Source organism: Arthrobacter sp. R4, from assembly GCF_051365025.1.
In the GTDB taxonomy this organism is placed as follows: domain Bacteria; phylum Actinomycetota; class Actinomycetes; order Actinomycetales; family Micrococcaceae; genus Arthrobacter.
In genome coordinates, this window is sequence record NZ_JBLWIJ010000018.1 from 1 (window position 1) to 42,457 (window position 42,457).

The following is a 42,457-nucleotide window of genomic DNA, read 5'->3' on the forward strand; positions in this document are numbered from 1 at the left end:
TCCGGGGACACCGCTGCAGACGCGGGCGGAGCCGAAGGGGCGGAGGCACCAGCCGCCGGCCAGCCGGCCGTTGGGCCCGATGGAACACCGTCTGGAACACCGTCTGGAACACCGTCGCCGTCTCCCGGCGCACCGGGACGCGCTGCCGCATCCCGCATCGGGGTTCCCCAAGCTCTTGGCGGAGCCGACCGGAGCCGGCAGGAGATGACTGCCCCCGCGGAACCGGCGGCCGAGGCTGCCAAGGTCTGGCTCGGCGTCGGCCTCGTTGCGACCGCCGGAGCAGCCGGACTCATCTTAACCCGCATCCGGCGGCTTTGAAGGTGCCGCCCTGTGGTTTGACTCCGGGGCCTTTGCCCAAAAATGTGATTATGAACACTTCTACGGCTTGTAGAACTCTCCGGTTTCGACTTGGCGAAGAGGAAGGGGCAAACTGGTAACCATGAGCCACACTTCTGCCGAATCTGTCACTAAAACCGAAGAATCAGCCGAGCAGTTTTTTACCCTCTGGACTGTCTTCAAGCGGTCAGCTGACGTCCTGCGCAGCGCCGATGCTGCCGATGATTTCGATGCCCTGCTGTCCCGCCTGGCCGAGGCCGGGGTGACCCACCGCGGAAGCTACGACGTCTCCGCCATGCGCGCCGATGCCGACGTGATGGTCTGGCTCCACGGCCCCAAGCCCGAAGCCCTGCAGCAGGCGATGCGCGATGTCCGCCGCAGCAAACTCTTCGCCGGAACGGAAATCGTCTGGTCCGCCATGGGCGTGCACCGCGAGGCGGAATTCGCCAAGAACCACACCCCCGCCTACTCGCGCGGCGTGGAACCGGCAGAGTGGCTCTGCGTCTACCCGTTTGTGCGCTCTTACGAGTGGTACATCCTGCCCGAGGCCGAGCGCGGCAAGATGCTGCGCGACCACGGCATGCTGGGCCGCGACTTCCCCCAGGTCATCTCCAACACCGTTTCGTCGTTCGCCCTGGGCGACTGGGAATGGATCCTGGGCCTGGAAGCACCGGAACTCGTGGATCTCGTGGACCTGATGCGGCACCTGCGCGCCACGGAGGCCCGGAACCACGTCCGGGAGGAGATCCCGTTCTACACAGGCCGCCGCATCTCTGCAGCGGAGATCGCCGAGGTCCTCGCATGACCCCGTCACATCGCCAGGAAGGCTCAACCCTGACGGCGGTCAACCCCGTCACCGAAGCCGGCCGGATGGCTCCGAAGGACTACGACGCCGTCCTGCTCGCCTCCTTCGGCGGTCCCGAGGGCCAGGACGACGTCATTCCATTCCTCCGCAACGTCACCCGCGGCCGTGGCATCCCTGACGAGCGGCTCGAAGAAGTCTCCACGCACTACCGGGCCAACGGCGGCATCAGCCCCATCAACCAGCAGAACCGCGAACTCAAGGCAGCCCTGGAAGCCGAACTGGCAGCCCGCGGAATCGGCCTGCCAGTACTGTGGGGCAACCGTAACTGGGACCCCTACATCCCCCAGACGCTGCAGCAGGCGTACGACGCCGGCCACCGCAAACTGCTGATGATCACCACGAGTGCCTACTCCTGTTACTCCAGCTGCCGCCAGTACCGCGAGGACATCGGCATGGCACTGACCGAGACCGGCCTGGACGGCCGCCTTGAGGTGGACAAGGTGCGCCAGTACTTCGACCACCCGGGCTTTGTGGAGCCCTTTGTTGAAGGCACCGCCGCCGGCTTGGCCGACGTCCGCGCGCAGCTGGCCGCCGCGGGCACGCCCGATGCCCCCGTGCACATCCTGTTCGCCACGCACTCCATTCCCACGCGGGACGCCGAGGCGGCAGGACGGTCCGACGCCGAGCCGCGCGAGTTCGAAGAAGGTTCGGCGTACGTGGCACAGCACCTCGCCACCGGCGCCGCCGTCATCAGCCGGGTAGAGGCCGAGTCAGGCCTTACCGCACCATGGTCACTTGTCTACCAGTCGCGCTCCGGCGCCCCGCACGTGCCGTGGCTGGAGCCCGACATCAACGATGCCATCGAGGAACTGGCCGGCCAGGGAATCAAGGGAATCGTTATTGTTCCGCTGGGCTTTGTCAGCGACCACATGGAGGTTGTCTGGGACCTTGACACCGAAGCCCTGGAAACCTGCCGCAACCTGGGCCTGGCCGCTACGAGGGTGCCCACCCCCGGCACCCACCGCAAGTTCGTGAACGGGCTGGTGGACCTCATTTCGGAGCGGACGCAGTCCCACAACATCGCCGACCGCCCGGCGGTGACCGGCCTCGGCCCGTGGTATGACGTCTGCCGGCCCGGCTGCTGCGCCAACTTCCGTGGCGAGAAGCCCACCATCGCTGGCGCGGACACCACGGTTGGCACCGGACACGATCCGTACCCGGACGCCTCTGGCGTACCGGCCGGGGGAGCAGGCGCCCAGTGACCGTCCGGATCGGGACCAGGGCCAGCAAGCTCGCCCTGACGCAAACACAGCAGACCGCGGACCAGTTGGCCGCCGTCGGCGGATTCCCTGTGGAACTGGTGCACGTCAGGACCGACGGCGATGTCCTCACGGGTTCGTTGTCGCAAATGGGCGGCACGGGCGTTTTTGTTGTTGCCCTCCGCGAAGCCCTCCTGCGTAACGAGTGCGACGTCGCCGTGCATTCGCTCAAGGATTTGCCTACCGGCGCGGCCGTGGGCCTGACGCTGGCGGCGACGCCCCGCCGCGTTGATGTCCGCGATGTGCTCTGCGCCCGCGACGGACTGAAGCTTGCCGACCTGCCGCAGGGCGCCACCGTTGGCACCGGCTCACCGCGACGCGCTGCCCAGCTCCGTGCTGCGCGGCCGGACCTGCAGATCCTGGACATCCGCGGCAACGTGGATACCCGCCTTGGCCGTGTGCCCGGTCTTCCCGGCAACGTAACGGACCAGGTTGTGCCAGGCAAGTCCTGCGACCTCGACGCCGTGGTCCTGGCTGCGGCAGGACTGGAACGCATCAGCAGGCTCGACGCCGTCACCGAATTCCTCGAAACCGACGTTATGCTGCCGGCCGCCGGACAGGGGTCGCTGGCGATTGAATGCCGCACGGCCGATGCTCCCCGTAAGGCGGGATCAACGGAAGGCTCCCAAGGTGTCCTCGCCCAGGCCCTCGCGGCACTTGATGATCCCGACACGAGGCTTGCCGTCACCGCCGAGCGGGCGCTGCTGGCCAGGCTTGAGGCCGGCTGCGCTGCCCCAGTGGGCGCCTACGCTTACCGCAAGGGAAGCATGCTGCACCTCGAAGCCGTGGTGTGCGCCGTGGACGGCACGGCGTCCGTCCGCGACAAACGGGCTACTGACGGGCTGACCGAAGTAGGGGCCACGCTTCTTGGCATCGAACTGGCCGAGGTCCTCCTTGCCGGCGGCGCCGCCGACATCGCAGACCTTCACGCCTCCTGACCTGCCCGTGGATACACTCCCCGGGACGGCCTGACATGGCGGGCCAGGACAAAAGTTCCCAGCAGGACCTGCAGCCGCTCGCGCACGCCCGGGTCCTGATCACCCGCAGCCCGGAACGGTCGCCGACGCTGGTCGCGGCACTTGAGAACGCGGGTGCCGAGGCGCTGCTGCTGCCGCTGATTGATTTTGAGCGAGCCGCGGACCAGCACTCCCTGGACGTCGCCTGCGACGCGCTGGCTGCCGGGGCCTTCGACTGGCTGGTGGTCAGCAGCGCCACCACGGTCCACGTCCTGCGCGATAAAGCCGCCGAGCGTGGCCTGACGCTCAGCGATTGGTTGCCAGCCACTACCAAGGTGGCTGCCATTGGCCAGGCCTCGAAAGGGATGCTCGAATCCGCAGGCGTTCCCGTGGCACTCACCCCGGCGGCTGCCCAGTCAGCAGCCGGACTGCTTGACGTGTGGCCCGCCGGGGCCGGCCGGGTGCTGCTGCCACAGGCCGATATCGCGGCCCCGCGCCTCGCTGACGGGCTGAGGGCCTCAGGAGCGTCCGTCACTGTCGTCATTGCCTACCAGACCGTCGATTTCCCGGCGGATGCAGAACGGAGGCTGGCCGTCGATCCGTTGGCTGCCGACCCCGGGAAAAACAGCACCGCAGCACGCGTGGCCGTGCCGCCGTCGTACTCGATGCTGACTACGGAAGCCGCCCGGGCCCAGATTGCGGCGGGCCGGCTCCACGCCGTTGTGGCGGCCTCGCCCAGCGCCGTACGTCGCATTCGTGCCGCACTTTCCCCGCTGCGGGACTGCCGGCTGGTCGCGATCGGACGTTCGACGGCGGACGAAGCCTCAGCCCTCGGACTCGATGTTGCAGCCGTCGCGGCTGAGCCCACCCCCGCCGGACTCGTTGCCGCGGTTTGCGAAGCCCTGGATTCCCCGACCCAACCCGGACCACCTGTGGAGGACACACGATGAGCTTTCCCAATCAACGGCCCCGACGCCTCCGCACTACACCGGCGATGCGCAGGCTCACCGCGGAAACGCGGCTGGCCCCGGCCGAGCTCATCCTGCCGGCCTTCATCCGGGAAGGGCTCACCGAACCCAACCCCATCACGTCCATGCCGGGCGTGGTCCAGCACACCACGGACACCCTCAAGCGCGCTGCCGCCGAAGCCGTTGAGCTGGGACTCGGAGGCATCATGCTCTTTGGCATTCCGGCGGTCCGGGACGCCGAGGGCACCGCCTCACTGGAACCGGACGGTGTGCTGAACAAGGCCATCCGGGACGTCCGCGCCGAAGTGGGTGACGGCCTGGTCATCATGAGTGACGTCTGCCTGGACGAGTTCACCGACCATGGGCACTGCGGCGTGCTCGACGCCGACGGATACGTAGACAACGACCGCACCGTGGAGATCTACGCTCGGATGGCGGTGGCACAGGCCGATGCCGGCGCCCATATGCTGGGCCCGTCCGGAATGATGGACGGCCAGATCGCAGCCATCCGCCAGGCTCTGGACGAAGCCGGGCACAGCACCACCGCGGTGATTGCCTACGCAGCCAAGTACGCCTCCGCCTTCTACGGTCCCTTCCGCGAAGCCGTTGACTCCCAGCTGAAAGGCGACCGGCGGACGTACCAGATGGACGCCGGAAACCGGCGCGAGGCCATCCGGGAAGTGGAACTGGACCTCGCCGAGGGGGCTGACATCGTGATGGTGAAACCGGCCATGAGTTACCTGGACATCGTGGCCGACGTCGCCGCCATGAGCCCGGTTCCCGTGGCCGCCTACCAGATCTCCGGGGAGTACGCGATGATCGAAGCCGCCGCGGCCAACGGCTGGATCGACCGCCGTGCCGCCATCACCGAGTCCGTGCTGGGCATCCGGCGGGCCGGTGCGAACATGGTGCTGACCTACTGGGCTGCAGAGCTCGCCGGCTGGCTGAAGGAAACCCGGTGACTTCGCAGCCGGCTTCTTCCCCGACCGCGGGTCCCACCGCGCCGGTAGCCGCTGACCGGATCCTGCTGGGACTGAACACTTTTGGCGACGTCGGCGAGAATCCGGACGGCAGCCCGCAGCCGCACGCCCAAGTGCTGCGCCAGCTGCTCGAGCAGGCGGAACTGGCTGACGCCGTCGGACTCCACGCATTTGGCGTGGGGGAGCACCACCGCAAGGACTTCGCCGTCTCCGCCCCGGAGGTTTTCCTCGCAGCCGCAGCGGCCCGGACCCACCAAATCCGGCTCGGATCTGCCGTCACGGTCCTGAGCTCGGATGACCCCATCAGGGTATTCCAACGGTTCTCGACCGTTGACGCCCTCTCCAACGGCCGGGCTGAGGTGATGCTGGGGCGCGGGTCCTTCGTCGAATCATTCCCGCTGTTCGGCCTGGACCTGGCTGACTACGAGGTCCTGTTCGAGGAGAAGCTTGAGCTGTTCGACAAGGTACGGTCCCAGCAGCCCGTCCACTGGGAGGGCCGGACCCGCCCGGCGCTGCACGGCCTGAGCGTCTACCCGCCGCTGGAACACCACCTGCTGCCTACATGGATAGGCGTCGGGGGGACCACCGAATCAGTCCTTCGCTGCGCGCAGTACGGGTACCCCATCATCTTTGCCATCATCGGCGGCCAGCCGCGCGCCTTCCGCCCGCTGGCGGAGCTTTACCGGGAGGCGATGTCCCAGTACGGACACCCCCTTCAGCAGGTGGCAACCCACTCGCCCGGCCATGTGGGGCAGACCGATGAACAGGCCCGGGAGGAGTTCTTCCCCCACTGGCTCAAACTGCGGAACAGAATCGGCGCCGAGCGCGGCTGGGGACCAGCCGGGAAGCCGGAGTTCGACGCCCTCTGCGCCCCGGAGGGTGCCCTGTACGTGGGGTCGCCGGATACCGTGGCGCGCAAGATCGTCCGGCTGAAGGCGGACCTGGGTGTGGACCGATTTGACCTCAAGTACAGCAGCGGCCCGTTGCCGCACTCGGCCATGATGCGTTCCATCGAGCTTATGGGCACGGCGGTGGCGCCCCGCGTGTCGGAACTGCTCGGTAACTCACGTGCCGGCGAACTGAAAGAATAGGAACCATGACTTCCAGCAATCCTCGCAACGAGGAACTCTTCGACCGCGCCCGGCGGCTGATGCCCGGCGGCGTGAACTCTCCTGTCCGGGCCTTCGGCTCCGTCGGCGGAACCCCGCGGTTCATGGTATCCGCCAGCGGCCCTTACCTCACCGATGCCGACGGTAAAGAATACGTTGACCTGGTCTGCTCCTGGGGCCCAGCGCTCCTCGGCCATGCGCACCCCGCCGTGTTGGAGGCCGTCCATGCCGCAGTGGACCGCGGCCTGTCCTTCGGCGCCTCCACGCCGGATGAGGCCAACCTTGCAGCCATCGTGCAGGAACGCGTCCCGGCCGCGGAACGCGTCCGGATGGTGTCCACCGGCACCGAGGCCACTATGACGGCCGTCCGCCTGGCGCGTGGATTCACCGGACGCAACCTGATCATCAAGTTCGCAGGCTGCTACCACGGCCATCTCGATGGGCTCCTCGCCGCGGCCGGTTCAGGCGTCGCCACCCTGGCGCTGCCCGGTTCGGCTGGCGTCACCGAAGCCACCGCCGCTGAAACGCTCGTCCTGCCATACAACGACCTCGCCGCCGTCGAGGCCGCCTTTGCGACCCACGGCGCCAACATTGCCGCGGTCATCACCGAAGCCGCCCCGGCCAACATGGGGGTGGTGACGCCCGCCGAGGGGTTCAACCTGGGCCTGTCCCGCATCACCCGCGAACACGGCGCGTTGCTGATCGTCGACGAGGTGCTGACCGGATTCCGGACGGGCTACTCCGGCTACTGGGGCCTCACCGGCGGCGCCTCCGATGCTGCCGAGCCGTGGACCCCTGACCTGCTCACCTTTGGAAAGGTGATCGGCGGCGGGATGCCGACGGCGGCACTGGGCGGGCGTGCCGACGTCATGGATTACCTCGCTCCCGTCGGCCCGGTCTACCAGGCCGGAACGCTGTCCGGGAATCCGGTAGCCATGGCCGCCGGCGTCGCCACGCTGACCCACGCCACCCAGGAGGTCTACTCGTTTATCGATGCGAGGTCGCTCGAACTTTCCTCGGCGCTGTCCGAGGCCCTGGACTCCGCCGGAGTGGACCACTCGATCCAGTTCGCCGGAAACCTGTTCTCGGTCGCGTTCGGAACGTCGGCCACCGGCGTCCACAACTACGCCGATGCCCAAGGCCAGGAAACCTTCCGCTACGCGCCCTTCTTCCACTCCATGCTGGAATCCGGGCTCTACCTGCCGCCCTCCGTGTTTGAGGCCTGGTTCCTCTCGGCCGCCCACGACGACGCCGCCATGAACCGGATTTTCGACGCCCTCCCTGCCGCCGCAAAGGCAGCCGCCGCCGCGCAAGGCTAGTTCCGGCGTCGTTCTTTAAAACCAAAAATCCCCGCCTCCCGGACAAATCCCCGCTGCAAGCAAGGGGGATAAGTCCGGAAGGCGGGGATTTTCTGTGGGTGCCGCTAGAGGACGTCCGAGAGGAAGCCTTTGAGCCGGTCCGTGCCGGGGGAGCTGAAGATCTGTTCGGGCGGACCCGACTCGACCACCACGCCGGCATCCATAAACGTCACGGTGTCTGAAACGTTGCGGGAGAAGCCCATCTCATGGGTCACTACCACCATGGTCATGCCACCCTTGGCGAGATCCGCCATCAATGCCAGGACACCCTTGACGAGTTCGGGATCCAATGCGGACGTGGCCTCGTCGAAGAACATCACCTCGGGCTTCATGGCGAGGGCACGGGCGATCGCCACGCGCTGCTGCTGGCCACCCGAAAGGTTGGCCGGGCGCGCATCAGCCTTATGCTTTAGCCCCACGAGGTCCAGTTGCTCCAAGGCCTCGGCATGCGCCTGGTCCTTGGGCAGCTTCCGGAGCTTGCGCAGAGCCAGCGACACATTTTCCACAACGGTCTTGTGCGGGAACAGGTTGAACTGCTGGAACACCATGCCGATCCGCTGGCGCAGCTCGTCCGGGTTGTCCTTCAGGACAGAGCGGCCGTCCAGGAGGATATCGCCCTGGTCCGGCTCGATCAGCCGGTTCATGACCCGCAGCAGCGTGGACTTGCCGGAGCCGGACGGGCCGATCACCGAAGCCGTGGTGCCTTTCTCCACATGGAGATCGATGCCGCGGAGCACGTGGTTGTGGCCGAACGAGAGGTGCAGGTTCTTGCCGGTCAGGGTGCCGGAGGTAAATTCGGTCATGCCTGTGCCCCCTTGCCGATAGGTGCTGCCAACTCGTCCGGTTCCTTCTTTTCCGGCCTGCCCGTACGGAGCCGGTTATCGATGAAGTTCACGAAGTGGGTCAGCGGAACAGTAAGGATCAGGTACAAGAGGCCAGCGGCCACCAGCGGGGAGAGGTTCCCCGAGTTGGCCATGGCGTCGTTTCCGATCCGGAAGATCTCGCGCTCGGAGGCGGCCAGGCCCAGCATGAACACCAGCGAAGAGTCCTTGAGCAGGGAGATGAACTGGTTCACCAAAGCAGGCAGCACCCGACGGATGCCCTGCGGTACCACCACCAGGCGCATCGAACTGCCGTAGCTGAACCCCAGCGCCCGGGACGCCTCCAACTGCCCCTTCTCCACGCTCTGGATGCCCGAGCGGAAGATCTCACCGATATACGCGGCGGCGATGAGCGTCAGCGCCAGGACACCCAAGGGATACGGGTTCCTCGAGCCGGTCAGCTCACGGGCGAGCGGGCTGAGGCCTATCCCGATCACCAGGATCACCAGGATGGCCGGAAGGCCACGGAAGATGTCCGTGTAGATGCGCGCCACCCAGCGTGCCCCGGCGTTGCGGGAAATGCCCATCAGGGCAAGCGCCAGGCCCAGCAAGGAGCCCAGGACAGCAGAGGTCACTGCCAGGATAATCGTGTTGGGCAGGCCAACCATGATCAGGGACGGCAGGACCTCCGCCATGGCACCCCAGTTGAAGAAGGTGTCGGCAAGTTGTTCCAGTGTGTCCATAGGGGCAGCGGCCCGGATCAGCTCTGGGGAACCGTGGCAGCCTTGCTGCCCGGCTTCCAGTCGCTCGGCATTTCGCGGTCCGGGTACCATTCCTTGGTCAGCTTGGACCAGGTTCCGTCTGCGATGACTGCATCAAGGCCCGAGTTCAGGGCATCGATCAGCGGCTTGTTGTCCTTGTTCACGGCGTACGCAGTGAAGTTCTGGGTGTTGACAACCGATTCGGCGATGACGGTGCCGTCGCCTTCCTTGACCTGGCCGGTGGCCTGCTGCGACGGAGCAACCCAGGCGTCGACCTGGCCGTTGCGGACGTTGGCGTACACGGTGTTGTAGTCCGGGAAGCGGATGGGTTCAAGCTTCAGCGTGTTGGTGACATAGTCATCCTGGACGGTGCCCTGGACTACTCCGATGCGGAGGCTGTCGTCGAGGTCTGCGAAGCCCTTGACGTCGCCGTCGGTCTTGGCCACCACAGCCATGAAACCGAAGTCGTAACCGTTGGTGAAGCCGACGTTTTCACGGCGCTTGTCCGTGGTGGAGATGGAGGACGATCCGACGTCGAACTGCTTGTTCTGGACCTGGGAGAGCAGGGCGGAGAAGTCCGTGGCAACGAACTCCACCTCGAGGCCAAGCTTGCCGGCTATTGCGCGCAGCAGCTCGTTGTCGTAGCCCGTGAACTTGCCGGAGGGGTCAAGGAAGATGTTCGGCGGGGCATCGGAGAGCGTGCCCACTTCAAGTTTGCCTTCGGTGTTCAGCCCAAGTTTGGCCTTGTCGATCTGGTCGATCGGGGTGACATCAGCGGTGGTGTACTTGTCCAGCGTCTGCTGATCGCTGCCGGCCAGGGCGTCCGTAGGGGTGCCGGCAGGCTGTGAGGAAGCCCCGCCGCAAGCCGCGAGGGAGGCGGCCAGGGCGATAGCCACAGGAACGCTGGTCAGCCATTTCATGGCTTTCGATTTCATCAGGTAGTCACTTTCATCTGAGTCATAAGTTCATCCCGGCCGCACAGCTGCACACGTCTCGCCGGGGGTCTGCCGCGTCAAGGGGACTGACGCTCAGGGCAGGGGACCGCAAAACTTAATCATCTCACTAAGGACTAAATCGGCGGATAGGTGAAGATGGGACGGTCAGGCGCACGTCTAGCCGAATATTGATCGGCCAGGCCGAGCGGGGGCCCTTGGCTGGGCTCGTCGCCGCCGCCATCGCCGAATCACCGGCTGGTCCCAGCCTTCCATGCCGTAGGCGGCAATAAGTGTGAGTTAGCTCGCAGCTAGAAGTCGCCGCGGCTGGCATCTTCCGGCGGTAGCACCGGCCAGTCGCCTTCGATGACGGCTGCAGGCTTGGTCTTCCGCAGGTATCCCTGGAAATCAGCTGCCTGGCTAACGGCCCAGTCCACCTGGAGCTGATGAAGCTGGCTGGCCGGCATCCGCAGCTTGGGGAACTTGCCCGCCATCGCATCCAGCACCCTGAGCGTGGCCAGGGCATCCGCTGCGGAGGTGTGGGCGTTGTCCAGGTTGACCCCATACTCCTCGCACAGGGCGGTCAGCGTTCGTTTGCCCTTCCGGTACCGGTCCACCTGCTTGTTCATGATGTAGGGATCCAGGACCGGGAACCGGCTCAGCTGCTTCACGCCATACCTCGCCGATTCGGCCGCCAGCACGGTGAAGTCGTAACTGGCGTTGAATGCAATCACAGGAACGCCGGCATCAAAAAGCTCCTGCAGGACGGTGGCGAGCTCCCTGGTCACCTCATGCGCTGGCCTGCCTTCACGCCTTGCCTGCTCGGTGGTGACGCCGTGGACGTCGCTTGCTTCGGTGGGGATCTCGACCCCTGGGTCTGCCAGCCATTCGTGTTCCTTGATGACATCCCCCTGGTGGTCAACGACGGTCACCGACGCCGTGACGATGCGTGCAGCGCGGGAGTTCCGGCCTGTGGTCTCGAGGTCGAAGGCTGCGCGGGGGAGGGTGTTCCAAGTGCTCATGCTCCCACGCTAGCGGCCGGCACTGACAGTCTGCGGCAGCGCCCTCGGCGGGTCCGGGATTTCGTATCGTGCGGGGCTAGGGTGGGCACGGCATCGGCTAAGCGGACCCCTGGCACCGGTACGCTGGATCCATGCGGACGGAGTATGTTGAGGCGGTGCTGGCCGTGGTGGAGCTGGTGCCTCGGGGCGCCGTCGTTGCCTATGGCGACATCGCCGAACTGCTGGGAGCAGGCGGACCGCGGCAGGTGGGTGCTGTCATGAGCCACTACGGCAGCGGCGTGCCGTGGTGGCGGATCCTCAAAGCCAGCGGGCAGGCTCCCGAAGGCCACGAAGCCGCAGCTCTTCGCCACTACCTGGACGAAGGAACGCCCCTGCTGGGCAGCCACGACGAATTCCTTCGCACGGGTGAAGGCCGCTGGCGCGTCAACCTTGCCGCGGCCCGATGGACTCCCACAGACGCCGAATTCGACCAGCTGGACGCCATTGCGGACCGGCTCGAGCGTGGGCTTCATAAATTGTCCGTGGCTGATGATGAAATGTCCGTGTGACGCTAACAAGCCTGCAGACGGACCTCCTGCCCGACTCCCCTGTCGACTACGTCGATGCCGCATATCCTGCAGCGGACCTGGCCGCACCGGGCCAGCGTGAGAACGGGACCGGCCTCCGGCTGCTTCCGCCCCGCCGGCTGCAGGGCTCCATCCCTCTGCTTACAGCCGACCAGCAGGCCGCCGTGGAGGTCCCGCACGGCTCCGGGCCGGTCCTGGTTCCAGGAGCGCCAGGGACCGGCAAGTCCACTGTCCTGATCGAGGCGGCCGTCCGCCGGGCCCTCCACGAAGGCGTGGACCCTGAACGGATCCTGATCCTAGCGCCGGGCCGGCTGGCGGCAGACTCACTTCGTGACCGCTTCACCGCCAGGCTGGATCGGAGCCTGAGCACAACGCCGGCCAGGACCTGGGCCTCCTATGCCTTCGATCTGATCCGCCGGGCCAAAGCGGAGGGCATCCTGCCGCTCCCGCGGCCGCCGCGCCTCCTGTCCGGACCGGAGCAGGACCTCATCATCAAGGAGCTCCTGGAAGGGCACGCCCTTCCAGGGCTGCAACTGCCGTGGCCTGCGGACCTGGGCGCTGCGCTGGAGACCAGGGGATTCCGTCACGAAGTCCGCCAGCTCTTTGACCGGATCATCGAATCGGGCAGGACAGCCGAAGACCTGGAAGACCTTGGCCGCCGCTGCGGAAGGGAGGACTGGATCGCCGCCGCGGCGCTTTATGCCGAATACCGGGACGTCCTGGACCTCCGTATGCCTGAGGCCTTCGACCCCGCTGGAATCATCACCGCTGCCCGGCAAATCTTCCAGGATGCGCCTGACTTCCTCGCCGCTGAACGCGAACGTCTGCAGTTGCTGCTGGTGGACGATATCCAGGAAGCGAATCCGGCCGTTTTTGAGCTGCTCGCCGACATCGCGGCTGGCAAAGACTGCTTTGTGACCTCTTCCCCGGACACCGTTGTGCAGGGTTTCCGTGGAGCCAGGCCCGATCTTGTGGCCGAACTTCCCCGGCTGCTCTCCGGCGGCAAAAACACCTTGGAACGGCCGCTGTGGCACACGCACCGGCACGCGCCCGCCGTCGCGGAGGCATGGCTCGGGGTTGCCGGCCGGATCTCACAGCGGGCAGGCGGCCGGCTGGCCCGGCGGCTGGAGCAGCAGGATCCCGGAAGCCGACCCCCCAGGCAGGGTGCCGTCGAAGCCCATCTCGTGCCCTCACCGGTCCATGAACTGCGCTATGTCGCCCAGCGGATCCTGGACCAGCACATTAACCACGGTCGTGACCTGGCCGAAATCGCTGTCATTGTTCGGAACGGAGGCCAGCTCAGCGAGCTTCAGCGCTACCTTTCAGGGCAGGGGATCCCCGTCCGGGTTCCCGTAGCAGAGTCCGCCGTGCGTGACGAAGTTGCCGTACGCCCGCTTCTGGACGCCTATGCGATCGCCCTGGATCCTGACCTGCTGACCCCTGAATCGGCTGTTTCACTGCTCACCTCGCGGATCGGCGGAGCAACATCGATTGAATTGCGCAGGTTGAGGCAGTCGTTGCGGCGTGAAGAACTCGAAGGCGGCGGCGGCCGCACCAGCGACGCCCTGCTGGTCGAAGCGCTGCTGGAACCCGGCGCCCTCGCCACGTTGGGGATGGAAGGCAGGGCGGCGCGCCGAACGGCGCGAATGATCCAGGCCGGACGTACTGCCATCAGCCAGCCGGGAGCCAATGCGGAGTCCGTGCTCTGGGCTCTGTGGCACTCCACCGGACTGGCGAACGCGTGGACAGAAACTGCGCTCACCGGCGGTCCCCACGGCGCCCGCGCCGACCGGGACCTTGACGCCATGATGGCGCTCTTCCATACTGCGGAACGCTACGTGGACCAGATGCCCGGTGCGGGTCCGGAACAGTTCCTGGAGTACCTCCTGAACCAGGAGCTTCCCATGGACACCCTGGCAGCAAGGGCCCAGGTGGATGACGCCGTCGAACTGATGACCCCCGCCAGCGCCGCAGGCAGGGAATGGCCCGTGGTAATCATTGCAGGGCTCCAGGAAGGCGTGTGGCCCAATACCAGGCTCCGTGGAGAGCTCCTGGGCAGCACCCTTTATGCCGACGCTGTGGAGCATGGCGTGGAATACGCGCTGCAACTTGACCCGCTGAGCCGGCTGCGGGACATCCGGTATGACGAACTCAGAAGCTTCTCAACGGCCATCTCCAGGGCGCAGGACCTCCTGATCTGCACGGCCGTCTCGTCCGAGGACGACCAGCCCTCCTCGTTCCTCGACTACGTTGCGCCGCTGAGCCCCGGCCAGGAGGGCCGCGGCTTCACCCCTGTGGAACGGCCCATGACGCTCCGAGCCCTCGTCGCGGAGCTCCGGCAGTACGCCCAGCTCGACGGCGCGTACGCTCCGGAAGCCGCGGAGGCGGTCAGGGTCCTTGCCCGCCTGGCGGCGGCCAACCCCGCCGTTCCCGGCGCCCATCCGGACACCTGGTGGGGCCTGGCTCCCCTGACCACGACGGAATCAGTCGTGCCGCCCGGTGGAACGGTCTATGTTTCGCCGTCGAAGGTGGAAGCTGTCCAGAAGTCCCCACTGGATTGGTTTGTGCAGGCGGCCGGTGGCGAGGCCGCGACTGATTTTGCCCGAAGCCTGGGCACCCTGGTCCATGCCATTGCGCAAGACCTGCCGGACGCCTCCGGCAGCGAATACGTCACCGAGCTTGTCCGGCGATGGCCCGCGCTTGGTATGAAGGACAACTGGGAAGGCCGGCTCGATTTCCAGCGTGCCGAGGCCATGGTCCGCAAACTCGCCCAGTACGTGCTGGTGATGCGAAGCGAAGGGCGCAGCCTGTTGGGAGTGGAACAGGACTTTGCGGTTCAGCTCCCGGATGTGATCCCGGCAGGGAGCATGGCCAGCGACTATCCCCTGGAACCGGGGCCAGCCGGTGACGACGGCCAAGCCGCGTCGTCGGAGGACCAAGCCCGGTCAGCGGTCCTTCGCGGCCAGGTTGACCGGCTCGAGATCGACTCCGAAGGAAGACTCGTGGTCGTGGACCTGAAGACCGGAAAAAGGCAGCCCGGCAAGACCGAACTTTCCCGGCATCCCCAGCTTGGGGCCTACCAGGCCGCCGTCCTTGCGGGCGGATTCGACGATGCTTCCGGCGTACCCGGACAAGCCATGCCCGGCGGTGCCGTGCTGGCCCAACTGGGGACGGGAACAAAGGGTCCCGGCGTCCAGCAGCAGGAATCGCTCGACCCCCGGGACAACTGGGCCCTTGACATGGTGAACGGCGCGGCGGCAGTGATGGCGGGCAGCGTCTTCGAAGCCCGGCACGACCCCGCAAAGGGCGGGCACGGCGGTCACGGCTGCAGGCTTCCCGAAGTCTGCCCCCTCTGCGTCCGCGGAAAGCAGGTAACAGAATGACCCAGGCAACTGGCCTTCCCGAACCCCGGTTCAGTCCCGAACAGCTGTCCCGCCTCATGGGTGAAAAGAACTCACCTACAGCTGAACAAGCCGCGATCATTTCCTCGCCCCTGACGCCGCGATTGGTTATTGCCGGCGCAGGATCGGGCAAAACAGCCACCATGGCTGACCGCGTGGTCTGGCTGGTAGCCAATGGATGGGTCAGGCCCGAGGAAGTCCTCGGGGTCACGTTCACCCGGAAGGCTGCCGGTGAACTCGCCACCCGGATCAGGGCCAAGCTGGCGGTTTTGCAGCGCATCGCTGCAGAGGACACGGGAAACGCACTGTTCCCCGAAGGCCTGCTCAGCAGCGACGCACTTGAGCCAAAAGTATCCACGTATCACTCCTTTGCCAGCGGCATCGTGTCCGACTACGGGCTCAGGCTGGGAGTGGAACGCGACGTCGTGCTGCTGGGTGGCGCCCAGGCCTGGCAGCTCGCCAGCGAGGTGGTCGAAGCCTTCGATGGCGAGTACCGACACTTCAGCGCGGCAAAATCCACGTTGGTGAAGGCGGTCATCCAGCTTGCCGGCGAATGCGCGGAACACCTCCAGCAACCCGCGGATGTCGAGGCTTGGCTGATGGCACGGCTCGCAGAGTTCGAGAGCCTCCCGTACGTCGCTGACGGAAAAAAGAACCCGACACAGGCTGCAACGGACCTGGCCGCCATGCTGAGGACCAGGGCCAGCGTTGCGGACATGGTGGGCCGTTATTCAGCGGCCAAGCGTGCCCGCGGTGCCCTCGATTTCGGTGACTTGGTAGCCCTCGCTGCACGCGTGGCCCAGGAGGTCCCACTGGCTGCCGAGATGGAGCGCCAGCGCTACAAGGTAGTGCTCCTGGATGAATTCCAGGACACCTCGTACGCGCAGCTGGTCCTCTTCTCGCGGCTCTTCGGCGGCGGGCACGCCGTCACGGCCGTGGGGGACCCCAACCAGTCCATCTACGGTTTTCGAGGCGCCTCCGCAGGGCAGTTATTCCACTTCGTCCGGGAATTCCCCGTCCGCCTGCCCGGCCCGCAACAAGACGAAAACTTCAAACCAGCCCCTACTTCCTTCCTGACCACGGCCTGGCGCAACGGCCGGTCCATCCTCAAGGCAGCCAACGTGATGTCGGAGTCCTTGGGCAGGGCGGCCGCGCACAGGGAACCGGCCGGCACCCCAGGGCCCCGCGCCCACGGGGTACCCACCACGAACGTCCCGCCGCTCCAGCCGAGCCCGTACGCCATGGACGGACGCGTGGTGCTTGGACGGTTCGGGACCGACGTCGAGGAAGCCTCAGCCCTTGCCGAAGACGTACTGAAGTACCGGCTCACGGACTTTGAACTCAAGCCTGATGGCACCCCCGTGCCTCCTGCGCTCGCAGTGCTGTGCCGTCGCCGCGCCCAGATGGAAACCATCAGCCGGCAGTTGGAGGCCCGCGGAATCGCCTATGAGATCGTTGGACTGGGCGGCTTGCTGGACACCCCGGAAATTGTGGACCTCGTCTCAACCCTGAGGGTGCTGGCCGATCCAGGACGATCCGATTCCCTGATGCGGCTCCTCGCCGGCGCCCGGTGGCGGATCGGCCCCGCAGACCTGATGGCATTCCGCGACTGGTCGAGCCAGCTGGCACGCAGGCGCGGGCAGCCCGCCGCAGCGCGTGAAGCGGAAGCTGGAACCGCGGACGCCGGAACAGCGGACGACGACGGGCCGGTGGTGGAGAGCGATCTGACGGATGGTTCCAGCCTCGTAGAGGCCCTGGACTGGCTTCCGCGCGACGGCTGGACATCCTCACACGGAAGATCCCTGAGCGCGGAAGCGAGGGAGAGGCTCGGCCGGCTGTCGGTGGAATTGAGGCAACTGCGCGGTTACCTTGGCGATGATTTGACCACCCTTCTTGGAGAAGTGGAACGGGCCATGCTGCTGGACATTGAGGTGGCCGCGCGCCCGGGTATCACCATCCATCAGGCCCGTCGCAACCTTGACGCCTTCCAGGACGCTGCGGCCGGGTTCCTGAGAACGTCGCAGCGGGTGGACATTCTGGCTTTCCTGGCATGGCTGGAGGCTGCCGCCGCCGAGGAGAACGGACTTGACGCGCCAGCCGCGGACGTCAACCGCGAAGCCGTGCAGCTCCTGACGGTCCACGCGTCCAAGGGGCTGGAATGGGACGTGGTTTTTGTGCCCGGCCTCAACGCTGGCGCCTTCCCCAGCAGCCGCGATTCGCGGTGGAGCAGCGGGGCCGCGGCCCTGCCCTGGCCATTGCGGGGTGATCGTGCGGATCTGCCCCAGTGGGACCTCGACCAGCCTGACCAGAAGGGATGGCTGGACGCGGAGAAGGAATTCAAGTCCGCCGTACAGGCCCACGGCGAGTCGGAGGAACGGCGCCTTGCCTACGTGGCGTATACACGAGCCAAGCATGTCCTGTGGGTGTCCAGTGCCGCCTGGGTTGGTTCGCGGGCGGGCCGGTCCGAGATGTCCCCGTTCCTGGCTGAACTTGAGCCGCTGGCAGTTCGGTCCGGGGCGGGCAGAGATACGGGCGCTGCGGCGGTCCACCCTGCCTCGGTGGACGAGGCCTCCCTTCCCGAGAAGAGTCCGCTGACACTGGAAACAGAGATGGCGCAGTGGCCCTACGACCCACTGGAAGGGCCAGTGGACCCCAGGACGGGACAACGCCTTCGCCTCGTTCCCGGCCGGCGTGCATCGATGGAACTGGCCGCCTCGCGGTTGCTCGCCGCCCTGGACGGCCCAACCACGGACACGGGCCCAGCCACGGACACGGGTCCAGCCCGGGACGGCCGCGGGCTGCGCGTCCCCGCCTCAGGGTGGGATGCTGAAGCATCGCTGCTCCTGGAACGGCGCTCCAGCCGGGCACGCGGGCAGGATGTGCACCTGCCCAGCCACATTTCGGCATCCACGCTCGTTGACCTTGGCGAAGATCCGGCGGCTGTGCTGAAACGCCTTCGGAGGCCCGTTCCCCGGGAACCGGGCATGTCCGCGCGGAAAGGTACCGCCTTCCATTCCTGGGTGGAGGAATACTTCGGTAGCGCCGGAATGCTCGACCTCGGCGACGCACCGGGACCGGACGACCACATTGATGCGGCCTACGACCTCGACGACATGGTGGCCACCTTTCGGGCGTCCGAATGGGCCAACCGTTCCCCGGCATTTGTTGAAGTGCCTGTGGAGACCCGCGTGGGAGACGTGGTGGTCCGCGGCCGGATCGACGCAGTTTTCCGTGACGCGGACGGCCGGTGGGACCTAGTGGACTGGAAGACAGGCCGCCGTCCAGCCGCCGCGCACCTTAAAGCCAGGTCGGTCCAGCTTGCGGCCTACCGTCTTGCCTGGGCAAGGCTGAAGGGCATCGCGGTGGACGAGGTACGGGCAGCGTTCTTCTACGTGGCCGACAACCAGGTGGTCCGCCCGCACGACCTCGCGTCGGCCGCAGAGTTGGAGGCGATGGTGTCGGAGTCCTACTCCGTCACGGCTTCTTGACGTCGATGACGGTGATGGCCGCCGTGGAGGTGTCGTCTGCCGACGGCACCTTTGCCGGCGGTTCAGCCGGGGTAGGCTCCTCGTCCTGCTCGGGTACGTACTGCTCGGGTTCGTCGTCCGGGATCGGTGACACCTGGACGGCAGGCAAGACCGGGGCGGGAATCGGGAGTACCGTCACGGGCTGAACGATCCCAGGCGATACATCGGCGACCACAGGGTGTCCGGCTGCCGGGCCCTGTTCGTTGCCGGGAGCCGCGGCACTGTCTCCGGAGCCGCCGTCGGCCGTGTCCGTCCAGGCTGCAGCTGTCCCGGCGGCAGCGGTGCCTGCCGGAGCCGCGGGGGAGGGGAGCGGCTCAACGCTGATGGCCTGCCCACCGTGCTCGGCGATGTCGCTGGCGAGGGTTTCCAGCATGCCCTCCGCCTCGGAAATCATCGCCTCATCGCCAGCCGCGATGCCTTTGACGAGGTACTGCGCCAGGGCGAACTCGGCGGACAGTGCGGCCCTTCGCAGCAGGTGCTTGTCCGGGGCGTCCCGGCGGCTTTCGGTATAGCTGCTCAGGACAGTGTCCACGAAGTCCTGTTCGTTGGAGGCCACCAGCCAGGCGAAGTCATCGGCGGGATCACCGATCCGCAGGTCTGTCCACCCGGTGACGGCTGTTACCCGGTGGCCCTCCACCAGGAGGTTATCTTCGTGCAGGTCGCCGTGGACCACGCAGGGGTTGAAGCGCCACAGGGATACATCTTCGAGCGCGTGCTCCCAACGGCGCAGGAGGGACGGCGGGATCTTGCCTGTGGTTGCGGCCTGGTCCAATTCGTTCAGCCTGCGCTGGCGGAATTCGTTGGGTGTGTAGCTGGGCAGGTCCGCATTGCTGACCAGCGCATGGGGCAGGTCGTGGATCGCGGCCAGTGCCACGCCGATTTCACGGGCGAGTTGCTCGGGGCCGGCTGTAAGTTCCTCCACGCTCCGGGTGGAACCGGCCAAGTGGGAGTATACGAAAGTGCTGAGGGCGCCCAAGCGCACGCTACCGGCAACAGTGGGCATGAGAAAGGGCAACTCGGCCCGGATGCCCGGGGCGAACGCGCGCAGGACCAGGAACTCCGTCTCCAGCCGGGCGCTGGCTTCAGCGTGCCGCGGCGACCTGACCCTCCAGCGCTTTCCTTCCGAATCGAGGAGCAGCGCGGTGTCGAAGTCGGCGGCATCATCCGGAGCGGAACTGACCGCAGTTGGAGTCAGCCCGGGGACTGCCGCTGTTGCCACGGCTGCCAGTTCGATCGGTTTTCTTCTCACCGTTCCACGGTAGATTGACACGCGTCCAAGACAACGGTGCGCCAGCGGCGAGTCTCCAGATATGCGTCAAATCTCTGCCTGTAGCCACGGCACCTGTCCCTGGCCTCCCTAAATATCAATTGTCGGCCCGAGTCAGTACGGTGGACTCATGAGTCATGCGGAGTCCGCTACACCGGCCTACCGGACACCGGCAGTCCGGTTGCCCGCCAACCACCTGTTCGATACCGTGCTTCCCGTCCGTCCAGCGATGATGGATCGGGGCTCTGCAGCCCGGACACGCCCGGGCATGGTGGATGAGCTGCTTGGCCGAGACGGCACCATGGCGGTGGTTCTGTCGGGTCGGCAGGCCCTCGTGACCGGAAACAGCCTGTACCTGGCTGCCGCCTCCCGGCTGGTAAAGAACCTTGAACACCTTGGAGCCGCGCCGGAGCATGTCATCTATCTGGGCGCCGCCCTGGACGGTTCGGACCTGCCGGAAGGGACCGAGCTTCTCCTGGTGGTGCTGGAAAATGCCGCAGCACCGGGCACTGCGGGAATACCCGCCAATGCCTATTGGGTGGGCTTCCGGGACATTGCTGCCGAACTAAATCCCACGGACACGGCCCTGTTCGTCGAAGCAAGCGCCATCGCCAACTGGCACTCCGGACACACGCACTGTCCGCGGTGCGGCGCTCCCACGGTTGTGGAGTCCGGGGGATGGATGCGCCGCTGCCCGCAAGATAACTCCGAACACTACCCGCGGACGGATCCTGCCATCATCGTCACCGTTGTAGGCCCGGACGGGAGGCTGCTGCTGGGTGGCGGCGGCCCGCTGGATGCCAGGAACTACTCAACCCTCGCCGGGTTCGTTGAACCTGGGGAGTCACTCGAGCAGGCCGTGGTCAGGGAAATCCATGAGGAAGTCGGTGTCAGGGTTTCCGCCTGCCAGTACCTGGGTTCCCAGCCCTGGCCGTTCCCAGCCTCCCTTATGCTTGGATTTACGGCTATCACCGCGGATGCCGAGGCAACGCCCGACGGCGTGGAAGTCACCAGGGCGCGCTGGTTCAGCCGGGAGGAACTCCAGCAAGCAGTGCTTACCGGGGAGATCACCATCTCCAGCCGCCTGTCCATTGCCCGTTCGCTGATTGAGCACTGGTACGGCGGACGAATCCTGGACCGCGCCGACGCCTGAACGCCGGGCAGAATCCACCGACCAGACTCCAGCACCAGGTAGTCGAGACAACAGAGCAGCAGAGTGACTACAGAGAATTTTGACAGTGCAGTGGACAGTTCAGCGTCCCTTGAGGACCGCATCCTGGGTGGCCTGGACGCCGAACAGCGGGAAGTTGCGAGCACACTCAACGGCCCGCTATGTGTGCTGGCCGGCGCCGGTACCGGAAAGACGCGGGCCATCACCCACCGCATCGCCTATGGCGTGCACTCGGGGGTTTACAGCCCGCAACGTCTCCTGGCAGTGACCTTCACCGCCCGCGCCGCCGCCGAAATGCGAAGCAGGCTGCGGGACCTCGGCGTGGGCAATGTGCAGGCCCGGACTTTCCACGCGGCCGCACTCCGGCAATTGCAGTTTTTCTGGCCCCAGGCTGTTGGCGGCACCCTCCCCAATCTCCTGGACCACAAAGCCCAGATGATCGCCGAGGCCGCCCGCCGCCTGCGCCTCAGCACGGACAGGGCTTCGATCCGGGACCTCGCCTCGGAAATCGAGTGGGCGAAAGTTTCCATGCTGACCCCCGCCAACTACTTGGAGAACGCCCAGGACCGGGGTACTCCCGGCGGGTTCGACCTCACCGCCGTGGCCCGGGTCTTCCAGTCCTACGAGGACGTCAAAACCGACCGCAACGTCATCGACTTCGAGGATGTCCTGCTGATCACCGTGGGCATCCTGCAGGAGGACCAGAAAGTGGCCGCCACGGTGCGCGAACAGTACCGCCACTTCGTGGTCGACGAGTACCAGGACGTTTCCCCGCTCCAGCAGCGACTCCTTGAGCTGTGGCTTGGCGGCCGCGACGAACTCTGCGTTGTAGGTGACGCGAGCCAGACCATCTACTCGTTCACTGGCGCGTCCCCGAAACACCTGCTGGGTTTCAAGGCAAGGTATCCGGAGGCCAACGTGGTCAAGCTGATCCGGGACTACCGCTCCACGCCGCAGGTGGTCAAACTTGCAAACGACCTCCTCGCGGGCCGCCGAAGCGGCGGACCCGTGGCGGACGCAGCGTGGGCCGCGCCGCTGCAACTGGTGGCCCAGCGTCCGGCGGGCCCGGTTCCCCAGTTCACGGAGTGCTCCGATGACGAGGCAGAAGCGGCCACGGTGGCGCTTAAGGTGCAGGCACTGCTCGACGCCGGTACGCCGGCAAGCCAGGTAGCTGTCCTCTTCCGCACGAACGGCCAGTCCGAAGCTTACGAGCAGGCACTGGCTGCCGCGGGCATTGGTTATCAGCTGCGCGGCGGTGAACGCTTTTTCGCCCGCAAGGAAGTCAGGGACGCCATCCTCCAGCTGCGGGCTGCAACCAGGGCTGTGGCGGAAACTGGCACTCCGGAACCGTTGGGGCAATTGGTACGGGACATCGTGGCCTCGCTGGGTTATACCGACTCTCCACCGCACAACGGCGGGGCTCTGCGGGAACGCTGGGAGTCATTGGCGGCACTGGTTGCCCTCGCCGACGAACTGGTCCAGGTACGGGGAGACCAATTCAGCCTCGCGGATTTCGTCAATGAACTCCAGGAACGCTCACTCGCACAGCATGCCCCCACCGTTCAGGGCGTCACACTGGCCTCGCTGCACGCCGCCAAAGGCCTGGAGTGGGACGCCGTGTTCCTTGTTGGCCTTTGCGAAGGGCTGATGCCGATCTCCTTTGCGGACACCCCGGAAGCGGTGGATGAGGAACGGCGGCTCCTTTACGTCGGAATCACCCGCGCCCGTGAGCACCTCTTCCTGTCCTGGTCCACGGCGCGGACACCCGGCGGCAGGGCAAACCGGAAGCCGTCCCGTTTCCTTGACGGTCTTCGGCCGGATTCCGTGGCCAGTTCCACCGCCCGCGGCAAGGGAGCTGCGCCCAGCCGGAAAGCTGCCAAGCCTGCCACGTGCCGGGTCTGCGGCAGCATGCTGGCAAGTGGCGCCGAACGCAAGGTGGGGCGCTGCAACGACTGCCCGCCCAGCTACTCGGAACAGACCTTCGACGCCCTCCGGCACTGGCGCAAGGAAGTTGCGCTGTCTGCCGAAGTCCCGGCTTTTGTGGTGTTCACCGACGCCACCCTGACCGCCATTGCCGAGGCCCGGCCGTCGTCGCTGGAGGAACTGGCCTCGCTCGCCGGCGTCGGCCCGTCCAAACTTGAACGCTACGGTGAGGACGTGCTGAAGGTCCTCGTCGAAAGCACCACACTGTGACCCCGCCGTCGAAACACCGAAAGGGACCGCAGCTGACCACGGCGGACGGCGCGCCCGTGGAAGTCCGGCGGTCAGCGCGGCGCACCCGGACCGTCGCTGCATTCTGGGAGAACGGCACAGCTGTGGTGGCAATACCGGCCCGTTTCACGGCTGCCCAGGAATCCGAGTGGGTTCATCGCATGCTGGAGAAGCTGCACCGCCAGGGCACCCGCCGTGCGCAAAAACGCCGGCACCAACCTGCCACGGATGCCGGGCTTGCGGCCCACGCCGCGGACCTGTCCGCCCGCTACTTCGGCGGCCGGGCAGTCCCGACGTCGGTCCGCTGGGTGAGCAACCAGAACTCCCGTTGGGGGTCAGCGACGCCGTCCGAAGGCACCATCCGGCTTTCCGACAAGCTCCGGGCCATGCCACAGTGGGTGATCGACTACGTGCTGCTGCACGAACTGGCCCACCTTCTGGTGGCCGGGCACAATGCCGCCTTCTGGAAGTTGCTGGAGGCTTATCCGGAAACGGCGCGGGCCAAGGCATTCCTGGAGGGCGTCTCGTTCGCCACCTCCCGCGGCCTTGCGGCCGGTCCTGATGGCGGGGAGTCCCACGTGGAGGGCGACGCACCAGGCCAGCGCGCCCTGTTGCCGGGCGACGCCGACTAGGCCCGGCCCGGGAGCAGGCTCCTAGCCCTTTGGCTGGTCGCCGCCCTCAGTCCGGCCCTCAGCTTCGTCGCCCTTGCTGCTTTCGTCGCCGGAGTCAGCGTCTGTACCACGTCCGGCGTCCTCGTCGCCCTGCTCGGGTGCGGCGTCGAAGCCGCCGCTGAGCAGTTTCTGCAGGGCATCGTCCACTTCGGTGTCGCTAGCTTCGGCCAGCTTGCGGCGCCCGCTGAATCCCAGGGGATCGTCGAGGTCCTCGGCAGTGGGCAGGAGATCGGGGTGGTGCCAGATGGCGTCGCGCCCTTCGATGCCGCGTTCCTTCTTGAGGGCTGCCCACAGAGTTGCGGCCTCGCGCAGCCGCCGCGGACGCAGCTCAAGACCCACCAAGGACGAGAACGCGTGCTCGGCGGGACCGCCGGTGGCGCGGCGCCGGCGGACCGTTTCACGAAGTGCGCCCGCTGAGGGCAGGAGCTTCTCGGTAGCTGCGGCAGTGAGTTCATCCACCCAGCCCTCCACGAGGGCGAGGGCAGTTTCAAGCTTTTCCAGTGCCTGCTCCTGGGCCGGCGTCCGTTGCGGCATGAACACGCCTTGGGAGAGTGCCTCCTGGATGCCTTCCGGGTTGCTTGGATCAAGATCCCGGGCCAGCTCTTCAATCCTGGACGTGTCGATGTGGATGCCGCGGGCGTAGGCCTCGATGGCACCCAGCAGGTGGCCTCGGAGCCAGGGAACCTGGACAAAGAGGCGGGCGTGGGCTGCTTCGCGGACTGCCAGGAACAGCCGGATGTCGTTCTCCGGCAGGCTGAGGCCCTCACCGAACTTGGCCACGTTGGCCGGGAGCAAAGCCATTTCCAGGTCTGCCAGCGGAACGCCGATGTCCGTGGAGCTCACCACTTCGGCTGACAGCGCTCCGATGGCCTGCCCCAGCTGCATGCCGAAGATCGCCCCACCCATGTTCTGCAGCATGGACGAGGCGCCGCCCATCATGGATTTCATCTCTTCGGGCATCTGTTCGGTCATGGCGCTGGACAAGGCGTTGGCGATGCTGTTGGCGACGGGTTCCGTCAGCCGCTTCCACGTTCCCAGGGTTGCCTCCACCCATTCCGCGCGGGACCAGGCGCGGCCGATCAGGCCGGTAGCGGGCAGGTCCGTGACCGGATCCAGCCACAGCTCGGCCAGGCGCAGGGCCTCGTCCACCTCGCGGGACTGCAGTGACGTGACGGACGGGTCAGCGCTGCTCGCTGCAACGCGCCGGGCGTTCTCGTGGGCGAGCTGCCAGTTGACGGGGCCCTCAGAGGGTGCGCTCATCATGGCCTGGACCTGGGAAAACATCTGGGCCAGGAGGTTGGGGTCGTCAGGGAGGCCGGCTGCCTTCGCGAGTTCGGCGGGGTCGATGTTTTCCATGCCCTTGCCGCCCATGAGGTTCTGCAGCATTTCCGTCAACGGATCCTTGGGGGCGTCATCGCCGTTGGACGGATTGAGTGGGTTGGAAGTCATGATTACGCCGATCGTCGGTGTGACTGCTGATCAACTTCACGGTACCCCGGGCAGCGTCGGCTGTCTGCCGGACAGTGCTGACGTTCGCTGTAGGCAAAGAGCTTGCTGCCAGACGGGACGCGTAATGTTGGATGAGTGACTACGACGCGTGGCGACAATCCCCCTGAGGACCGCACAACCGAGCCCGACGCCGGCACAGGACCCCTGGACAAGGTGCCGGATACCTGGCCGGTGGGCGGCGCAACTCCCGGCGCCCTGGAGCCTTACGATAACCCTGCCTCCCGTCGCCCACGGCACGGCAAGAAGGTTTCCCTGATGATGGTCTCGGGAGTGGCTTCCTTGGGCCTCGGCCTTGCAGTAGGAACGCTGCCGGTGCCGTACGTCGTCGAAAAACCCGGTCCCACCTTCAACACGCTGGGCGAGGCCCGCGGTGAACCGGTCATTGGAGTCACCGGGCGAGAGACTTATCCTGCGGCCGGGAACCTGGACCTGACCACTGTTTATGTCGAAGGCGGTCCCAACGGTCCAGTCAGCATCCTGGGCGCCTTCGCGGCTTGGCTGGACCCTTCCAAATCGGTGTATCCCGAAGAGCTGATTTATCCCACGGGAACTACACGGGAACAGGCCGACGAACAGAGTTCAGTGGCTATGGCTACTTCCCAGGAGAACGCCGTTGCATCGGCGCTCAAGGAACTGGAGATCCCCTTCGGCCAGGAGCTGCAGGCCGCGGGGCTATCCAACGGTTCTCCCTCTGAAGGGAAAATTGCGCCAGGTGACGTTTTCCGGTCAATCAACGGGAGGGCCGTTACCGCGCTTTCCGTCATCCAGGATGAACTCGCCGCCGGTAAGGGCGCACCTGCCACTGTGGTGCTGGACAGGGAAGGGGAGCAGGTCACTGAGACCATCACACCAACGGACAACGGCGAGGGCCGGTACATCCTTGGGGTGATGCTCAAGTTCAAATTTACTTTTCCTTTTGACGTGAAAATCTCCCTGGACACGGTCGGCGGCCCGAGCGCCGGGATGATGTTCTCCCTGGGCATCATCGACAAGCTGACCCCCGGGGACCTCACGGGTGGCCGGCACGTTGCCGGGACCGGGGAGATCACCCCGGACGGCAAGGTTGGACCCATCGGCGGCGTGGCACAGAAGATGCAGGGTGCCCGGGCTGCTGGAGCCACCCTGTTCCTCGCGCCGGCAGCCAACTGCGATGAAGTTGTTGGCCATATTCCCGACGGCCTGCAGGTGGTAAAGGTGGCGAACCTCGCCGAGGCGCGGGACGCCGTCGAGCTCGCCGCCTCGGGCCAGGACACGTCCGGCCTTGCGGCCTGTACCAGCAACTAGACTGGGGCAGGAACTAAGCTTTACTGCCACTCGTGGCAGATATGACGGACGTTGCCATTCGTTTGACCGGTACCGGACGTCGCACGCACGCACGCTTCGAATGTTAATCTGACGACCAGCTATGAGGTACCGAGTTTGTCCCGTCCTGCCAGCCCCATCCCGCCCGGAAGACCGCCCTCAAGACGAGGTGCCCTGACACCAACCCTCGTTGTTGTCGCACTCGTGGTGGTAGGTTTCATTTTCTTCGCCAATGTGTGGACTGACGTCTTGTGGTACCGGCAACTTGGCTTCTTCGAAGTCTTCCTGACTGAGAACGTGGCCAGGATCGGTATCTTTGTCGCCGGTTTCGCCATCATGTTTGCCGCGGTCTTTTTCGCGATCCGGATTGCCTATCACGCCCGGCCGGTCTACGCGCCGGACTCCGAGATCAGGGACAACCTGAACCGGTACCAGGCGCAGCTTGAGCCGGTCCGCCGCGTGGTTATGCTCGGATTGCCCATCCTCTTCGGGCTTTTTGCCGGCAGCGCCGCGGCAAGCCAATGGCAGAAGGTCCTGCTGTTCTTCAACCAGGAACCCTTCGGCCAGGCTGATCCGGAGTTCGGAATGGACCTCAGCTTCTACCTGATGACCCTGCCGTTCCTGGGATTCATCACCGGCTTCCTCATCAGCGTGGTTGTGGTGGCCGGCATCGCCGGGATCCTCACCCACTACCTCTACGGCAGTATTCGCCTGATGGAGCGCGGCATATTTACCAGCCGCGCTGCGCAGATCCACCTTGCCGTTACGGGCGCTGCCTTCCTGCTCCTGCTGGGCACGAATTTCTGGCTGGACAGGTTCGCTGCGCTGCAGAGCAACGGCGGACGGTGGGCAGGCGCCCTCTATACCGACGTCAGTGCCGTTATCCCCACCAAGGCCATTCTTGCGGTGGCGGCAGCCCTGGTAGCTATCCTCTTCATCGTCGCGGCGGTCATCGGCCGGTGGCGCCTCCCGGTCATCGGCACGGCCATGCTGATAATCACCTCCATCCTTGCCGGCGGCGTCTACCCCTGGGTGATCCAGCAGTTCCAGGTCCGCCCCTCGGAAGAGACGCTGGAGAAGAAATACATCGAGCGCAATATCCAGATGACCCGTGCCGCCTACGGCCTGGACAAGATCCAGGTGGACCGCTACGACGCCACCAACACCGCCACTACCGGAGCGCTCGCCCCGGACGCGCAGACCACTGCCAATATCAGGCTCCTTGATCCGAACCTGATTTCAGACGCTTTCTCGCAGCTGGAACAGTACCGCCCGTACTACCAGTTCCCCGAAGCCCTGAACGTCGACCGCTATGAAGTGGACGGCAAGATCCAGGACACCGTCATCGCCGTCCGCGAACTGAATCCCGAGAACGTGGCGGAGAACCAGCAGAGCTGGCTGAACCAGCACATTGTGTACACGCACGGCTACGGAGTAGTGGCGGCGAAGGGCAACAAATTCACCGTTGACGGCAAGCCTGAGTTCCTTCAGTCCGGTATTCCGTCCACCGGTGTCCTCGGCGACGATTCCACGTATGAACCGCGCATCTACTTCGGCGAAAGCTCACCCGAGTACTCGATTGTCGGGGCTCCGGACGGCTTCCCGAACCGTGAACAGGACAGGCCGTCAGGTGAGGGAGAGACGCAGTACACCTTCCAGGGCAATGGTGGTCCAAATGTGGGCAGCTTCTTCAACAAGGTGCTGTACTCCATCAAGTTCCAGTCCTCGGATCTGCTGCTCTCTGACGGTGTCAACGAGGAATCCCAGATCCTTTACGACCGCAGCCCGCGTGAGCGGGTGGAGAAGGTCGCGCCCTATCTGACGGTTGATGGAAATTCATATCCTGCAGTGGTGGATGGCCGGGTCAAGTGGATCGTGGATGGTTACACCACCAGCCAGTACTACCCGTACTCGCAGCAGGAACAGCTCTCAGACGCCACCGCCGACACCCAGACCACCTCCGGACGCGCGGTTGCGCTGCCCAACAGCACCGTCAACTACATCCGGAACTCCGTCAAGGCGACAGTGGATGCGTATGACGGCTCAGTCACCCTATACGCCTGGGATGACCAGGACCCACTGTTGAAGTCCTGGCAGAAGGTCTTCCCGACGTCGCTCAAACCGTACTCGGAGATGTCCGGCGACGTTATGAGCCACGTCCGCTATCCGGAGGACCTCTTCAAGGTCCAGCGTCAGCTTCTGGGCCAGTACCACGTGACTGATCCCTCCAGCTTCTACAAGACGAACGATGCCTGGAGCGTCCCCGCCGACCCCACAGTGGACACAGACGTCAAGCAGCCGCCGTTCTACATGTCGCTGCAGATGCCTGACCAGGAGAAGCCAGCCTTCCAGCTGACGTCGTCGTTCATCCCGCAGATTGTTAACGGAAATGCACGAAACGTCCTCTATGGCTTCCTCGCGGCGGATTCCGACGCCGGCAACCAGGCAGGCGTAAGAGCTGACAGTTATGGCAAGCTGCGGCTGCTTCAGATCCCGCCGGAGACCCAGGTCCCGGGACCCGGCCAGGCACAGAACAAGTTCAACTCGGATCCCACCGTGTCCCAGGCCCTGAACCTGCTCCGCCAGGGTGCCTCGGATGTGCTGAACGGCAACCTCCTGACTCTGCCGGTGGGTGGCGGAATCCTGTACGTCCAGCCGGTCTACCTGAAGTCCACGGGTGAAACGTCCTATCCGACGCTGCAGCGGGTGCTGGTGGCCTTCGGTGACAAGGTGGGCTTCGCGCCCACCCTGGATGCGGCCCTCAAGCAGTTGTTCGGCGGGGACTCCGGTGCTTCCGCCGGCGACTCCGACAACAACGGCCAGACTCCGCCGACGCCCGGCACCCCGCCCGTGGCCGGTGCGGATGCCAAGGCCGAGCTCAAGGCCGCACTCGAGGAAGCAAGGGCCGCCATGCAGGCGGGCCAGGCAGCCCTCGCAGCAGGTGACTTCGCCGCCTACGGCGAACAGCAGAAGAAGATCGCTGCAGCACTGCAGAAGGCCGTCGACGCGGAAGCCAAGATTCCCGTCATCGTGCCTGAGGCGGTGCCTACTCCCGCGGCCACCCCGACTGAGGGGGCAACGCCAACAGGAACCGCTACGCCGTCGCCCACTGCGAGCAACTGATTGAGCCCGCCGGCCTGGCCGCGCTCCGCAAGGAGTGTGGCCAGGCCGACGGCGTTAAGCGGCGCTGGGCATCACGCCGGCCGCGTTCAAAAGGGAGCATTAGCTCTACGGAGACGCACATCACGCCATCTCGATTTGGCCTCCCGTTCACCCGACGGTAGAGTTGTTCTTGCGACGCGGGGTGGAGCAGTTCGGTAGCTCGCTGGGCTCATAACCCAGAGGTCACAGGTTCAAATCCTGTCCCCGCAACTGACGGAAAGTCCGGAACTGGAAACAGTTCCGGACTTTCCTGTTTTAAGGCTTGTGTGCCCGCCGGGCATCGTTGGGTGGTTCCCGGCTACCTGCTGAGGCGCCGGTAGCGTTGCAGGCGCCGGAACCCGGCCTCCACATCCTGCCCTTGGGTGGGCTCAAGGGCGCTGCGAAGTCGTGCCTGTGTGATCGGCACGTCCACATGCAGGCCCACCGCCACCAGCTGATTCGGTTGCTGGTTCGCGGGGCGTTGGCCGGAAAGCGTGGAAGCGGTAGCGGAGTGAGCTTTGATGTGGATGGATCGCCCTACCAGGTTGACCTGGTAGCGCTGGATTCTGCGTCCGCTGCTGACCAGGACTGCGCCTTTGATCCGATATACGCCCGGTGGCGGTTCTTCGAGGAGATCCAGCAAGCGGCCGGCGTCGACTACTCCGTTATTTTGTGTGGACACAGCTGTCGCGTGCTGGTGTGGCTCGGTGTGGTGCTTCGCGTCGTGTTTGGTGTGGGCATCGAGGAGAAGAGAGCGGAGTGGTAACTCCTCAGCGGGTTCCTCCCGGGTTGCTGCGTCGAACACCAAGGCGGGGTCGATACGGCCATGGTGGGTACGGATGATGTGGGCGTAAGGGTTGCGTTCGCGAACACGTTGCTCGATGCGGGCGAGTGTGTCCTCACGAGTCTGTGGATCGAGCCGATCGGTTTTGTTCAAGACAACAAGGGTGGCGGCCGCGAATCGGGTCGGGGGGAGGGACCCGGAATCGATGGTGTGGAAGTACTCCACCGCGTCTACAACGTCGATGACCCCGCCCGGTCGGACGCGTTTGACACCGCTGAAACGGAGAAGGTGCCGCAGAGTGAGCGGGTCAGCGATCCCGCTGGCTTCGATGAGGATCGCATCGAGGCCCAGTTTCCGGTTCGCCAGTTTCTGGAGTGCCCCTTCGAGACCGTCACTGTCCGACAGGCAGCAAACGCATCCTCCTGCGATGGAAACAGGTTCGTCGATCTGTCCTGTGACGAGGCCGGCGTCAATATTGATGTCGCCAAAGTCATTCACGATGACGCCTATACGTGCAGTTGGATGGCGTAAAAGGTGGTTGACGAACATTGTCTTGCCTGCGCCGAGGAAACCGGCGACGGCCACGGCCGGCACGTCTGTGTTCATGGATTCGCCCACTTCAACCTTGTTGAGAATCATTTTTATTAACGTAACACGCTGGAAGACTCTCTAGTGGTGAAATGCCAGCATGCCCGAACTGGTTAGGCTTGCCATGCCCCCTTCCTGCGCCGTGGATTTTGTGCCGGCAAAAGTAAGGTAGTGTTGATCAAGCGACGCGGGGTGGAGCAGTTCGGTAGCTCGCTGGGCTCATAACCCAGAGGTCACAGGTTCAAATCCTGTCCCCGCAACCAAGTGAAGGCCCCGGCCGGCAGATATGCCGCCCGGGGTCTTCTTTTTCTTTGATTGCTAGTAGTTCCTAGTATTCTCTTTCGCAGGGCCTCAGATTTTTGGGCCACAGGTCAGTCATTCTCGAGAGGAATGTTGTTCGATGTCCACACCCACCAAAAAGTCCGGTCCTGCGACGGGCAAGCGGAACAAACTCTACTGGGGTGTTCCCGCTGCCTTGGTGGCGCTGGTGCTGGTGGTCTTGCTCGCGAAATGGCTGAGGGAACTGCCGGCCGTCTCTTCATTCCTGGTGGACTACCCGGGCCATTCCGAGCTCCCGAAGGGCGCTCCGGTGGGATTCCCTGCCTGGCTCGCATGGCAGCATTTCCTCAATGGGTTTTTCCTGCTGCTGATCATCCGGACAGGCTGGCAGGTGCGGACCACCACCCGGCCCAGCGGTCACTGGACGCGCAACAACAAGGGCCTGATCAAAACCAAGACGCCGCCCACAAAGATCACCCTGGAACTGTGGTTCCACCTGACGCTGGACGCCTTGTGGATCCTCAACGGAGTGGTGTTTGCCATCCTCCTCTTTGCCACGGGACAGTGGATGCGGATTGTCCCCACGAGCTGGGATGTCTTCCCGAACGCGTTGTCCGCGGCCCTGCAGTACGCATCGCTGAACTGGCCTACCGAAAACGGTTGGGTTAACTACAACGCTCTGCAGTTACTGACCTACTTCCTCACTGTATTTGTCGCAGCGCCCCTGGCCTTTATCTCCGGCATCCGGACCTCCTCGGCCTGGCCTAAGAAGGCAAGCGCCCTGAACAAGGCGTACCCGATCGAACTGGCAAGGGCTATCCATTTCCCCGTCATGATCTATTTTGTGGCGTTCATCGTGGTGCACGTGTTCCTGGTGCTCGCGACCGGCGCCCTGCGCAACCTGAACCACATGTACGCAGTGTCCGACGGTGACGGCTGGCTCGGTTTCTGGATCTTCCTCGTGTCGGTGGCCGTGATGGTGGCAGCCTGGTTCCTTGCCAGGCCCATCTTCCTGCGGCCCATCGCGTCCCTGATGGGCAAAGTCAGCCGCTAACGGCCGTCCTTCAGCCTCTGATAGGTCTCCAGCGCCCGCTCCCGGGATTCGGCCAAGGAGACCAGCGGCGACGGGTAGCTGCCTGCAGCCTCACTGTTCTTCCACGGCTCATGGATGTCCTTGTCGCTGAGGCCCGCGATTTCCGGGACATACTTTCTTAAGTACCGTCCGCCGGCGTCGAACTTCTTGCTCTGCGTGACCGGATTGAAGATTCGGAAGTAGGGCGACGCGTCCGCCCCTGAACCGGCCACCCACTGCCAGTTCGCCGGGTTGCTGGCCGAGTCAGCGTCGACCAATGTGTCCCAGAACCATTCCTCACCCAGCCGCCAGTCGGCCAGCATGTTCTTGACCAGGAATGAGGCGGCTGCCATCCGGACCCGGTTGTGCATCCAACCGGTCGTCCACAACTGGCGCATGCCGGCATCCACCAACGGGTAACCTGTTCTGCCTTGCTGCCAGGCTCCGAGCTCGGCCTGGGATGGTTCCTCCCAGGCAAAGTCGTCGAACTCCGGCCGATAATTGCGGGTTGCGAGCTGCGGATTCACATAGAGGAGGTGCCAGCAGAATTCCCTCCAGCCAATCTCGGACCGGAAGATGCCGGCGTCGGCCGGCGCCTGGCGCGGAAACCGCTGCCTGAGCGCATGCCACACGCGGAACGGACTGATTTCACCGAAGCGGAGATGGGGGGACAACCTGCTGGTTCCCTCAATGCCGGGGACGTCCCTGCCGGTTCCGTAGTCGGCCGCCGGGCCGTCCAGGAAATCCTCCAAGCGGCCGTGCGCGCCCGCTTCGCCCGGTTCCCAGGTTGCCGCCAGGCCACCGCTCCAGTCGGGTGATTCCGGCAACAGCGACCACGACTCCAGCGCATCGCTTTTGGCATAGTTGTCCCGGCCCGCCGTGGCGGGGGATGGCAGGGCGGCGGGTGCGTCGAAGGGCAGCCGCGGCTCCCCTGAGGCGAGGCAGGCGCGCCAAAATGGCGTAAAGACCTTGTACGGGCCGCCGCTGCCGGTAGTAACGGTCCACGGCTCGAAGAGGAGGGTGGCCTGAAAACTGGCCGCTTCGATGCCCTCCCCGGCGGCCCATTCCTTGATACTGATGTCCACAGCCCGTTCCGGACCGCCGTAGCGGCGGTTCCATAGGATATGGCCTGCGCCGGTTTCCTGGACCAGGTCACGGAGGATCCGGGCGGCCGGTCCCCGCCGGAGGACCAAGGTGGATCCGGCGTCCTCGAGATCGGCGGCGAGCGAGGCCAGTGAGTGGTGCAGCCACCAGCGGACTGCTCCTCCGAGAGGCCGGATTCCGGCCGATTCCTCGTCGAGGATGTACAGAACAGTCAGGGGCAGGCCGAGCTCGACGGCCCGCATTAGCGCGGGGTTGTCGTCCAGTCGGAGGTCATCACGGAGCCAGACGATGGAGGTTGCGGCGGGGGAGGACATGCCCTCCACGCTACACACATCCGGGAACGAGCGGCACGGGCTGAGGCGGGGGTGATGCTGGGTTCAGCGTTCAGCGTTCAGGAGACGGCGAAGGCCGGGGTTCGTTGCGAACCCCGGCCTTGAGCCTGCCCGGCGAGCCCGGACGCCTGCTGGTTAGAGCTTGTCGAAGTCCGCTTCGTCCACCGTGGACTCAGCACCCTGACCGCCGGCCGAGGCACCAATTGCGGGCTTGCTTGTGTTGCCGGATTTCAGTGCGGCAAGGCGCGCCTCGATCTCGACCTGCTCGCCGAGGTCCTCAAGCTGGTTGAACTGGGCGTCCAGGCTGGAGGCGGCAAGTTCCTGCTGGCCCCTGACCTTGGCCTCTTCACGGCGGATCTTTTCCTCGAACCGGCCTACCTCGGACGTGGGGTCCATGAAGTCGATGCTCTTGATGGCATCGTGGACCTGCGACTGGGCCGCTGCTGTCTTGGAACGGGCCACGAGCTCATTGCGCTTGCTGGTGAGCTCGTTGAGCTTACCCTTCATCTGGTCCAGGCCGGTCTTAAGCTTGTCCACCACTTCCCGCTGGGAAGAGATGCTGGGCTCTGCGCCCTTGGCTTCGTTCTCGGCAGACATCTGGCGCTGTAGCGCCACCTTGGCCAGGTTGTCGAACTTTTCGGCGTCCGCAGCATGCCCGCTGCTGCGGTACTCGTCGGCCTTGCGCGACGCAGCGAGGGCCTTGTTGCCCCAGTCGCGGGCATTCTTGACGTCTTCGTTGTAGTCGTCCTCGAGCATGCGCAGGTTGCCGATGGTCTGCGCCACGGCCGATTCGGCCTCGGCGATGTTGTTGGTGTAGTCCCGGACCATCTGGTCCAGCATCTTCTGCGGATCCTCAGCGTTGTCCAGCAAGGAGTTGATATTTGCCTTTGCAAGCTGCGCGATGCGGCCGAAAATGGACTGCTTAACCATGGTGTTACCTTTCGTCCTGCTCAGTGGTGGCCACTGAAATCAGTGAACAGTTGTTGTACCGCTATCTATCCGCCGGGTGGGTCGTTCCGCCCGGCGCCTAGTCCTATGGGTCAGAAGTCTCCGCCGCCGCCGGAATCGCCGCCCCAGCCGCCGCCGGAGTCACCGCCGAAGCCGCCGCCGTCGCCGCCCCAGCCGCCGCCGTCGCTGTGGCCGCCGCCCCAACCGCCGCCGCTGCCGCCGTTGAGGATGGAGTTGATGAGGATGCCGCCGAGAATGGCACCGCCGAGGCCACCTCCGCCGCCTCCGCCGAACATGCCTCCACCGCCGTAGCCCTGGTTGGCATAGCCGCCGAAGTTGTCGACGTCGGCCTGGGCTAGCTGGGCGGCCTGGGCTGCGAGGGCGTGCGCCTGTTGGGCGTACGTGAGGGCAGTGACGGGATCGTTGCGCGAAATGGAGAGTGCGTAGTCCAGGTTTCGCTGGGATTCAGCCAGTCGGGTGCGGGCCTCCGTGCCGACCCCGCCGCGGCGTGCCGTGATGTAGTCCGACGTGGCACTGATCTGGGCTTGCGCGGACATGATCGTCTGTTGCAACGAGGCCTGTGCCCGGCGAGCCTGTTCCTGCTGGTCGCGGATTCCGGTCAGCGCCTGGTCCAGTGCCTGGTGTGCCGTTTCGACACGCTGCAGGGTAGCGATGGGATCGATCTTTCCGCCTTGAATTTCAGCCTTGACCTGCCCCAGGGCGGACTCGACGCCTGCCACCGGGCCGGCGAGTTCCGGGTGGGCTCCGGACTGGATCATGGCCCGGGCCTGCGCGAGGTCCTGGGAGGTATCTACGACGGCGGCTTCAAGGCCGTTGCGGGCCTCATCCAAGCTGGTGGAGACCTTGGAGATGGCGTCGAGGAGAACGTTTGTCTGGTGGAGGCTCTCTTCGGAGGCGCGGACAGCCACTGCCGCGAGGCTGGCTTCTCCTTCAGCCAGTTTCTGCTCTGCAGTTGCCGTGGCGTTCTGGACGAAGGCCAGCCGCTCCTTGGCCTGCGTGATGTTGTCTGCGACCTGGACCAGGGCGCTGTCCGCATATTTGGAGCGGAGAGTCGTCAGCGACTGCTCAGCGTTGGCGATCTTGGCGTCGGCTTCCCGCGCCCCGGCCTTGACCGTGGCGAGTGCCTGTGGCGCGTTCTTCTCCAGCTCGCGCAGTGAATCGAAATCGGCCTTTTGTTCCTGCAGGGAAGCGAGGGCAGCCTCGGAACGGCGGATGATCTCGCCCAGCCAGCTGCGCTGCTGCTCTTCGGTATCGGGAATATGGTCATCCAGCTGCTGTTGGAGTTTGAAGGACTCGGACATATGTCCTTTGGCTTCCTCCAGCGCCTTGGTGAAGTTGCCGACTGCGGAATCGCCGTACTGGGCCTGGGCGAACATCAGCTCCTGCTCACTGGACTTGATCGCGTCATCGGCTTCGATGAGCAGGGATCCGCTCTTGCGTCGGAGTTCCTCCACACTGAGCGAGGCAAGCGGATCGAGTTCGGCGCCCTGGGGACCGTAGCTGGCGGTGGACGCCTGGCCGGCCTTCTTCCGTTTGTTCCTGAGGTACAGGTAGGCGCCGGCACCTCCTGCGGCCAATACTCCGGTGCCTACGAGGATGGCAGTGCCTGCCCCGTTTTCAGACGGGACATTGCCGCTCCCGCCTCCCGCTGCGTCGCCGATGGCAGCGGCAGCATTGATGGCCGCTTTGGCGTAGTCGTTATTCGCCAGCTGGGGGCCGATGGCTTTGCTCTTGATGTTTTCGATTTGGGCGTTGGTGATTTTGCTGCCGCCCTTATTCAGGACGTACTGCCTGGTTTCGGTGGCCACGGCAAAAATCAGCGCATTCGAACCAAGGCTGGCCTTTTCGGCTACCTGGTCTGACCAGGCTTCCCGATCCGTGGGGTTTTCGAACTTCTTGACGGTGACGACGTGGAGCACCATGGCGTGGTCTGTGCCAAGCTTCTTGATGGCTGCCTCAACGTCGGCCTTGCCGCCGCCCAGCACGCCGGCGGAGTCGACAATCTTCGTCGCCGGATCCAGCGTCACCGGATCTTCGGCCCAGGCCGCGCCGGCGGGAGCCGCCAACAAGCCAGTCAGGCCAATCACGGCGAGGATACGTTTGAACTTTGACCGCATGTGCAACCCTTCAGCACGCCTGACACCGATTCGGGACGAATCAGTCGTCTCAGAATGCAGCAGCGCCCCCACGCGTGGTGTAAAGCCGCAGGTCGCTGTGGCAATTCCTCTTGATTCTATGGTGCACCTATTGGTGCGTCCACAAAGCCGAATATGCCACCAGCGAAACGAAATCGGCGGGCCGGGAGCGGTGGCGTCGAGGCATTCAGGAAGCTCCCAGCCAACGTCCGAATTTGTTCCAGCCAAAAGGTTCATAGTTAATGGCAGACGAGGATGAAAGGAAGTCCAATGACTGAGAACCCAACGCCAGGTGCAGCGCCCGAACCCCGGGATCCGCGGCAGCCCGACGCGCCGCAGCCAGCACCGCCGGCCGCTCGTCACCCGGCACCGCTGCACGATCCCGTGTCAGCGGCCCAGGGGGACCAGCAGCCTAATGGTGACCAGCAGCCCACCGAGGCACGGGCGGGCTCCAGCACCGGAGAAAACCCCACCCAAAGGCTCGACACTGAACCTACCACCGGCTACCCCACCCAGCAGCTTCCCGGCGCTCCCCGTCCGGTCTACCCGCCGCGCGCACCCTTTTACGGAGAGCAGAACCACCAGGGTGGCCAACACCAGCCCGGCCAAACCTTCGGCGCGCACAACGACGCTGGCCACAACCAGGCCGGTCCGCACAGCCAGGGCCAGCAGTACCATCAGCCGCAGTATGGCCAGCACGCTCACTCTGCCGGGCAGGGCGGAGGCGGAGTGGCACTGGCTCCGAATCCTGCCGATGCGCCCCGCCGAAAGGCAAGTTTCGGTGTAGGCACCCTCGTGGCCAGTATCCTCGCGGCCGGTCTGGTGGGCGGCGGAGTGGCCACGGTGGGTTCGGGCGACCTCTTCGACGGCGGGAATTCCTCCGCTGTCGGCAGCAGCCAGCCTGAAACGGTCATCGTCAACAACAAAGACGACGTCAACGCAATCACCGCGGCTGCACTGAAGGCTTCCCCGAGCGTGGTGACCATCAGCGCCACCAGTGGTAGTTCAGGCGGTACAGGCTCGGGCATCATCCTGGACGATGAAGGCCACATCCTGACGAACACCCACGTAGTGACCCTGGATGGAGCGACGGCCAACGCGGCACTTGAGGTCCGTACGAGTGACGGCCGGGTGATCGCCGCAAAGCTTGTGGGCACCGACCCGCTTTCCGACCTCGCAGTCATCAAGGCGGACGACGCCTCCGGCCTGAGGCCCGCGACCCTCGGGGACTCCGGCAAGCTCAACGTTGGGGACACGGCCATTGCCATCGGCTCCCCGCTGGGCCTCACCGGAACAGTGACGGACGGCATCGTTTCCACCCTGAACCGGACCATCAGCGTGGCGTCGTCAGCGGCGCCGAAAGACGGGGACGAGTCCGAAGGTGACGACGAGGGCGGCTTCAAGTTTGCGCCACCGGGCGGTGGCCAAAGCCAGCAGCCGACGGACCAGGGCTCCATTTCCATCAATGTGATCCAGACGGATGCGGCCATCAACCCCGGAAACTCCGGCGGCGCACTGGTCAACAGCAAGGGCGAGATCATCGGCGTCAACGTTGCCATCGCCTCGGCGGGATCCGACTCCTCCTCCAGCGGCAACATTGGTGTGGGCTTCAGCATCCCCATCAACCACGCCAAGCGCGTGGCGCAGGAAATCATCGACACCGGTAAGGTTTCCCATGGCCAGCTGGGCGTCAGCGTCAAGGACAAGTCATCCACCTCATCCTCTTCAGGCTTCTCGGTCGGTGCCGACGTCGCTACGGTCGAACCGGGTTCGGCAGCAGCGAATGCCGGCCTCAAGGTGGGCGACGTCATCACGCGCTTCAACGACCTGACCATCAGCGAACCCAACCAGCTGACTGCCGCGGTCCGCGAGCAGGCCGCCGGCGCCAAGGTCAAGATCACGGTCCAGAGGAACGGCCAGGAACAGACGCTGGATGTTACGCTCGGCGCCGCAGCCGAGCAGTAAGTCCCCGGCACCTGTTCTGCCAAAAAGAAGTTCCGACGACGGTGGGCGTCCCTGGAAAGGGGGGCCCGCCGTCGTCATTTCTGCGCCATAGGCAAACCGGTTGACACAGGCGTTAACGCGACGTCGCCGGGGTACTTCTATATGGTTAGCTAGGATCTACCCGTACCCCGGGCGTTCCGCGGCCATGACCTCACCCGGCTGGCTATCCACAAGCATGGAAGGCTGCTGTAAATACAGTGGAAGAGACATTGAAGATCATCGTCCTGGTCAAGCATGTACCGGACGCCCAGTTCGACCGGCACCTCAACGGGGAGGGCTACACCACGGACCGTGACGAAAGCATCCTGTCCGAGCTGGACGAATACGCGCTTGAGGCAGCACTGCAGCTGGCCGAGGCCCGGGGCGGCAGCAAAGCCGGAAACCAGGTCATCGCCCTCAGCATGGGACCCTCCGGTGCCGTGAACGCCGTCAAGAAGTCGCTGCAGATGGGCGCCACCGAAGGCGTGCACCTCACCGATGACGCCCTGGCCGGCTCGGATGCCGCCGCCACCTCGCTCGCTCTGGCGGCGGCCATCCGCCACCTCGGCGCAGGAGCCCCTGTGGACCTGGTGCTGACCGGAATGGCCTCCACCGACGGCGAAACCTCCCTGGTGCCAGCACAGCTGGCAGAACGGCTGGGCCTGCCGCAGGTTACCTTTGCCTCGTCCCTGGAGGTCGACGGCGGACGGCTCACCGCGCGCCGCGACGCCGACACGTACTCCGAGACCGTCGAAGCGCCGTTGCCGGCGGTGGTGTCGGTAACCGACCAGATCAACGAGCCCCGCTACCCCAACTTCAAGGGCATCATTGCGGCCAAGCGCAAGAGCATCACTACGCTCTCACTCGCGGACATCGGAGTTGATCCCTCGCAGGTGGGTCACGCCGGATCGTGGACCACGGTGACGTCGGCAGAGGAACGCCCGCCCCGCACCGCCGGCACCATCATCACCGACGAAGGCGACGCCGGCATCAAACTGGTGGACTTCCTGGCCGCCCAGAAGCTGCTCTAAGAGGGATCACAGACATGGCAAACGTACTTATTTTCATTGACAACCCTGGCGCCGCGCTGAAGAAGAGCAGCCTCGAACTGCTCACGTTGGGACGTTCCCTGGGCGAAACGGCAGTAGCTGTCAACGGCGAGTTCAGCAGCGACGTGTCGGCAGCCTTCGCCGAATACGGCGTCAGTAGCGTCTACCGCCCGTCCGCCCAGGACCTGGACGACTACCTGGTGGCACCGAAGGCCGCCTACCTGACAGCGGCGGCCCGGACGGCCGGAGCCACCACGGTGCTCCTGGACAACTCCCCGGAGGGCAAGGAAATTGCCGCGCGCCTGGGGATCCGCCTCTCGGCGGGCGTCATCACCGATGTAGTGGCCGTGGACCAGGACGGTACAGCACACAAATCCGTCCTCGCTGGTTCCTACAACACCGCCGCGAAGACCACCACGCCGGTCTCGGTGCTGACAGTCAAGGCCAACAACGTCACGCCCGAGCCCGCTGCGGCGCCTACTGCTCCCGAATCGGTCACGCTTGACGTGCCGGCTGACAGCATTGCGGCCGCCGCGCGCATCACGGCCCGTGAGCAGAAGGTGGCCAGTGGCCGGCCCGACCTCACCGATGCGCGCATCGTAGTGGCCGGCGGACGCGGCGTGGACGGCGACTTCGGCCCTGTCGAGCAGTTGGCCGACGCCCTCGGAGCAGCCGTCGGCGCCTCCCGCGCGGCTACCGATGCAGGCTGGATCAGCCATGACGCCCAGGTGGGCCAAACCGGCAAGACGGTATCCCCGCAGTTGTACATTTCTGCGGGAATTTCCGGAGCGATCCAGCAGAAGGCCGGGATGCAGACGGCCAAGGTGATTGTGGCCGTGAACAAGGATGCCGAATCGCCAGTCTTCGAGATCGCCGACTTCGGCATTATCGGGGACCTCTTCGACGTCCTGCCCCAGGCCACGGAAGAAATCAAGAAGCGAAAAGGCTGATTCTTTGACTGATCCTGCTGTTTCAGCACAGAGCCCGTTCAACCCCGCAACGCACCGGGTTGGGCGGGTGCTCTGTTTCGCGGCCCATCCTGACGACATCGACTTCGGCGCGGCCGGCACTATTGCCGCTTGGACTGCAGCGGGGGTGCAGGTGAGCTACTGCATCATGACCGACGGCGATGCCGGCGGCTTCGATCCGGTCCACCGGGCGGATATCATCGCCCTGCGGGCGGCGGAACAACTCCGGGCAGCGGAACTCGTTGGGGTCTCCGACATCCATTACCTCCATCAGCGGGATGGCTACCTGGAGCCCTCACACGAGGTCATGAAGGGCGTGGTCAAGCTCATCAGGGAACTCCGGCCCGACGTTGTGCTCGCCATGCATCCGGAGCGCAACTGGAAACGGATCCAGAAGAGCCACCCGGACCACCTGGCTGTCGGCGAGGCGGTCACGCGCGCCGTCTACCCGGCGCTGGAGAACCCCTTTGCATACCCGGAACTCGCCGAAGCCGGCCTGGAAGCCTACAAGCTACCGTGGTTGTGGCTGTACGCGGGCCCGGAAGAACGGGAAAACCACTTCGTGGACGTTACCGACCACGTGGACACCAAGTTGAAGGCGATACACGTCCATGTCAGCCAGCACCCCGACGTTGAGGTCATGGAGGCGGCTGTCCGCACCGGGATGCTGGCAAATGCGGGGCGGGCAGGGCTGCCGGCAGGCCGCAGTGCCGAGGCCTTCCACATCGTGGCAGTCAACGGACCAGGAACGATCGCCGGCTTTTAGAGCCAACTGGGTAGCAGCAGATGTCGTTTTGAGCCCTCAAAACAACATCTGCTGCTACCTAGTTGTATTGACCACGGACGTTAGTGACGGGTCGGCGTGGCTTGGTGACATGAAGAAGACCTCCGAGTGGAGTGGGGCTTGTCTAGAGTCCAGTTCCACAAACGGAGGTCTTCGTGTCCCACCCTTACGCTTTTCTCGCCTCGCGGGGCAGGCTCCAGCTGGCCAAATGCGTAGTCGACGACGGCTGGCCGCTGCGGCGGGCAGCGGAACGTTTCCAGGTCTCCGTTCCCACTGC

30 protein-coding genes, 2 tRNA genes and 2 pseudogenes are annotated in these 42,457 nt (G+C 65.2%); 24 read left to right on the plus strand and 10 right to left on the minus strand.

Annotation, left to right across the window (positions count from 1 at the left end):
* From ACLKOZ_RS12775 to hemL, 8 genes and pseudogenes are all read left to right on the plus strand, one after another.
* Positions 1-318: pseudogene (locus ACLKOZ_RS12775) on the plus strand (hypothetical protein); the annotation flags it as partial.
* Between the two features lie 121 nt (positions 319-439).
* Positions 440-1,141, plus strand: coding sequence for a hydrogen peroxide-dependent heme synthase (hemQ, locus tag ACLKOZ_RS12780; RefSeq protein WP_337345718.1), 702 nt, complete (start codon positions 440-442; stop codon positions 1,139-1,141).
* Positions 1,138-2,403 carry a ferrochelatase gene (locus ACLKOZ_RS12785; RefSeq protein WP_436475496.1) on the plus strand — a complete coding sequence of 422 codons (1,266 nt, stop codon included), beginning with the start codon at positions 1,138-1,140 and terminating at the stop codon, positions 2,401-2,403. Before hemQ ends, ACLKOZ_RS12785 begins: the two co-directional genes overlap by 4 nt.
* Positions 2,400-3,398, plus strand: coding sequence for a hydroxymethylbilane synthase (gene hemC, locus ACLKOZ_RS12790; RefSeq protein ID WP_337345720.1), 999 nt, complete (start codon positions 2,400-2,402; stop codon positions 3,396-3,398). The genes ACLKOZ_RS12785 and hemC overlap by 4 nt, the downstream gene beginning before the upstream one ends.
* A 35-nt stretch (positions 3,399-3,433) precedes the next feature.
* The gene (locus tag ACLKOZ_RS12795; protein WP_436475498.1) at positions 3,434-4,366 is read left to right on the plus strand and encodes a uroporphyrinogen-III synthase; all 933 of its coding nucleotides are present in this window, start codon (positions 3,434-3,436) and stop codon (positions 4,364-4,366) included.
* Entirely contained in the window at positions 4,363-5,346 is a 984-nt protein-coding gene (gene hemB / locus ACLKOZ_RS12800; RefSeq protein WP_337345722.1) for a porphobilinogen synthase, read from the plus strand. Before ACLKOZ_RS12795 ends, hemB begins: the two co-directional genes overlap by 4 nt.
* The gene (locus ACLKOZ_RS12805; RefSeq protein ID WP_436475501.1) at positions 5,343-6,455 is read left to right on the plus strand and encodes an LLM class flavin-dependent oxidoreductase; all 1,113 of its coding nucleotides are present in this window, start codon (positions 5,343-5,345) and stop codon (positions 6,453-6,455) included. Before hemB ends, ACLKOZ_RS12805 begins: the two co-directional genes overlap by 4 nt.
* Positions 6,456-6,460: 5 nt before the next feature.
* Positions 6,461-7,792: a glutamate-1-semialdehyde 2,1-aminomutase gene (hemL, locus tag ACLKOZ_RS12810; protein ID WP_436475503.1), complete on the plus strand. Its 1,332-nt coding sequence runs from the start codon at positions 6,461-6,463 to the stop codon at positions 7,790-7,792.
* Between the two features lie 104 nt (positions 7,793-7,896).
* Here the strand turns inward: hemL and ACLKOZ_RS12815 are convergent, their stop codons facing one another.
* The 4 genes from ACLKOZ_RS12815 to ACLKOZ_RS12830 form a co-directional block, all read right to left on the minus strand.
* Positions 7,897-8,634 carry an amino acid ABC transporter ATP-binding protein gene (locus ACLKOZ_RS12815; RefSeq protein WP_337350943.1) on the minus strand — a complete coding sequence of 246 codons (738 nt, stop codon included), beginning with the start codon at positions 8,632-8,634 and terminating at the stop codon, positions 7,897-7,899.
* Positions 8,631-9,395 carry an amino acid ABC transporter permease gene (locus ACLKOZ_RS12820; RefSeq protein WP_337350944.1) on the minus strand — a complete coding sequence of 255 codons (765 nt, stop codon included), beginning with the start codon at positions 9,393-9,395 and terminating at the stop codon, positions 8,631-8,633. The genes ACLKOZ_RS12815 and ACLKOZ_RS12820 overlap by 4 nt, the downstream gene beginning before the upstream one ends.
* 17 nt (positions 9,396-9,412) lie before the next feature.
* Positions 9,413-10,348, minus strand: a complete 936-nt coding sequence (locus ACLKOZ_RS12825) for an ABC transporter substrate-binding protein (protein WP_337350945.1) — start codon at positions 10,346-10,348, stop codon at positions 9,413-9,415.
* A 308-nt stretch (positions 10,349-10,656) separates the two neighbouring features.
* Positions 10,657-11,367, minus strand: a complete 711-nt coding sequence (locus tag ACLKOZ_RS12830; protein WP_337345728.1) for a 3'-5' exonuclease — start codon at positions 11,365-11,367, stop codon at positions 10,657-10,659.
* 131 nt (positions 11,368-11,498) lie between these two features.
* Here ACLKOZ_RS12830 and ACLKOZ_RS12835 point away from each other — a divergent pair, with 131 nt between their 5' ends.
* From ACLKOZ_RS12835 to ACLKOZ_RS12845, 3 genes are all read left to right on the plus strand, one after another.
* Positions 11,499-11,915, plus strand: coding sequence for an MGMT family protein (locus ACLKOZ_RS12835; RefSeq protein WP_337350947.1), 417 nt, complete (start codon positions 11,499-11,501; stop codon positions 11,913-11,915).
* 77 nt (positions 11,916-11,992) lie between these two features.
* Complete coding sequence (locus tag ACLKOZ_RS12840; RefSeq protein WP_436475533.1) at positions 11,993-15,316, plus strand: ATP-dependent helicase; 3,324 nt, start codon at positions 11,993-11,995, stop codon at positions 15,314-15,316.
* Positions 15,313-18,822, plus strand: coding sequence for an ATP-dependent helicase (locus ACLKOZ_RS12845; protein WP_436475507.1), 3,510 nt, complete (start codon positions 15,313-15,315; stop codon positions 18,820-18,822). The genes ACLKOZ_RS12840 and ACLKOZ_RS12845 overlap by 4 nt, the downstream gene beginning before the upstream one ends.
* On the opposite strand, the gene ACLKOZ_RS12850 is transcribed toward ACLKOZ_RS12845, so the two are convergent.
* On the minus strand, positions 18,809-20,110 hold the full coding sequence (locus ACLKOZ_RS12850) for a phosphotransferase (protein ID WP_436475509.1): 1,302 nt from the start codon (positions 20,108-20,110) through the stop codon (positions 18,809-18,811). The two genes, ACLKOZ_RS12845 and ACLKOZ_RS12850, sit on opposite strands and share 14 nt — an antisense overlap.
* A gap of 148 nt (positions 20,111-20,258) precedes the next feature.
* Here ACLKOZ_RS12850 and nudC point away from each other — a divergent pair, with 148 nt between their 5' ends.
* The 3 genes from nudC (at position 20,259) to ACLKOZ_RS12865 (ending at position 24,142) form a co-directional block, all read left to right on the plus strand.
* Positions 20,259-21,281 (plus strand): NAD(+) diphosphatase, encoded by a 1,023-nt coding sequence (gene nudC / locus ACLKOZ_RS12855; RefSeq protein WP_337350950.1) that lies wholly within the window; start codon positions 20,259-20,261, stop codon positions 21,279-21,281.
* A 63-nt stretch (positions 21,282-21,344) separates the two neighbouring features.
* The gene (locus ACLKOZ_RS12860; protein WP_337350951.1) at positions 21,345-23,492 is read left to right on the plus strand and encodes an ATP-dependent DNA helicase UvrD2; all 2,148 of its coding nucleotides are present in this window, start codon (positions 21,345-21,347) and stop codon (positions 23,490-23,492) included.
* Entirely contained in the window at positions 23,489-24,142 is a 654-nt protein-coding gene (locus ACLKOZ_RS12865; protein WP_436475512.1) for a YgjP-like metallopeptidase domain-containing protein, read from the plus strand. Before ACLKOZ_RS12860 ends, ACLKOZ_RS12865 begins: the two co-directional genes overlap by 4 nt.
* 21 nt (positions 24,143-24,163) lie before the next feature.
* Here ACLKOZ_RS12865 and ACLKOZ_RS12870 read toward each other — a convergent pair whose 3' ends face one another.
* A complete protein-coding gene (locus ACLKOZ_RS12870) occupies positions 24,164-25,630 on the minus strand; it encodes a zinc-dependent metalloprotease (protein ID WP_436475514.1) in 1,467 nt (488 codons plus the stop codon).
* A 135-nt stretch (positions 25,631-25,765) separates the two neighbouring features.
* On the opposite strand from ACLKOZ_RS12870, the gene ACLKOZ_RS12875 reads away from it, so the two are divergent.
* The 3 genes from ACLKOZ_RS12875 (at position 25,766) to ACLKOZ_RS12885 (ending at position 30,364) form a co-directional block, all read left to right on the plus strand.
* A complete protein-coding gene (locus ACLKOZ_RS12875) occupies positions 25,766-26,974 on the plus strand; it encodes a YlbL family protein (RefSeq protein ID WP_436475516.1) in 1,209 nt (402 codons plus the stop codon).
* A 156-nt stretch (positions 26,975-27,130) separates the two neighbouring features.
* Positions 27,131-30,115, plus strand: coding sequence for a UPF0182 family membrane protein (locus ACLKOZ_RS12880; RefSeq protein WP_436475535.1), 2,985 nt, complete (start codon positions 27,131-27,133; stop codon positions 30,113-30,115).
* 175 nt (positions 30,116-30,290) lie between these two features.
* Positions 30,291-30,364: transfer RNA gene (locus ACLKOZ_RS12885), tRNA-Met, on the plus strand.
* An 88-nt stretch (positions 30,365-30,452) separates the two neighbouring features.
* Here ACLKOZ_RS12885 and ACLKOZ_RS12890 read toward each other — a convergent pair.
* On the minus strand, positions 30,453-31,556 hold the full coding sequence (locus ACLKOZ_RS12890; RefSeq protein WP_436475518.1) for a CobW family GTP-binding protein: 1,104 nt from the start codon (positions 31,554-31,556) through the stop codon (positions 30,453-30,455).
* Positions 31,557-31,691: 135 nt separating this feature from the next.
* On the opposite strand from ACLKOZ_RS12890, the gene ACLKOZ_RS12895 reads away from it, so the two are divergent.
* Positions 31,692-31,768, plus strand: a tRNA-Met gene (locus tag ACLKOZ_RS12895).
* A gap of 137 nt (positions 31,769-31,905) precedes the next feature.
* Positions 31,906-32,838: a cytochrome b/b6 domain-containing protein gene (locus tag ACLKOZ_RS12900; RefSeq protein ID WP_436475520.1), complete on the plus strand. Its 933-nt coding sequence runs from the start codon at positions 31,906-31,908 to the stop codon at positions 32,836-32,838.
* Here ACLKOZ_RS12900 and ACLKOZ_RS12905 read toward each other — a convergent pair.
* The 3 genes from ACLKOZ_RS12905 to ACLKOZ_RS12915 form a co-directional block, all read right to left on the minus strand.
* The gene (locus ACLKOZ_RS12905; RefSeq protein WP_436475522.1) at positions 32,835-34,274 is read right to left on the minus strand and encodes a cryptochrome/photolyase family protein; all 1,440 of its coding nucleotides are present in this window, start codon (positions 34,272-34,274) and stop codon (positions 32,835-32,837) included. The genes ACLKOZ_RS12900 and ACLKOZ_RS12905 overlap by 4 nt on opposite strands.
* 153 nt (positions 34,275-34,427) lie before the next feature.
* Complete coding sequence (locus tag ACLKOZ_RS12910; protein ID WP_337350955.1) at positions 34,428-35,222, minus strand: PspA/IM30 family protein; 795 nt, start codon at positions 35,220-35,222, stop codon at positions 34,428-34,430.
* A 110-nt stretch (positions 35,223-35,332) separates the two neighbouring features.
* A complete protein-coding gene (locus ACLKOZ_RS12915) occupies positions 35,333-37,378 on the minus strand; it encodes a TPM domain-containing protein (RefSeq protein WP_436475525.1) in 2,046 nt (681 codons plus the stop codon).
* A 288-nt stretch (positions 37,379-37,666) separates the two neighbouring features.
* Between ACLKOZ_RS12915 and ACLKOZ_RS12920 the strand changes: the two genes are divergently transcribed.
* From ACLKOZ_RS12920 to ACLKOZ_RS12940, 5 genes and pseudogenes are all read left to right on the plus strand, one after another.
* Entirely contained in the window at positions 37,667-39,361 is a 1,695-nt protein-coding gene (locus ACLKOZ_RS12920; RefSeq protein ID WP_436475527.1) for a trypsin-like peptidase domain-containing protein, read from the plus strand.
* Between the two features lie 248 nt (positions 39,362-39,609).
* A complete protein-coding gene (locus tag ACLKOZ_RS12925) occupies positions 39,610-40,410 on the plus strand; it encodes an electron transfer flavoprotein subunit beta/FixA family protein (protein ID WP_337345933.1) in 801 nt (266 codons plus the stop codon).
* A gap of 14 nt (positions 40,411-40,424) precedes the next feature.
* Positions 40,425-41,378 carry an electron transfer flavoprotein subunit alpha/FixB family protein gene (locus ACLKOZ_RS12930; RefSeq protein WP_436475529.1) on the plus strand — a complete coding sequence of 318 codons (954 nt, stop codon included), beginning with the start codon at positions 40,425-40,427 and terminating at the stop codon, positions 41,376-41,378.
* Between the two features lie 4 nt (positions 41,379-41,382).
* Positions 41,383-42,162 (plus strand): PIG-L deacetylase family protein, encoded by a 780-nt coding sequence (locus tag ACLKOZ_RS12935; RefSeq protein ID WP_436475531.1) that lies wholly within the window; start codon positions 41,383-41,385, stop codon positions 42,160-42,162.
* Positions 42,163-42,335: 173 nt separating this feature from the next.
* Positions 42,336-42,457, plus strand: a pseudogene (locus ACLKOZ_RS12940) (IS481 family transposase); the annotation flags it as partial.

Excerpts from the sequence above, each read along its gene's own strand:
- ACLKOZ_RS12905 (WP_436475522.1), bottom strand. The coding sequence starts at position 34,274 with ATGTCCTCCCCCGCCGCAACCTCCATCGTCTGGCTCCGTGATGACCTC.
- ACLKOZ_RS12890 (WP_436475518.1), bottom strand. The coding sequence starts at position 31,556 with ATGATTCTCAACAAGGTTGAAGTGGGCGAATCCATGAACACAGACGTG.
- ACLKOZ_RS12920 (WP_436475527.1), top strand. The coding sequence starts at position 37,667 with ATGACTGAGAACCCAACGCCAGGTGCAGCGCCCGAACCCCGGGATCCG.
- hemB (WP_337345722.1), top strand. The coding sequence starts at position 4,363 with ATGAGCTTTCCCAATCAACGGCCCCGACGCCTCCGCACTACACCGGCG.
- ACLKOZ_RS12845 (WP_436475507.1), top strand. The coding sequence starts at position 15,313 with ATGACCCAGGCAACTGGCCTTCCCGAACCCCGGTTCAGTCCCGAACAG.
- ACLKOZ_RS12830 (WP_337345728.1), bottom strand. The coding sequence starts at position 11,367 with ATGAGCACTTGGAACACCCTCCCCCGCGCAGCCTTCGACCTCGAGACC.
- ACLKOZ_RS12795 (WP_436475498.1), top strand. The coding sequence starts at position 3,434 with ATGGCGGGCCAGGACAAAAGTTCCCAGCAGGACCTGCAGCCGCTCGCG.
- ACLKOZ_RS12825 (WP_337350945.1), bottom strand. The coding sequence starts at position 10,348 with ATGAAATCGAAAGCCATGAAATGGCTGACCAGCGTTCCTGTGGCTATC.
- ACLKOZ_RS12910 (WP_337350955.1), bottom strand. The coding sequence starts at position 35,222 with ATGGTTAAGCAGTCCATTTTCGGCCGCATCGCGCAGCTTGCAAAGGCA.
- ACLKOZ_RS12870 (WP_436475514.1), bottom strand. The coding sequence starts at position 25,630 with ATGACTTCCAACCCACTCAATCCGTCCAACGGCGATGACGCCCCCAAG.
- ACLKOZ_RS12820 (WP_337350944.1), bottom strand. The coding sequence starts at position 9,395 with ATGGACACACTGGAACAACTTGCCGACACCTTCTTCAACTGGGGTGCC.
- ACLKOZ_RS12785 (WP_436475496.1), top strand. The coding sequence starts at position 1,138 with ATGACCCCGTCACATCGCCAGGAAGGCTCAACCCTGACGGCGGTCAAC.
- ACLKOZ_RS12915 (WP_436475525.1), bottom strand. The coding sequence starts at position 37,378 with ATGCGGTCAAAGTTCAAACGTATCCTCGCCGTGATTGGCCTGACTGGC.
- ACLKOZ_RS12900 (WP_436475520.1), top strand. The coding sequence starts at position 31,906 with ATGTCCACACCCACCAAAAAGTCCGGTCCTGCGACGGGCAAGCGGAAC.
- hemL (WP_436475503.1), top strand. The coding sequence starts at position 6,461 with ATGACTTCCAGCAATCCTCGCAACGAGGAACTCTTCGACCGCGCCCGG.
- ACLKOZ_RS12835 (WP_337350947.1), top strand. The coding sequence starts at position 11,499 with ATGCGGACGGAGTATGTTGAGGCGGTGCTGGCCGTGGTGGAGCTGGTG.
- ACLKOZ_RS12930 (WP_436475529.1), top strand. The coding sequence starts at position 40,425 with ATGGCAAACGTACTTATTTTCATTGACAACCCTGGCGCCGCGCTGAAG.
- ACLKOZ_RS12815 (WP_337350943.1), bottom strand. The coding sequence starts at position 8,634 with ATGACCGAATTTACCTCCGGCACCCTGACCGGCAAGAACCTGCACCTC.
- nudC (WP_337350950.1), top strand. The coding sequence starts at position 20,259 with ATGAGTCATGCGGAGTCCGCTACACCGGCCTACCGGACACCGGCAGTC.
- hemQ (WP_337345718.1), top strand. The coding sequence starts at position 440 with ATGAGCCACACTTCTGCCGAATCTGTCACTAAAACCGAAGAATCAGCC.